We start from the raw sequence: 57171 nt of genomic DNA on the forward strand, positions 1-57171 counted from the left end.
CACTGGCGGGGAGGGACCCCTGAGTGCCAGCCCGCCACTCGCGGCTGGTGCTCAGGGTTGCCTCAAGGGTTCGGAGGCGACCGCCAGCACCAGCTGTCGACCGCCGGCTGGTGCTGAGGGTTGTTTCACGCGCCTGGAGGCAGCCCTCAGCGCCAGCCGGGAACCGGAAGCGCGGTTGGGCCCCGCCCGGGCGCGGATTTCGCGGCGGTGCACGCGGGCCAGGGGTCGCCGCGCGAGCATGCCTGGCCGATCGATGTGCCGTGGCTACCCCTTTGCATCGCACCACGACCCGACGTTTCTTGCCGGACCCGAGGGGCGGCAGTTGCACGCAATCCTGGATCGCGGACTGTCGGCGCCCCCATAGGGGCGGTCAGCGCACGCAGTCTCGGTCCGCGTGCGCTCACCGCCCCGGGGCCGCTTTTTCGCGTGCGCTCACCGCCCCGAGGGCCTGTTCTGCGTGCGTTCATCGGCTCCCCGCCGACTCGCATGCACGTACTGCGCGGGCTGTTGACCTGCGCGTAGCGGGCCCGGGCGACCGAGCTTCCTGGGCTGCTGACCGGCCCCGGCCTGGGCGCGGAGATCGGGGTCAGTCGAGATCGGTGAGGTTGAGCAGGGTGTGGAGGGCGGTGCGGCCGGCCGGGGTGAGGCGGACTGCCCGGCCGGAGCCGATGCGGGTCAGCCACTCGCGGGTCAGGAACGTTTCGCACATCCGGGCGCCGGCCAGGCCGCCGAGATGAGGGCGGCGTTCGGTCCAGTCGAGGCAAGCTCGGGCCAGCGGGCGGCGACTCGCCCGGAGCTGGTCCGGTGCGACGCCGAGCTGGTCGGTGAGCCAGGTCAGGCCCTCGTCGGTGAGGGCGAAACCGCTGGACTGGTCGAGCCGGCCGGTGCTGGTCAGCGCGTCGGTGACCGCTACGCCGAGGCGGCCGGCGAGGTGGTCGTAGCAGGTGCGGCCGCGACGCAGGGCCGCGTCGGCGGTGGCCGCGCGCAGGCCGCGAGCCGGGGGCAGGCCCGGTTCCAGGCGGGCGGTGATGTCCTCCAGCAGGGCGGCGACACCCGGATCGGCGAGCCGGACGTAGCGGTGCCGGCCCTGGCGGGCCTCGGTGAGCAGGCCGCCGCCGATCAAACGGTCCAGGTGCCCGGTGGCGGTGGACCGGGCCACTCCGGCGTGGGCGGCCAGCTCGCCGGCGGTCCAGGCGCGGCCGTCGAGCAGGGCGAGGCACATGGCCGCGCGGGTCCGGTCGGCCAGCAGTGCCGCGAACCCGGCGAGCCCCGACGCGTCAGTCATGCCGCCCATTCTCCGGCGGCGACGCTTCGGTCCCCGGCGAACTGTTCGCCCGCCAGCCGCCGGGACAGCCAATGGTCAAGATCCACCGGGAGTCGCCCACACAAAAGCCCACCCTCCCAGGGGGCTCCCCCTTGGACAGTGTGGCGGGGGGGGGGGGGGGGGGGCTGAGGGGCTGTGGATGACGCCGAACTGTGGAAACCGCAACACGCTCGACGGCCGGCACCACCAGGGGTTTTCCGCGACCACCCGCGGACGTCGCCCCGGAGGGTTTCGCGTTCTGGACGCGCCGGCGGCCAGCGAAGCCCGCAGGGGTCCCGGCGGGAGCGACGATCCGCACCCCGGCGGACGCACGACCCCAAGAATTTGATCTTGAAGTTTACCGGCCCAGCGCGGTGATCAGCTCATTCAGCGCCGGCATCCCGCCCCGCTCCAACTCCGGAGTCGGGAGCAGCGCCATCACCGGGATCGTCACGCCCGCGTCCGCATAGGCCTGCACGCGCGCCCGCACCTCGTCCGGAGCGCCGTGCACCACCAGATCGTCCACCAGTGAGTCCGGGATCGCGGCCAGCGCCCCCTTGCGGTCTCCCGCCGACCACGCCTCCCACATCGGGGTGAGCAGCTCCTCGCGGCCCAGCCAGCGGTGGAACGCGGCGTAGGCCGGGACCGTGAGGTACGACGTGATCAGCCGGCGGCCGACCGCGCGGGCGTAGGTCGCGTCGTCGGTCGGGACCACGAAGATCCGGGTGGCGACGCTGAAGTCCGGGCCGGCCTGCTTGGTCTCGGCGAGCGCGGTGTGCACGTCGGCGGCGGACAGCCAGTTGAGGATCACGCCGTCCGCCTCGGCGGCCGCCAGGTGCAGCATCTGCGGGCGCAACGCGGCGAGCATGAGCTGCGGCGGGACGGCCGGCGGGCGCTCCAGGCGGAAGCGTTTCACGGTGAACGTCGGGTAGGCCTCGTCGACCACCTCGCCGGCCAGCGCGGCCCGCAGGAAGCGGAGCATGTCGCGGCTGCGGGCGAACGGCTTGACGAAGTCGGCGGCGTTCCAGTCGCCGGCCACCACCGGGGAGGACGCGCCGATGCCGAACTGGAAGCGGCCGGGCGCGGTCTCGGCGAGCGCGGCCGCGGTCATCGCCATCAGGCCGGGCCCGCGGGTGTAGACCGGGGCGATCGCGGTGCCCAGCCGCAGCCGGGGCTCCCAGGCGGCGGCGAGGGTGAGCGGGGTGAACGCGTCGGTGCCGGCCACCTCGGCGGTCCACGCGTCGGTGAAACCCGCGTCGGCCAGGCCGTGGAAGACGGCGGCGTGGTCGGCGAGCGAAACGCCACCGAGCGGAACGGTCATGCCCCATCGCATCGACATGGTCCCGATCCTGCCGGGCCGACCGTCGTGATGTCCACCACCTGTGGATATCCCGACGCGCCGCGGTGGGTATCTTTTTGCACTGACTGGTCAGTTCAATTTGGGGGACATCATGTCGGTGCTGAGCGCGACGGCCGCCGGGGTCCGGCACCATCGGCGCTGGCTCGTCCGCGATCTCGACCTGGTGGTCGAGGCGGGCGAGACAGTCGCGGTGGTCGGTCCACCGGGCAGCGGCCGGACCAGCGCGGTGCTGGCGTTGGCGGGCCGGTTGCGGTTGTCCCAGGGCAAAATCGACCACCGTGGTACGGCGGTGCTGGGCCACGTGGCCGGTGTCAACGATCCGGAACCGGTGTTCACCGTTCACGAGCACGTCAAGGAACGGCTCGCCCTGCTCGGCCGTCCGCAGCGGGAAGCGGGCTCGGTGCCGTTGCACGGGCTCGACCCGGAGCTGCGCGGGCGGGATCTCACGCCGTACCAGCGGCAGGTGCTCGGGCTGGTGCTGGCCGGGCTGTCGTCGCCGGCGCTGGTGGCCCTGGACGGGGTGGACGCCGGGCTGGACGCGCGGGAGCGGGCCGAGCTGTGGGGGCTGCTCGGGGAGCTGACCGCGGCGGGGGTCGCGGTGCTGGTCACGGCACGGGAGGTGGATCCCGCTCGGGTGGACCGGGTGGTGCGGCTGAACGACCCGCAGGGCGGGGACGCGGGCCGGGCGGTGGTGCTGACCGCGGCGGAGTACGCGGCGGGGGAGCCGGACGTGTCGGCCGAGCCCGCCGCGGCCGAGGAGCCGATCGCGCTGACCGCAACGGATCAGCCCGCCCCGGAGACCGCGGACGTCCCGGCGGCGGACGCGGAACAGCCGGACGACGCGACTCCGGACGACGCGCCGCACGACGACGCGCCGCACGACGACGCGCCGCACGACGACGCGCAGTCCGAGGACGTGGCTCCGGTCGTACCGGAAGAGCAACCGCGAGTGGGGGATGCGGACGCCCCGGTGGAAGCGGGACCGGCGGCGGACGCCGGGGAATCGGCCGAAGGCCGTGTCGAGAGCGGCCATGACGGCGGGAAGCGGGCAGAACAGTGACCGGATTGTCGACGATCTCCCTGGCGGGGCTGGAGCTCCGCCGGTTCACCCGCAGCCGGCTGACGGCGGCGGCCCTCGCGGTCCTCGCGGTGGTGCCGCTGCTCTACGGGGCGCTGTACCTCTACGCGTTCTGGGATCCCTACGGCCACCTGAACCACATCCCGGCCGCCCTCGTCGTCGAGGACAAGCCGGCCACCGACCAGAACGGCAAGACCGTGCAGGCCGGCCGGGACCTGGCCGACAAGCTGATCGAGCGGGAGGTCTTCGACTGGCACCTGGTCGACGCGAGGACCGCCGACGCCGGGCTCGAGGACGGCAAGTACCAGATCGAGCTGCGCATCCCGGCGGACTTCTCCGGCAACCTGGCGGCCGCGCCGAACGACGCCAAGACCGCGGAGAACGCGCAGCTCAGCGCGGTCAGCGACGACTCGACCAACTACCTGTCCGGCGTTTTCGCCCGGACCGCGTTCGACGAGGTCCGGTCGGCCGCGTCGGCCAGCGCGTCGGCGAAGTACTACGACCAGATGCTGATCGGGTTCACCGACCTCAAGGCGCAGACCGAGAAGGCCGCCGACGCGGCCGGCAAGATCGCCGACGCGACCGGGAAGCTGCACTCCGGCGCACAGAAGGAAGCGGCCGGCATCGACGACGCGCACCGTGGCGCCGGGCAGATCGCCAACGGCCTGGGTGACGCCGGGCGCGGCGCGAACAAGCTCGCCGACGGCCTGAAGGAGCTGGAGTCCGGCACCACCCAGCTGTCCGCGAAGCTCGCCGAGGCGGCGGCCGGGGGCAACCGGCTGGCCTCGGCGGTGGACGGCGTGGCCGACAAGGTCGAACCGAAGCTCCGGGAGAACGCGCAGACCATCGAGTTCGCCGCAAACCTGGTCGCCGACGGCGCCACCCTGCTCGCCAAGAACGTCGGCGCCATCGACGACGCGGCCGGCCAGGCACTCAGCGACGCCAAGGAACTCCGCAGCTATCTGAACGGGCTGCCCAAGGACACCCCCGGCCTGGCCGACGCGAAACGGCTCGCGTCGCGGCTGGTCGCCGACGCCACGCGGATCCAGCGCAAGGTGGCCGCCGCCGACCTGGACGGGCTGCGCACCCGGCTCCGCGAGGTGGCGAAGGACGCCCGCGCGATCGCCGCCGCCGCGCCGCACCTGGCCGACGACGTGGCCACCGCGCGCGCCCAGGTGGACCGGCTCGCCAGCGGGCTGAACAAGCTGTCCGCCGGCGCCCAGAAGATCAAGACCGGCACCGCGAGCGCCGCGGACGGCGCGACCGACCTGAGGAACGGCGTGTACCGGCTGGCCAGCGGCGCCCGCGAGCTGAACTCCGGGCTGGCCACGCTGTCCACCGGCGGCCACAAGATCGCGAACGGGCTGGCCGACCTGCAGGACGGCGCCGGCCAGCTGGCCGACAAGCTGGCCGACGGGGCGAAGGAGATTCCGGCGTACGACGACGCGTCGCAGCGCTCCGGCGTGCTGGCCGACCCGGTCTCGCTGGACCGGGTGGTGCGCAACCCGGCCGGCACGTACGGCGTGGGCTTCGCCCCGTACTTCCTGGCCCTGGCCCTCTGGGTGGGCGCAATGATCAACTACATGCTGCTGCGCCCGTTGAACCGGCGCTACCTGGTCTCCGGCGCACCGGCCCCCCGGGTCACGCTTGCCGGTCTGCTGCCGGGGGTGCTGATGGGCCTGGTTCAAGCACTGCTTTTGTACGTCGTGGTCCGGTTCGGCCTCGGGCTCTCCCCGGTCCACCCGTGGGTGAGCCTCGGCCTGCTGTTCGGCACCGCGGCCGTCTTCGCCGGGATCATGCAGCTGATCGGGGCGGCGATCGGCGCACCCGGCCGGATCGTCGCGCTGGTCCTGCTGATGCTGCAGCTGACCTCGTCCGGCGGTACGTACCCGGTGCAGACCACTCCCTGGATCTTCCAGGCGATCCACCCGCTGCTCCCGATGACGTACGTGGTGGAGGCGATGCGGCACGCCGTCGACGGCGGCAACAGCGCCCCGATCGTGCACGGCGCCCTGATCCTGGCCGGGTTCGGCGCGGTGGCCTTCCTGCTGACCGTGCTGGTCGCCGCTCGGCAGCGCCGGCTGCGCTCCGCGGATCTGCACCCCGATCTGGTCCTCTAGCCTGGTCTGATGGCGATGGACGGGCGGAGCAGGCGGCGTGAGGACACCCGCCAGAAGCTGTACGAGGCCGCGGTCGAACTGATCGCCGAACAGGGCTTCTCAGCGACCACTGTGGACGACATCGCGCTGCGCGCCAAGGTGGCCAAGGGCACGGTCTACTACAACTTCAAGTCCAAGACGGACCTCTTCGAGGAGCTGCTGCGGCACGGCGTCGGCCTGCTCACCGCCGAGTTCCGCGCCGCGGTCGAGGGCCTGCCGGCGCGCGACGCGGTGCGGGCGCTGATCCGGGCCCAGCTGGAGTACATCCGGCGCTACCAGGCCTTCGCCCAGCTGCTGATCTCCGAGATGTGGCGGACGAACCGGGAGTGGCAGCAGACCCTGCTGCTGCTCCGGGAGCAGTCGATCGGCGTGATCGCCGAAACGGTCCAGGCCGGCGTGGACTCGGGGGAGCTGCCGGCGGAGCTGGACGTGCGGGTGGCGTCGGCGGCGCTGTTCGGCGTGGGGTTGGTGGTCGCGGTGGACTGGCTGGTCTTCCAGCCGGAGCGCCCCATCGAGGACGTCGAGGAGGCCCTGCTGGCCATCGTCCGCCGCGTCGCGTGACAACCGGTGGCGGTGCTTGCAGGCATTGACGGGGGCTTGCGTTATTGCAGGTCACGTCGGGGTGGGGCTAAAAAATCTACAGCGGCGACTCTAGAAATCGGCGGGGAACAGGCATATGTTCATTGCGTCGGCTTCGGCCGGCACTGCAACTGGCACAGACGCTGAGTTGGAGAAGGAGGACGAAATACCGCAGCAACGCGTATTGGAGACGTCCCCGACCCGACGAGAGGTGATCGCAGCCGATGCACATCACTCCGGTCGACTGCTAGCGGCACGCAGCCGGTCGACCGCCTGAGCCGGCCAGATGAGTCGGCAACAGAATTGAAAATCCAGGGCCCCGGTTACCCGCCGGGGCCCTGGACTGTTCGTCTGAGGGGACGATGCCCAGCATTGCCGACGACGCCGACCTTCCGGCGTACACCATGGGCCGGGCCGCCGAGCTGATCGGCGTCACCCCGGCCTTTCTGCGCACCCTCGACGGGACCGGGCTGATCGAGCCGGAACGGTCGGCCGGTGGGCACCGGCGGTATTCGCGGCATCAGCTCGATCTCGCGGCCCGGGTGCGGATCCTGCTCGACCAGGGTTTTCTGCTGGCCGCCGCGGTCCGGGTGGTCACCCTGGAGGACCGGCTGGCCGCCGCGCACCGGCGGATCCACGAGCTCGGCGGCACCCTCGGGCCGGGCGAGGACGCCACCATCCCGATGCAGGTCCGCCGCGAGGTGGAGGAGCACCGGCTGTGACCATGGGGCGAAACGTGTAATCGTTTCCGCATGCGATCGTGGACCATCGAAGAGTGGCGCCGGCCCGGGCCGACCGCCCGGCAGCGCCGCAGCGACCTGTGGACCGGGTTCGCGGTCGCCGCGGTCGCCGTTTTCAGCCTGTTCCTGCTGCGCAGCACCGGTTATTACCACAGTGACCACGCCCCGGCGATCCCCGAGCAGATCTTCTGGGCGGTGGTCACCACGCTGCCGCTGGCCTGGCGCCGCCGGTTCCCGGACGTGGTCGCCGTGGTGATCTCGGTGTGCTTCATCATCGCGCAGGTCCGGTTCTCGCAGGAGCAGATGATCACGACGTACGCCCTGTTCGCGGCGATCTACACGCTCGGCGCGTGGGGGCCGGACCGGCAGCGGGCGCGGATCGTGCGGCTGGTCATCATCGCGGTGATGTTCGCCTGGCTGACCGTCTCGTACGCGCTGTATCGCGACATCATCGCGGTCTCGACGTCGGACGCCTCCGGTGAGCTGCCGCAGTTCTGGTCGGCGATCTTCGTGGGTTACCTGCAGAACGTCGTGTACTTCGGCTTCACGTACCTGATGGGCGACGCGGCCTGGCACTCGGTCTGGCGCCGGCACCAGCTCGAGGAGCAGGCCGCCGAGCTGCGGGCGGCCCAGGAGGCGGCGGCCGGCCGGGCGGTGCTCGACGAACGGGTCCGGATCGCCCGGGAGCTGCACGACGTGGTCGCGCACCACGTGTCGGTGATGGGCATCCAGGCGTCCGCCTGCCGCCGGGCGCTGACCAAGGACCCGGAGAAGGCGGTCACCGCGCTGACCGCGATCGAGCACGGCGCGCGGACCGCCGTCGACGAGTTGCGCCGGATGCTGGGCGCGCTGCGGGCCAGCACGCCGGTCGCGGTGGAGGGTCCGGGCGCCGGGATCGACCGGATCGAGGAGATCGCCGATCGGGCCCGGGAGGCGGGTCTCGAGGTTCATTTCGGTACGTACGGTGAGCCGGCCGCGCTGCCCGATTCGCTGTCCCAGGCGGCCTACCGGATCGTGCAGGAGTCGGTCACCAATACCCTCAAGCACGCGCAGGCCGGCACCCTCGACATCCGCGTGCGGTATCTCGCCGGCGAGCTGGAGCTGGACGTCGCCGACGACGGCCGGGGCGGCACCGGCGCGGGGAGCAGCGGGATGGGGCTGATCGGGATGCGGGAACGGGTCACCGTGCACGACGGCACCCTGGAAGCCGGCCGCCGCAGCACCGGCGGATTCCGCGTCAGGGTCCGCTTGCCGTATTCGTCGACTGTTGGGAGCACGGCATGATCGACTGCACCGAGCGGCACCGCGCTGCGCCGAACGACGGTCTCGCAGGCGAGGGCCAGGAGAGCATGCCAAAGGCTGGCGCAGCGTGAGCATCGAAGTCCTCCTTGCGGACGACCACCGGCTGGTCCGGTCCGGGTTCCGGGTCATCCTCGAGTTGGAGGACGACATCACCGTGGTCGGTGAGGCCGCCGACGGGGCCGCCGCGGTCGAGATGGCGCTGCGGCTGCGTCCTCACGTCGTACTGATGGATGTGGAAATGCCGGAGATGAACGGCCTGGAGGCGACCCGCCGCATCGCCGCCGCCGGTGGTCCGTCGGTGTTGATCCTGACCACCTTCGACCGGGACGACTACCTGTTCGAGGCGTTGCAGGCCGGCGCGAGCGGGTTCCTGCTGAAGAACGGCACGCCGGAGGCGCTGACCGAGGCGGTCCGGGTGCTGGCCGCCGGTGACGCGCTGCTCGCCCCGGCGGTGACCCGCCGGGTGATCGCCGAGTTCAGCGCGCCCCGGCAGCGGACCCCGGAACCGGGCGTCCGCCTCGGCGAGCTGACCCCGCGGGAGCACGAGGTGCTCGTCGAGCTGGCCGGCGGCGCGACGAACGCGGAGATCGCCACGGCGTTGCACCTGGGCGAGACCACGGTGAAGACGCACGTGAGCCGGGTGCTGATGAAGATGGGCGCCCGGGATCGGACCCAGGCCGTCGTCCTCGCGTACGAGATGGGGGTCGTGCGTCCGTCGCAGGGATGACCCGCAGCCCTCCGCCGGGAGCCGGACGCCGCGGGCGGTCGTGACGCCTAGCGTCTACGGCATGAACACCGTCCTCACCGTCGACGCGGTCGACAGGTCGTTCGGTGACCGGCAGGTCCTCAAGGATGTGTCGTTCACCGTGACGACCGGTCGGCTGACCGGATTCGTCGGCGCCAACGGCGCCGGCAAGACCACCACCATGCGGATCATCCTCGGGGTCCTTGCCGCCGACCGTGGCACGGTGACCTGGCAGGGCGAGCCGCTGACCCGGGAGATCCGCCACCGCTTCGGTTACATGCCGGAGGAGCGCGGCCTCTACCCGAAGATGAGCGTGCTGGAGCAGGTCGTCTACCTGGGCCGGCTGCACGGGCTGAGCGCCGCCGAGGCCCGCAAGCGCACCCTGGTCCTGCTGGACCGGCTGGAACTGGGCGAACGCGCCGACGACCACGTGCAGAAGCTGTCGCTGGGCAACCAGCAGCGGGCGCAGATCGCCGCCGCGCTGGTGCACGACCCGGAGCTGCTGGTCCTGGACGAGCCGTTCTCCGGGCTCGACCCGCTGGCCGTCGAGAACGTGCTCGGCGTGCTGCGCGAGCGGGCCGCCGCCGGCGCCGCGGTGCTCTTCTCCAGCCACCAGCTCGACCTGGTGGAGCGGCTCTGCGACGACCTGGTGATCATCGCGGACGGCACGATCCGGGCGGCCGGCGACCGTGCCGGGCTGCGCGACCAGTACACCCTGCCGCGGTTCCGGATCGAGGTCGGTGGCGACGCCGGCTGGCTGCGCGACGAACCCGGCGTCTCCCTGGTCGACCTGGACGGCCGGACCGCGGTCTTCGACCTGGGTGACGGCGCCGAGGACCAGCAGGTGCTGCGGTCCGCCCTGGCCCGGGGCCCGGTGCACGCGTTCGGCCCGGTCCGCCCCTCGCTGGCCGAGATCTTCCGAGAGGTGATCCAGTGACCACGTTCGAAGCCGCCAAGCTGGTCGCGGCCCGGGAGATCCGGGTCAAGCTGCGCGACAAGGCCTTTCTCTGGAGCACCGCGGTCTTCCTGATCATCGTGCTCGCGTCGATGCTGCTGCCGGCGCTGCTCGACGGCGGACCCACCAAGGTCGCGGTCACCGACAGCGCCACGGTCAGCGTGCTGCAGGAGCAGGGCCTGGAGGCCCGGCTGGTGCCGGACGCCGCGACCGCCGAGCAGCTGGTGCGCGACGGCGAGGTCGACGCGGCGGTGCTGCCCGGCCCGGAGGTGATCGGGCTGGACGAGGAACCGGACGACGTGGTGCGGGCGCTCAGCACCGAGCCGCAGGTCCGGCTGCTCGACCCCAGCGACGTCAACCCGGTCGCGGCCATCGTGGTGCCGCTGGCGTTCGCGATGTTGTTCTTCTTCACCTCGTTCACCTTCGGCATGCAGATCGCGCAGAGCGTGGTCGAGGAGAAGCAGACCCGGATCGTCGAGATCCTGGTCGCCAGCGTGCCGGTCCGGGCGCTGCTGGCCGGCAAGGTGGCCGCGCTGACCGCGCTGGCCTTCGCCCAGGTGGCGCTGCTCGGCCTGGTCGCGATCGTCGGCATGACCGTCACCGAGACGGCGCCCGGACTGCTCAGCGCGGTCGCACCGGCGGTCGGCTGGTTCCTGCCGTTCTTCGCCCTCGGCTTCGTGATGCTGGCCTCGCTGTGGGCCGGGGTGGGCGCGCTCGCTTCCCGGCAGGAGGAGCTGGCCAGCACCACGATGCCGGTGCAGATGCTGGTGCTGATCCCGTTCTTCGCGGTGCTCAGCGTTCCGCACGACGGGCTGGCGATGAAGGTGCTGTCGTTCGTGCCGTTCTCGTCGCCGATCGCCATGCCGGTCCGGTTGTTCGACGGGGACGTGGCGCTGTGGGAGCCGCTGGTGGCGCTGGTGCTGCTGGTCGCCACGACGGTGGTGCTGCTGGGCGTCGGAGCCCGGGTCTACTCCGGGTCGCTGCTGCGGACCCAGGTCAAGACCTCGTTCATGGCCGCGCTGCGCAAGGCCTGATTTTTTTACGGTACGACCGGAGCGGCGTCCCGGGTCACTCCGGGAGCCGCTCCCATCGTGTCCACCGCGCCCAGCCGCGCTCGCGCAGCAGCTCCCGCATCCGTTCGATCCGCGGGTCGGCCTCGTCGGCGAGCGCGTCGATCAGGTCGAACGGCAGGTCGTCGCCGGTCGGTTCGCCCATGTCGAGCTGGCCGGCGGCGTCGGCCTGCTCGGCCAGCTCGGCCATGATGTCGGCGATCTCCTTGAGGCGCGGGTCGTCGGCCTCGTCGCCGTCGAAGACGTCCGACATCAGCTGGTACATCCGGACCACCCGGGGGTCCTCCAACTCCGCGAGCTTGCCCGGCATCCACGCGCTGACCTCCTCGGGCCAGCGCGCCGCGACCAGGATCCACCCGGACCGTTCGGCCTCGACCATCCGTTCCGAGATCCCGATCTCCCGGAGGCGGCCGAGGTAGCCGACCACCTCCGGCGGGAGGGCCAGGCTGTCCCCGGCGACCAGCAAGGCGACCCGGTGGCGACTGCGCTCCAGGCGGGCGATCTCGTCGCGCAGGTGCCGGTCGATCCCGGCGACGGTGGCGGCGAACGTGGCCGGGTCGGCGTCGAGCATCGGGCCGATCCGGGACAGCGGCACGCCGGCGTCGGCCAGCGTGCGGATCCGGATCAGGGCGACCACCGCGGTGGCGCCGTACCGCCGGTAGCCCGAGGCGTCCCGCTCCGGCTCGGGCAGCAGCCCGATCTGGTGGTAGTGCCGCACCGCCCGCACCGTGACGCCGGCGTAGGCCGCCAGTTGCCCGATCGTCAGCATGCCCTGATCCTGCCCCGATTCCCGGCCGGCCGGCTCAGGAGATCTTGCGGCGGTAGGCGAGGCCGGCGAACAGGTACGCCACCACCAGGACACCCACGCACCAGGCGAGCGCGGTCCAGATGCCGGTGCCGACCGGCTGCCCGGTGAACAGCGCCCGGATCGTGTCGACGATCGAGGTCACCGGCTGGTTCTCGGCGAACGCGCGGACCGGGCCGGGCATCGACTCGGTGGGCACGAACGCCGAGCTGACGAACGGCAGGAAGATGATCGGATAGGCGAACGCGCTCGCGCCGTCCACCGACTTCGCGGTCAGGCCGGGGATCACCGCGATCCAGGTCAGCGCGAGGGTGAACAGCGTCAGGATGCCGCCGACCGCGAGCCAGTCCAGCACGTCCGCGCCGGTCCGGAAGCCCATCAGCAGGGCGACCAGGACCACCACCACGAGCGAGGACAGGTTGGCGACCAGCGACGTCAGCACGTGCGCCCAGAGCACCGCCGAGCGGGCGATCGGCATCGACTGGAACCGCTCGAAGATGCCGCCCTGCAGGTCCAGGAAGAGCCGGTACGCGGTGTACGAGATGCCCGACGCGATCGTGATCAGCAGGATGCCGGGCAGCAGGTAGTCGACGTACGACGCGGTGCCGGTCTCGATCGCGCCGCCGAAGACGTAGACGAACAGCAGCATCATGGCGATCGGCATGATCGCGGTGGTGATGATGGTGTCCGGGCTGCGGGCGATGTGCCGCAGCGACCGGCTCAGCAGCACGGCGGTGTCGCCGGGGAAGTGCTTGCTCATCGGGCGTCCTCACCCTCGGTGCGGGCGCCGACCAGGGTGAGGAAGACGTCCTCGAGGGTCGGCTGCTTCTCGACGTACTCGATCTCGGCGGGCGGGAGCAGCTGCTTGAGCTCGGTGAGGGTGCCGTTCACGATGATCCGGCCCTGGTGCAGGATCGCGATCCGGTCGGCGAGCTGCTCCGCCTCGTCCAGGTACTGCGTGGTGAGCAGCACGGTGGTGCCGCCCTCGGCGAGCTGCTTGACGGCCGCCCAGACCTCCAGGCGTCCCTCCGGGTCCAGCCCGGTGGTCGGCTCGTCGAGGAAGATGATCGGCGGATCCCCGATCAGGCTCATCGCGATGTCCAGCCGGCGGCGCATTCCACCGGAATACGTCGCCACCCGCCGGGCGCCGGCCTCGGTCAGCGAGAAGCGCGCCAGCAGACGGTCCGCGATCGGCCCGGCGCCGGTGAGGTGGCGCAGCCGGGCGACCAGGATCAGGTTCTCCCGTCCGGTGAGCACCTCGTCGACCGCGGCGAACTGGCCGGTGAGACTGATCGACTCGCGGACGTCGCCGGGCCGGGCCACCACGTCGAAGCCGTTCACCACGACCGTCCCGGCGTCCGGCCGGAGCAAGGTGGACAGGATGCGGATCATCGTGGTCTTGCCCGCCCCGTTCGAGCCGAGCAGGGCGACGATGCTGCCGTGCGCCACGTCGAGGTCCACCCCGCGTAGCACCGTGAGTTCTTTGAAGGACTTCTGCAGGCCGCGCACCTCGATGGCGGGCCGGTCGATGGTCATGGCGGCCAGCATGGAGGGCTGACGCTGCGTCAGGGTCAAGCCGATTCACATGGCGTACGAAAAAAGCCTCGTGCCGCCGCAATTAACGCTGATCATTGACGGCCGTAACACAGCGGAGCGATCATCACGGAACCCGTGGCTCAGGTCACACCTTTCGGCAAGGGAGCTCGCGCATGAGCACTGAACCAGCCGCCGTCAGCAGCAGCACCGATGAGGAACGTCTCGCCCAACTCGGGTACAAACAGGAACTTCACCGCCGGTTGTCCGGCTTCTCCAACTTTGCCGTCTCCTTCTCGATCATCTCAATTCTGGCCGGTGCGATCACCTCCTACGGGATCGCGATGACCGCCGGCGGTCCCATGGCGATCACCCTGGGCTGGCTCTTCGTCGGCATCATGGTCACGCTGGTGGCGCTCGCGATGGCCGAGGTCTGTTCGGCCTATCCGACCGCCGGCGCGCTCTACTGGTGGGCCGCTGCGCTGGCCAAGCGGAACAAGGCCGCGTGGGCCTGGTTCATCGGATGGTTCAACTTCCTCGGCGAGGTCGCGGTCACCGCGGCGATCGACTTCGGGGCGGCGATCACCACCTCGGCGTTCCTGGGCCTGACCTTCGACATGGAGGTCACCCCGGGCCGGACCTTCCTGATCTTCCTGGTCATCATCGTGGTGCACGGGCTGCTGAACACGTTCGGCGTGAACCTGGTCCGGCTGCTCTCCGACGTCAGCGCCTGGTGGCACCTGGTCGGCGTCGCGGTGATCGTCGTGCTGCTGGCCGTGCTGCCGGACCAGCACAAGCCGATCTCCGAGGTGTTCTTCGAGGTGAAGAACTCGACCGGGTTCAGTTTCGCCGGCGCGAGCGTTTACGCCGTCCTGATCGGACTGTTGATGGCGCAGTACACCTACACCGGCTACGACGCCTCGGCGCACGTCGCCGAGGAGACCCACGACGCGGCGAACGCGGCGCCCCGCGGCATCGTGATGTCCGTGGTGGTCTCGGTGATCGCCGGGTTCGTGCTGCTGTTCGCGATCACCTGGTCCATCCAGGACTACGAGGCCGAACGGACCACCGCGCTGGCACTGCCGCCGGCCCAGATCTTCATCGACGCGGCCGGCCACAACGTCGGGGTGTTCCTGCTCTTCATCTGCATGGTCGCGCAGTGGTTCTGCGGGATGGCCTCGGTCACCGCGAACTCCCGGATGTCGTACGCGTTCGCCCGCGACGGCGCGCTGCCCGGCTCCCGGCTGTGGAAGCAGGTCAACCCGCGCACCGGCACGCCCACCAACTCGATCTGGCTGTGCGTGACGCTCTCCACGCTGCTGGTGCTGCCGTCGTTGTGGAGCACCACGGCGTACGCGGCGGCCACCTCGATCGCGGTGATCGGCCTCTACATCGCGTACGTCGGACCGGTCTTCCTGCGCCGCCGCCTCCCGGACTTCCAGCCCGGTCCGTGGAACCTCGGAAAGTGGAGCGCCCCGATCGGGTGGGCGTCGATCGTCTGGGTAATCGTCATCTGTGTGCTGTTCGTGCTTCCGGTCAGTGGCCCGGTCACCGCGGCGAACTTCAACTACACGATCGTCGCGGTGGTCGTGGTGCTCGGCGGAGCGACGATCTGGTGGTTCGCGAGTGCCCGCAAGTGGTTCACCGGGCCCAAGTCGAACCTCTTGGACGCGGCAGCACACGGTGAGCCGACCATGCCGGCTGCTGACGGCTGATGGAAGAGCTGCAGGCAGCACACGGTGAGCCGACCCTGCCGACGCCCAACGACTGATAGGACTGGACCATGGATCTCGAGGACCTCGACGTAGCGGTCGGCAACGGATCGATCGACACCGTGCTGCTCGCGCTCACCGACATGCAGGGGCGGTTGCAGGGCAAACGGCTGCACGGCCGGTACTTCATGGACGAGGTGGTCAGCGGCGGCAGCGAGGGCTGCAACTACCTGCTGGCCGTGGACGTCGACATGAACACCGTCGACGGGTACGAGATGTCCTCCTGGTCCACCGGATACGGCGACTTCGTGATGCGGCCGGACTTCGACACGCTGCGGCGGGTGCCGTGGCAGCCGGGCACCGCGATGGTCCTCGCCGACCTGTACGACACCGCGGGCGAGCCGGTCCGGCCCTCCCCGCGGCAGATCCTGCGCCGCCAGCTGGACCGGCTGGCGGCGCACGGCCTGACCGCGTTCGCCGGCACCGAGCTGGAGTTCGTGCTCTACCGGGACACCTACGAGCAGGCGTTCAGCAAGCGGTACCGGGACCTCACCCCGGCCAACCAGTACAACGTGGACTACTCGCTGCTCGGCACCGCCCGGGTCGAGCCGCTGCTGCGCCGGATCCGCAACGACATGTACGGCGCCGGACTGCTACCGGAGAGCGCCAAGGGCGAGTGCAACTTCGGTCAGCACGAGATCGCGTTCAAGTACGCCGACGCGCTCACCGCGGCCGACAACCACGTGATCTACAAGAACGGCGCGAAGGAGATCTCCGCCCAGGAGGGGATGGCGCTGACCTTCATGGCCAAGCCGAACGAGCGGGAGGGCAACTCCTGCCACATCCACTTCTCGCTGCGCGGCGAGGACGGCCGGTCGGCGATGCTCGGCGACGGGCCGGCCCACCTCAGTGAGACCGGTCAGCAGGTGCTCGCCGGGCTGCTCGCCACCATGCGCGAGTTCAGCCTGCTGTTCGCGCCGAACGTCAACTCGTACAAGCGGTACCAGCCGGGCTCGTTCGCGCCGACGGCGCTGCGCTGGGGCGTGGACAACCGGACCTGCGCGCTGCGGATCGCCGGGCACGGCGAGGGCATGCGGGTGGAGAACCGGGTGCCGGGCGGGGACGTGAACCCGTACCTGGCGATCGCGGCGCTGGTGGCCGGCGCCCTGCACGGGATCGAGAACGGGCTGTCGCTGGAGGCGGAGTTCGCCGGGAACGCCTACGGGGATCCGGACGCGGAGCGGGTGCCGACGACGCTGCGGGAGGCGACCGGGTTGTGGGCGTCCAGCTCGGTGGCGGAAGCGGCGTTCGGGGCGGACGTGGTCGCCCACTACGCCAACATGGGACAGGTGGAGCTGGCCGCTTTCGACGCCGCGGTCACCGACTGGGAGCTGCGCCGCGGCTTCGAACGCCTCTGACCCCGGCCAGCGTGTGAAGTTCGGGTGCGCTCCGCGCCCGAACTCCCCACGCAAGGTGGGGGCAGGGCGAGTGTGTGAAGTTTGGGTGCGCTGGGCGCCGAAACTTCACACGCAAGGTGGGGGCGGGGTGAGTGTGTGAAGTTTGGGTGCGCTGGGCGCCGAAAGTTCACACGGCGCGTGGAAGGATCTCGGCGTGGGGACTACTGAGGTGATCAACCCGGCGACGGGTGCGGCCTTCACGACCGTACCGTCGCTGGATCTGGCCGGGACCGACGCGGCGATCGAGCGTGCCCAGCAAGCTTTCGCGTCCTGGCGCGCGGTCGCGCCCGGCGACCGGGCGCGGCTGCTGCGACGCTTCGCCCAGGTGGTCGAGGACCACCTGGAGGAGCTGGCGCAGCTGGAGGTGCGCAACGCCGGGCACACCATCGGCAACGCGCGCTGGGAGGCGGGCAACGTCCGGGACGTGCTGAACTACTACGCCGGCGCGCCGGAACGGCTGTCCGGCCGGCAGATCCCGGTGGCCGGCGGCATCGACGTGACGTTCCACGAGCCGCTCGGCGTGGTCGGGATCATCGTGCCGTGGAACTTCCCGATGCCGATCGCCGGCTGGGGTTTCGTGCCGGCGCTGGCGGCCGGCAACACGGTGGTGCTCAAGCCGGCCGAACTCACCCCGCTGACCGCGATCCGGCTCGGCGAGCTGGCCCTCGAGGCCGGCCTGCCGGAGCACGTCTTCCAGGTGCTGCCGGGCAAGGGCAGCGTGGTGGGGCAGCGGTTCGTCACCCACCCGGCGGTCCGCAAGGTCTGCTTCACCGGCTCCACCGAGGTGGGCAAGTCGATCATGGCGGGCTGCGCGGACCAGGTGAAGCGGGTGACGCTGGAGCTGGGCGGCAAGAGCGCCAACATCGTCTTCGCGGACGCCGACCTCGAGGCCGCCGCGGCGGCCGCGCCCGGCGCGGTCTTCGACAACGCGGGTCAGGACTGCTGCGCCCGTTCGCGGTTGCTGGTCGAGGCTTCGGTGTACGACAAGTTCCTCGCCCTGTTCGAGTCATCCGTCACGAAATTCCGGGTGTCGGACCCGTCGGACGAGAAGTCGGATATGGGCCCGCTGATCTCTTCCGGTCAGCGGGAGACGGTGGCGGGGTTTGTCGCCGAGGCCGATGTGGCTTTCCGTGGTGACGCCCCGACCGGCGAGGGCTTCTGGTTCCCGCCCACGGTGCTGCTGGCCGGGTCCACAACAGACCGGCACTGGCGCGAGGAGATCTTCGGCCCGGTCGTCAGCGTGCTGCCGTTCCGCGATGAGGCCGAGGCGATCCGGCTCGCCAACGACTCCGAGTACGGCCTCTCCGGCTCGATCTGGACCCGCGACGTGGGCCGGGCGCTGCGGGTCTCCCGTGCGGTGGAGACCGGCGCGCTGAGTGTCAACAGCAACTCGTCGGTGCGGTACTGGACCCCGTTCGGCGGGATGAAGCAGTCCGGCCTCGGCCGCGAACTGGGTCCGGACGCGCTGCTGTCGTTCACCGATGTCAAGAACGTGTTCATTTCGATGGGAGCTTGAGTGGAGCGTCTTCAGGACCGGGTCGCCGTGATCACCGGCGCCGGCAGTGGAATCGGGCTGGCGACTGCCCGGCGGTTCGCCGCCGAGGGCGCTTTCGTGGTCTGCGTCGACATCTCCGCGGATGCCGGCAAGGCCATCGCCGAGGAGGTGGGCGGCGAGTTCGTGGCCTGCGACGTGAGCGACGAGGAGCAGGTCAAGGCGCTCTTCGACGGGGTCGCCGAGCGGCACGGGCGGGTGGACATCGCGTTCAACAACGCCGGCATCTCGCCGCCCGACGACGACTCGATCCTGGTCACCGGCATCGAGGCGTGGGAACGCGTGCTCCGGGTCAACACCACGTCGGTCTTCTTCTGCTGCAAGTACGCGATCCCGCACATGCAGCGGCAGGGCAAGGGCTCGATCATCAACACCGCCTCGTTCGTGGCGCTGCTCGGCGCGGCGACGTCGCAGATCGCGTACACCGCGAGCAAGGGCGGGGTGCTGGCGATGACCCGGGAGCTGGGCGTGCAGTTCGCCCGGGAAGGCATCCGGATCAACGCGCTCTGCCCCGGCCCGGTGGCCACCCCGCTGCTGATGGACCTGTTCGCCAAGGACCCGGAGCGGGCCGCCCGGCGGCTGGTGCACGTACCGATGGGCCGGTTCGCCGAGCCCGCCGAGATCGCCGCCGCGGTGGCGTTCCTGGCCAGCGACGACGCCTCGTTCATGACCGCGTCCCAGTTCGTCGTCGACGGCGGCATCACCGGCGCGTATGTAACTCCGCTGTAAACGTTTAGGCACCCCTCGGCGCGGGCACGAGATCCCCAGTACAGGGGTCGAATCCCTGTTCAGGCGGGTCTTGCTCCCCGTCTGAGGCAGGTCGGAAGGGGCCCGTGGCGCGGCGCCGGATCTCCGGCGCCGCGCGCCTGTACGGGGCATCCGGCCGAGGCGTGACTACGGTGGTGCGATGCGTCCGATCATCGGGATGACGACATATGTGATGCCCGCCTCGTGGGGCGTGTGGCGCGATCTCCCGACCACCCTGATCCCGTACGACTACACCGCCGCGGTCACCGAGGCCGGCGGCCGGGTGGTGCTGCTGCCCCCGGACGACCTGGACACCGACGTGCTCCGGATGCTGGACGGCCTGGTGGTCTCCGGCGGCCCGGACATCGGCCCGGAGCTGTACGGCGCCGAACCCGGCCCGCACACCGTCACCCACCCCGACCGGGACGCCGCCGAGATGCCGCTGCTGCGCGCCGCCCTGGACCGTGACCTGCCGGTCCTCGGCGTCTGCCGTGGCATGCAGCTGCTCGTCGCGGCGTCCGGCGGCACCCTGCACCAGCACCTGCCGGACGTGCTCGGCCACGAACGGCACCGGGTCGCTCCCGGGGTCTACAGCGACCATGACGCCGTCTTCACCCCCGGCAGCCGGATCGCCGGACTGATGGGTGCGGACGTGACCATCAACTGCTTCCACCACCAGGGCGTCTCCGATCCCGGGACCCTGACCGTCACCGGACGGGCCGAGGACGGCCTGCCCGAGGCGGTCGAGGACCCGGAGCGGCGGTTCGTGCTCGGCGTGCAGTGGCACCCCGAGGTGCGCCGGGACCGGCGGCTCTTCGGAGCTCTGGTGGGGGCGGCGGCGGAACGGATCTGAGGAGGGCACCACCCTGATGCGCAGACCGATGATCGGCCTCACCTCGTACGCCCAGCATGTGCGGTTCGGCCGCAACGACATGATGGCCGGCATGCTGCCGATGACCTACGTCAAGGCGGTGCACGCGACGGGCGGCCGGGCGTTGCTGATCACGCCGGACGACCCCGGCACCGACGTGCTGGAGTGCCTCGACGGCATCGTGTTCACCGGCGGCGGCGACGTCGACCCGGCGCACTACGGCGCCGAGCCGCACCCGGAGACCGAGGTGGACGCGGTGCGCGACGCGGCCGAGCTGCTGCTGATGCGCGCCGCGCTCGCCGCCGACCTGCCGGTGCTCGGGGTGTGCCGCGGACTGCAGGTGATGGCGGTGGCCACCGGCGGCGCGCTGCACCAGCACCTGCCCGACCTGATCAACCACGACCGGCACCGGGCCCACGCCGGCACCGACCCGCTGGCCGCGAGCGCCGGCGACTACGGCCGGCACGACGTGGTGACCACCCCCGGCAGCCTGGCCTGCGACCTGCTCGGCCGGCGTACCTCGGTGAACTCGTTCCACCACCAGGCGGTGGCCGACCCGGGTGAGTTCGTGGCCACCGGCTGGTGCCCGGACGACCGGGTCGTGGAGGTCATCGAGCATCCCGGGCGGGGTTTCGCGCTGGGCGTGCAGTGGCATCCGGAACGCACCACCGACCTGCGGGTCTTCGCCGCGCTGGTCCAGGCCGCGCTGGTGAACCGGGCCGGGCCGGCCGACCGGGTCGCGCCGGTGCCGGGCGAGGTCCCGGCGGCCGTATAGCGGGATACCGGGTCGCCGGGCGGCGCCGCACCGGGCAGCATGGCGGGCATGAAGGTGCATGAGGGGATCAACGGGCGGCTGCGGGACTTCATCGCGGCCCAGCAGATGTTCTTCGTGGCGACCGCGCCGTCCGGCGACGGCGGCCGGGTCAACGTCTCACCCAAGGGCATGACCGGCACGTTCGCCATCCTCGGCGAGCACCGGGTGGCGTATCTCGACTTCCACGGCAGCGGCGCGGAGACCATCGCGCACCTGCGGGAGAACGGCCGGATCACGCTGATGTTCTGCGCCTTCCAGGGCCCGCCGAACATCGTCCGGCTGCACGGCGCCGGCCGGGCGATCCCGGTCACCGATCCGGAGTACGCCGCGATGCTGCCGCTGTTCGGCGCGGCCGAGGACACCCACGGCGGCCGGTCGATCATCGACGTCGCGGTCGACCGGGTCAGTGACTCCTGCGGATACTCGGTGCCGCTGATGGCGTACGAGGGCGATCGGGATCTGCTCATCCGCGCCCACGAGCGCCGCGACGACGAGGCCCTCGCCGAGTACCGTCGGGTGAAGAACGGCGCCAGCATCGACGGGTTGCCGATCTTCGGCTGAGCGTGCCGGGCGACCCGATGTTAACGTGCGTCGGGAGCCGGACTTTCCGGTCAACCGAACCCCCGCGGAGGCTTCGATGGGTGCCCTGCCGGCCCGGCTGCGCGTCGCGTTCGAGCGCGGCGGCGAGATGGGCCGCCGGATGGCCACCCTGGACTGGTCCACGTCGCCGGCCGGCGACCCGTCCACCTGGCCGCCGGAGCTGGCCGGCGCGGTGATCACGGCGCTCGCCTCCCGCGCGCAGATCTGCATCTTCTGGGGCCCCGAGCACGCGGTGTTCTACAACGACGGGTACATCCCGGTGACCGGCAGCAAGCACCCGGAGCACCTCGGCCGTCCCGGCGCCGAGATGTGGGCCGAGGCCTGGGAGATGATCCACGACCTGTTCCGCCGGGTGCACGACGCCGACGAGGCGTTCTACGCCGGCGACCTGCTCTTCATGCTGGAACGGTACGGCTTCCTGGAGGAGACGTACTTCGACATCTCGTACGACCCGATCCGGGGCGCGGACGGCTCGATCACCGGGATCAGCTGCATCGTCGCCGAGACCACCGGCCGGGTGCTGGGGGAGCGGCGGGTGCGGACCCTCTCCGCGCTGGGCCGCCGCCTGGCGGGCTCGCCCGACCCGGCCGCGCTGGCCGCCGAGGCCGCCGCGGTGCTCGGCGAGAACGCCAACGACGTGCCGTTCGCCGCCGTGGTGCTGGACGGGCAGGGCGCGCACCCGGCGATCCGTGCGGTGATCGCCAGCGGTCGCCCGGGCCGGGTGCCGCTCGCCGAGGTGACCGAGCCGGCCGCCGGGGCCGCCGACGAGGCGCTGGTGCTGCCGATCGGCGCCGGCGCGGAGACGGTCGGCGCGGTGGTCGTCGGGGTGAGCCGGTTCCTGCGGCTGGAGGGCGACTACCGCGACTTCCTCGACCTGGCCGCGGCGCAGATCTCCCAGGCGGTGGCGACCGCCCGGGCCTACGCGCAGGAGCGCCGCCGGGCCGCCGAGCTGGCCGCGCTGGACCAGTCCAAGATCGACTTCTTCTCGAACGTCAGCCACGAGTTCCGTACCCCGCTGACCCTGATCCTGGGGCCGCTGGAGGATCTGCTCGACGCGCCGGACACCACGCCCGTGCTGCGCGACCGGCTGCTCCCGGTGCACCGCAACGGCTTGCGCCTGCTCAAGCTGGTCAACACGGTGCTGGACTTCTCCCGGCTGGAGTCCGGGCGGATGCGCGCGGTCTACCGGCCCACCGATCTGGCCGGGCACACCGCGCGGCTGGCCACCGCGTTCCGGCCGGCCACCGACCGGGCCGGGCTGGAGCTGGTGATCGAGACGCCGCCGTCCCCCGTACGAGTACACGTGGACCACGAACTGTGGGAGAAGATCGTCTTCAACCTGCTCTCGAACGCGGTGAAGTTCACCCGCGAGGGACGGGTCGACGTCCGTGTCGGGGTGACCGGCAGCCACGCCGAACTCTGCGTCCGGGACACCGGTGTCGGCATCCCGGCGAGTGAGCAGCCCCTGCTGTTCGACCGGTTCCACCGGGTCACCGGCGCCTGGTCGCGCAGCCACGAGGGCACCGGCATCGGGCTGGCACTGGTCCGCGAGCTGGCCGAGCTGCACGGCGGATCGGTCGAGGTGCACAGCGAGCTCGGCGTCGGCAGCGAGTTCACGGTCCGGATCCCGTTCGGCGCCGCGCACCTGCCGGCCGAGCGGATCGACGACGACCCGGCCCCGGTGCCGGCCGGCGCCGACTCACGCCTCTGGGTCGACGAGGCCGCCTGGTGGGCCGGCGACGGCGAACCCGCGGCCCGCCCGGCGCCGGACCGCGGCGACGAGGACGAACCCGGGACTCGGCCGGCGCCGGACCGCCACGGTGGGCGGATCCTGCTCGCCGACGACAACGCCGACCTGCGCGAGCACGTGACCCGGCTGCTCAGCCCGTACTGGGAGGTGGTCGGCGCGGTGGACGGCGAGTCCGCCCTGGCGCTGGCCCGGGAACGGCCGTTCGACCTGGTGCTGACGGACGTGATGATGCCCGGGATGGACGGCTTCGCGCTGATCGCCGCGCTCCGCGCCGACCAGCGCACCCGGGACGTGCCGATCGTGGTGCTCTCGGCCCGGGCCGGCGAGGAGTCCGCGGTCGAGGGCCTCGCCGCCGGGGCCGACGACTACCTGGTCAAACCGTTCTCCACCCGGGAGCTGACCGCGCGGGTCCGGGCCAACCTGGAACTCGGCCAGCTGCGCCGGGAGACGGTCAACCGGCTGCGCGGCCTCGTCGACGCGGCCGTGGCGCTGAACGCGGTGGCCGGCACCGCCGAGGTGCTCGACCTGGCCGCCCGGCACGCGCTGGCGATGACCTCGGCCGGCCGGGTGGTGGTGGCCGCCGGCCCGGACGCGCACGCCGAACGGGACGCCGGCGCCGAGGTGGGTGAAGAACCGGACCTGGTGCTGCCCCTGCCGGACACCGCCGGGGTGTCCCTCGGCGAGCTGCGGGTCTGGTCCGGGCCGGACGGGCCGGTCGAGCCGATGGTGCTCACCCAGCTGGCCCGGCTGATCGGGTTGCGGCTGGCCAACGCCCGGCTCTACGAGAGCGAACACCGGATCGCCAGCACCCTGCAGCACAGCCTGCTCCCGCAGTCCCTGCCCCGGGTCCCCGGCGCCGTGGTGGCCAGCCGGTACGTCGCGGGCAGCAGCGAGGCCCGGGTCGGCGGCGACTGGTACGACGTGATCGCCGCCCCGGACGGCGGGCTCTTCCTGGTCATCGGCGACGTGGTCGGCAAGGGCGTGCAGGCCGCCGCCGCGATGGGGCAGCTGCGCAACGCGCTCCGGGCGTACGTACTCGAAGGTTTTGATTGCGGAGCGGCCCTGAGCCGCCTCAACCGCCTGGTGGACACGCTCGGCCGGCGGCAGTTCGCGACAGTGCTCTGTGTACGGTTCGATCCACGCACGGGGGTGATCCGGTACTCCTCGGCCGGCCACCCGCCGCCGATCCGGATCACTCGCGGCGAGCCGGGCGTGTTCGTCTACACCAGCGCGCTCGGCCCGCCGATCGGCGCGCTCGGCCACGTGACCTACCCGACCCGGACGGCGCAGCTCACTCCGGGCGACCGGCTGCTGCTCTACACCGACGGGCTGGTCGAGGACCGCCGGCAGGGCATCGACGCCGGCCTGGCCGAGCTGACCGCGGACGCGGCGGCGCCCACCGAGCACGTCGAAGATCTGCTGGACGCACTACTGGCCAAGGCCACCCGACAGGAGAGGCGGGACGACATCGCGATGATCGCGCTGGAGGCGACCGAGCCCCGTGAGTTCGTCATGCGGCTGCCCTCCGACCCGACCCGGCTCAGCGTGGTCCGCAAGCGGCTGGAGGACTTCCTGACCGCGCACGCGGTCCCGGAGGCGGACCTGTTCGACCTGATCGTGGCGGTCTCCGAGGCCGCGGCGAACGCGATCGAGCACCCGATCGACCCGGCCGAGCCGGTGATCGTCGTGGAGGCGTCGGTGGAGCCGGACGCGATCATCGTGATCGTCCGGGACACCGGGCGGTGGCGGCCGGCCACCGACGCCGGGTTCCGCGGGCGCGGGCTGGCGCTGATCGGCGCGCTGACCGAGCTGTCCGTGCACCGCTCCGCGGAGGGCACCGCGGTGACCTTGCGAAGGCCGATCAGCCGGGCTGATCTGTCTGCGCCGGCCTGAGCCAGGGCTGTTCACCGAGGCCGGAGATGTCCAGCACCCGGCGGACCCGGTCGGACGGGAACACCTCGAACGCCCCCGGGTAGACCTCGGCGAGCCGGACCAGGGTGTGGATGGCGGCCGAGTCGAAGAACGACACGGCCCGCAGGTCGATCGTCGCGCCGGTGATCCGGGCCGGGGTGGCGGCCTGGAAGAGGGCGTCAGCGGTGGCCATGTCCACCTCACCGGTCACGGTCACGGTGACCCGGTCGCCGGTGACCACGCCGGTCGCCGAGAATGTCGGGTCCTCGCCCTCTTGATCCACGATTACACGATTTCACAGCGTGCTGGGAGCGGCAAGGACACCACCGAACGAGGCCTCGGGCGGCGGATAGGCTGTGCGCATGACCGTACGTGCGCCTCTCGTGCCGGGTAAGCAGTCGCGTGAGCGATCGGTCCCGGCCGCCATCGTCCGCCCGGAGTACGTCGGCAAGAAGCGCCCGAAGGAGTGGCGCGGCTCCCACGTGCAGACCCCCGAGACGATCGAGAAGATGCGGATCGCCGGCCGGATCGCCGCGCAGGCCACCCAGCTGGCCGGTGAGCACTGCAAGCCGGGTGTGACCACCGACGAGATCGACCGGGTGGTGCACGAGTTCATCCTGGACCACGGGGCGTACCCGTCGACCCTGGGCTACAAGGGCTTCCCGAAGTCCTGCTGCACCTCGCTGAACGAGGTGATCTGCCACGGCATCCCGGACACCACGGTGATCGAGGACGGCGACATCATCAACGTCGACGTCACGGCCTATCTGAACGGGGTGCACGGCGACACCGACGCCACGTTCTGCGTCGGCGACGTCAGCGAGGAGGCCCGGCTGCTGGTCGAGCGGACCCACGAGGCGATGATGCGCGGCATCCGCGCGGTCGCGCCGGGCCGGCCGATCAACGCGATCGGGCGGGTGATCGAGGCGTACGCCCGCCGGTTCGGCTACGGAGTGGTGCGCGACTTCACCGGCCACGGCATCGGCGAGACGTTCCACTCCGGGCTCTACATCCCGCACTACGACAACCCGCGTCTGGAAACCGTGATGGAGCCGGGCATGACGTTCACCATCGAGCCGATGATCACCCTCGGCACGTATGAGTACGACGTCTGGAAGGACAACTGGACGGTCGTCACCAAGGACCGCAAGTGGACCGCCCAGTTCGAGCACACCCTGGTGGTGACCGAGGAGGGGTCCGAGATCCTGACCCTGCCGTGACCGCGGTCGCCGAGCACCACCACGCCGACGTCTCCGGCGGCTGGCTGCGCGCGGCCACGTTCGGCGCGATGGACGGCCTGGTCACCAACATCGCGCTGATCGCCGGCGTGGGCGGCGCCAGCACCGACCGGCACCTGCTGGTGCTGACCGGGGTGGCCGGCCTGGTCGCCGGCGCGATCTCGATGGGCATCGGCGAGTGGACCAGCGTCCGCACCCAGAACGAGCAGATCGCCGCGGAGCTCGACAAGGAACTCCACGAGCTGCGGGTCAACCCGGAGGGCGAGGCGGACGAGCTGGTCGAGGTGTGGACCGCCCGTGGCCTGCCGCCCGAGCTGGCCCGTCAGGTCGCCGAGGTGCTCAAGGTCCACCCGGAGCAGGCGTTGCGGGTGCACGCCCAGGAGGAGCTGGGCGTGGTGCCGGACGAGCTGCCCAGCCCGTGGACCGCGGCGTCGTCGTCGTTCGTCTGCTTCGCGGTGGGCGCGGTGATCCCGCTGTTCACCCTGATCCTCGGCTACGACAACCTGTGGGTGGCGCTGTCGGCCGGCGGCCTGGGCCTGTTCACCGTGGGCGCGCTGATCTCCCGCCTCACCGCCCGCCCCTGGTGGCTGGGCGGCCTCCGGCAGCTGGTCCTCGGCGCCCTGGCCGCCGGCGCCACCTTCGCCATCGGCACCCTGATCGGCGTCAACACCTGATTCGGTACGGATACGGAGCGCCCGTCCGCAGGCTACGAGCCGAGTCCCGCCCGTGAGGCCGCCGCGAGACCGCGGCCGGTCCGGACCGAGGCGCGCCTAGCGGGGATTGGCTGGCTCTCAGGGGTGTCTCAACGCCGTTGAGACACCCCTGAGGACCAGCCGGGGAACCGGGAGGCGCGCTGCGGTCCGGGGGCGGGCGGGTCTGGCGCGAGACCGGCCCGGGGCGTGGCTCGTAGCCTGCGGCGGGCCGCTCCGTACTCGTACCAAAAAGGGTTGACCGGAAGCGGACAGCGGTCAGTCGAAGAGGGCGCCGAGCGTGCCGTCGATCGGGCGGCCGCGGGCGGCCAGCTCCTCGGCCTGGTAGCGGAGGATGGCGCCGAGCTCCTGCATGTCCGCGGCGGCGACGCCGGTGTGCTTCACCGCGTCCACGGCGTTGCGGAACCAGGTGCGGGTGAGGAATTCGGTGACCAGGGCGGCGTTGACCCGGGCCTGGGCGATCATCACGAGCGCGGCGTCGGTGTCGTGCCACTGGGCCAGGCGGATCGCTCGCTGGCGGGCGCCGTTCGCGATCGCCCAGTTGTGCCGGGCCAGCTGGGTGAACTCGGCCGGGCGGGCCTCGGCGAGCAGGTCCTGGTGTGCCTCGCGGTGCTCCTTGAAGCAGCCGGTCGGATCGTGCAGCGGATAGACGGTCATGTACCGGTCGGCGAGCAGCGGCCAGCGCGGGGTGAGCTGCCGGGCCTGTGCCAGCGCCTCGTCGGCGGTCAGCACCTCGAGCTCGATCGGGACGCCGTCGACCTTGCGCAGGCTCGACTTCGGGCCGGTGCGCGGGCGGAGGGTGAGCACGACCAGGTTGACGTCGCTGGTCTCCGAGTCGTCACCGTGCGCGAGCGAGCCGCGGATCCCGACGGCGTGCACGTCGGCCGGCCAGCGGGACCGGACGGCGTCCGAGAGCCGGACGGCGAGCGCGGCACGCGGCGAGGAGGCGTCGATCTCGTCGATCACCGTCCCATTCTCGGCCCTCAGGCGGTCGGGCGACCGGGAAAGATCAGGGTCAGCGGGGTGATCTTGGCGAGCTTCCGCCACTTGGTCGCGCGCACCGCGGCGTCGGTCAGCGCGGCCAGCGCCTCGGTCCGGTCGGCGTTCTCGGTCACCGGCAGCACCACCCGCCAGGCCTGACCCACCCCGTCCTCGATCTGGACGGCGAGTTTCAGCGCCGAGGCCCGGTCCTCGACCGGGAACGGCAGCTCGTAGCCGGCCGGGGTGGGCGCGGTGCTCGCCTGCAGGCGAGCGAGCCGGTCGACCAGGTCGCCGCGGCGGACCCGGTGCTCGTCCTCGGCGGCCCGGGCCTGGTTCTGCTCGGAGCCCTCGCGCAGGTGGACACCGATCAGCCCGTACGCCCAGATGGCCGCCTCCTCGGCGGCGAGCGCGCCGGCCAGTTGCTCTTTCACGTTCGAGAAACTAGCGCAGTCCGGGAAACTAGCGCAGTGCCTCCGCGTGCGAGGCGCGAGCGGCCGCTATCGATCCGACCAGCGCGGCCCGCTCGGCCGGAGCGCTGCGGCAGGCGGCGGCCGCGGTCTTCTGCGCGGCCTGCTCGGACTTGCGCAGCGCGGCCGCGGTGTCGGCGCCGGTGGTGGCGGCCGAGGGGACCGCGCCACCGGACGGCAGGGTGGTGCCGATCACCCGGGCCAGCTCCGCGGCGTGCGCCCGGTGCGCCTCGGCGAGGGGGGTGAGTTTCGCGGCCAGGGCGGGCTGGGCCAGCGCCACCCGGGTGTGTGCCGCGGCCAGCGCCAGCGCCTCGTCCAGCAGCGGCTGCAGCGCGTCCGGGGCCGGGGCGGGCTCCGGATCGTCGTCGAAGAGGCCGCAACCGCTCAGGGTGACCAGGCCGGCCAGGGCGCCGCTCGCACCCAGCACCCGGCGGCGGGTGTGTCCTGAATCGCTCATCCGCACCGAGCCAGTCAACACCATCACCTTGGAGGATGATGTCCGGGGCCGTTGACCTGCGGAACAGGTGATTCTCCAGCGGCGACGCCAGCTCCGGAGGGCCGGCACGTTACGCTCTGCGTCAGCCGCGGGGCCACGAACTGCCCGGCGGCATATAGTCGTGGCAGCGTAATAACTAGTGAGAGGTCGAGCCCGATGACGCAGCGTGGTCGCGCCGGGGCCCGGCCCGGTGGTCGCCAGGATGGCAGGCGAGGCCAGCAGGAGACCCGGAGCACTCCGGTCGCCCCGCGCATCGACCTGACCGCCGCCCGCGCCAAGTTGCGCGCGCTGGTCGAGCCGGTGGTCACCGCGGCGGGCTACGACCTGGAGGACCTGACCCTGACCCGGGCCGGCCGCCGGTTCGTGGTCCGGGTGCTGGTGGACACGGACGGCGGGGTCGGTCTGGACGACGTGGCGATCGTCTCACGGGAGATCTCCGCCGTGCTGGACGCCGCGGACGAATCCGGCGGCGAGCTGCTGGCCGGGGAATATCAGCTGGAGGTCGGCTCACCCGGTGTGGACCGGCCGCTGACCGAGCCGCGGCACTGGCGCCGGAACACCGGCCGCCTGGTCGCGGTGAACGGCCTGACCGGCCGGGTGCTGCGCACCGACGACACCGGCGTGACGCTGGACGTGGACGGCGCCGAGCGCGAGGTGGCCTGGGCCGACCTCGGCACGGGCAAGGTCCAGATCGAGTTCAAGCGCTTGGACGAAGCCGATTTCGGCGACGAAGACGACGACACCGACGAAGAAGCCGACGAAATAGAAGACGAAGGGGAGGGCGAGGAGTGAACATCGACCTCGCGGCGCTGCGCGCCCTGGAGCGCGAGCGGGAGATCCCGTTCGAGACGATCATCTCGGCTATCGAGACCGCGCTGCTCACCGCGTACCGCCACACCGACGGGCCGGAGAGTCACGCCCGGGTGGAGATCAACCGCAAGACCGGCGTCGCCTCGGTGCTGGCGCAGGAGCTGGACGCGGACGGCACGCTGGTCCGCGAGTGGGACGACACCCCGCACGACTTCGGCCGGATCGCCGCGATGACCGCCAAGCAGGTCATCCTGCAGCGGCTCCGCGAGGCGACCGACGAGCAGCACTTCGGTGAGTACGCGGGCCGCGACGGTGATCTGATCACCGGTGTGGTGCAGGCCGACGCCGCGCGTGCCGAGAAGGGCATCGTGATCGTCGACCTGGGCAAGGTCGAGGCGGTGCTGCCGCAGTCCGAGCAGGTCCCGGGCGAGTCGTACGAGCACGGTTCCCGGCTGCGCTGCATCGTGGTGCACGTGGCCAAGGGGTTCCGCGGTCCGCAGATCACCCTGTCCCGCTCGCACCCGGCGCTGGTGAAGAAGCTGTTCGCGCTCGAGGTGCCGGAGATCGCCGACGGGACCGTGGAGATCGCCGCGATCGCGCGTGAGTCAGGTCACCGTACGAAGATCGCGGTGAAGTCGACGGTCCAGGGCGTGAACGCCAAGGGCGCCTGCATCGGCCCGATGGGCCAGCGGGTCCGCGCGGTGATGAGCGAGCTGCACGGCGAGAAGATCGACATCATCGACTGGTCGGACGACCCGGCCCAGTTCGTCGGGAACGCGCTGTCACCGGCCAAGGCGCTGCGGGTCGACGTGGTCGATCTGGCCACCCGGACGGCCCGGGTGACCGTGCCTGATTTCCAGCTGTCGCTGGCGATCGGACGGGAAGGTCAGAACGCCCGGCTCGCCGCCCGGCTCACCGGTTGGCGCATCGACATCCGGCCGGACAACGAACCCGCTCCGAGCGCGGACCGTCATGCGGCCGAGGCGGGGAACTGACCGGATACGCGGTCGCCGCGATCGAGGGGTAGACTTCTCCTCGGTCGGACCGACGCGAACCTGCGTCGGCTGCCGCAACCGCGCACCGGCCGCTTCATTACTCCGGTTCGTCGCGGCAGGATCCGAGGGAGACCTCAGGCTTCTGCCAGATCCAAACCGCCGACTGCCGGGCCGGGGAGCACATGTGCATCCCGATCCGGCCTGCTTCGCGCAGGCGGAGCGCCGTCGCGCCTTCGGGCGTGCGTTGCGTCTCACCGGTGTTGCTGACGCCGGATTGCTTGCCGAGCACATCCGAACGGTCTCCGTGCCGTCCGGAACCACCGATGACGAGGCGTCAAAGCCCCGTCACGTCCCAGCAAGGTAGGACGACCCAGATGAGCACTCGATGAAGTCCCTGAAATGACCAGGCTTCTAGTGCACGAGTGAGGTCAGTGCGGGTACTGCTCGCACGACCTCGAGATGAGGAGTGCAGTGCCAGGCAAGGCCCGCGTTCACGAGCTCGCCAAAGAGCTCGGGGTCGACAGCAAGACCGTGCTCGCCACATTGAAAGACATGGGCGAGTTCGTTAAATCCGCATCGAGCACCGTCGAGGCCCCCGTGGCTCGCCGGCTCCGTGGCGCCCTCGAGGCCGGCGGCAACGCTCCGGCGGCTCCGGCCGCTGCGGCGTCCGACTCCGCCTCGTCCGGTGGCGTCGCCACTCCGTCCGGGGCTCCGCGTCCCGGCCCGTCCGGCGCCCGGCCCGGTCCGCCGCGCCGTCCCGGCCCGCCGCCCGCTCCGGGCACGTCTGCCGCTCCGACGTCCCCGGCCGCTCCGGCGCCCGGTCCGTTCGTGCGGCCGAAGCCGGCCATGCCCGGCCGTCCGGGCCCGACGCCCGGCCCGGTCGCCAAGCCGGCCAGCGCGCACGACATCGAGGTGGCGGCCGCCGAGGCGCGCGCCTCGGCGCTGAAGGCCGAGCAGGAGGCCTCCGTCAAGGCGGCCCAGGCCGCGTCGGCAGCCCGTACCCGGGATGCCGAGCGTCGCCCCAGCCCGCAGAACCCCACCGACGCCGGCCCGCGTGGCCCGCGTCCGGGCGGTCCTGGCGGCCCCGGTGGCATGGCTCCGCGTCCGGGTTCCCCGGCCGCCGGCCGCGCCGGTGGCAACCAGCCCGGCCAGGGTGGTCCCCGTCCGGGTCCGGCCGGTGGCGCTCCGCGTCCCCCGGCCCGTGGTCCGGGTAACAACCCGTTCGGTGTCTCCGGTGGTGCCGCGCAGCGGCCGTCGCCGTCTCAGATGCCGCGTCCCAACCAGCCCGGCATGCCGCCGCGCCCGAGCCCGGCCTCGATGCCGCCTCGGCCCAGCCCGGCGTCCATGCCCTCGCAGCGGCCCGCCGGTCCCGGTGGCGCCGGTCGCGGTGGTCCCGGTGGCGGCGCTGGCCGTCCCGGTGGTCCCGGTGCGGGTCGTGGCGGTCCCGGTGGCGGTGGCGGTGGCTTCCGTCCGGGTGGTCCCGGTGCCGGTGCCGGTGGCGGTTTCCGTCCCGGTGGCGGTGGCGGCGGCGGTTTCCGTCCCGGTGGTGGCGGCGGTGCCGGCGGTGGCGGTGGCTACCGTGGTGGCCCCGGCGGCGGTACCGGTGGTCCGGCCAGCTCGGGTGCTCCGGGTCGTCCCGGTGGCGCCGGTGGCCGTGGTCGCGGTGGCGGTGCGGCGGGTGCCTTCGGGCGTCCCGGTGGCCGGCCGACCCGTGGCCGGAAGTCGAAGAAGCAGCGTCGTCAAGAGTTTGACAACCTGTCTGCCCCGCAGATGAGCTCCGGCGCTCCGCGTGGTCAGGGCCAGGAGATCCGGCTCTCCCGCGGCGCGTCGCTCTCCGACTTCGCCGACAAGATCAACGCGAACCCGGGCTCGCTCGTCCAGGAGATGTTCAACCTGGGTGAGATGGTCACGGCGACGCAGTCGTGCTCCGACGACACCCTGGGCCTCCTCGCCGAGCACCTCGGCTTCGAGCTCCAGATCGTCAGCCCCGAGGACGAGGACCGTGAGCTCCTGTCGCGGTTCAACATCGACCTCGACGCCGAGGTGGCCGAGGACCGTCTGGTCATTCGTCCGCCGGTGGTGACCGTCATGGGTCACGTCGACCACGGTAAGACGAAGCTGCTCGACGCGATCCGCAAGACCAACGTGGTCGCCGGCGAAGCGGGTGGCATCACCCAGCACATCGGTGCCTACCAGGTCGTCGTCCCGCACCAGGGCGAAGAGCGCGCGATCACCTTCATCGACACCCCGGGTCACGAGGCGTTCACCGCCATGCGTGCTCGTGGTGCCCAGGTGACCGACATCGTGATCCTCGTGGTCGCGGCCGACGACGGCGTCATGCCGCAGACGGTCGAGGCGTTGAACCACGCCAAGGCGGCCGGTGTGCCGATCGTGGTCGCGGTCAACAAGGTCGACAAGCCGGACGCCAACCCGGACAAGGTCCGGCAGCAGCTGACGGACTACGGCCTGCTCGCCGAGGAGTACGGCGGCGACACGATGTTCGTGAACGTGGCCGCGAAGCCGGGTATCGGCATCGACGAGCTGCTCGAGGCGATCCTGCTGACCGCCGACGCGTCGCTGGAGCTCACCGCTCCGATCGACGGGCCGGCGCAGGGTGTCGCGGTCGAGGCGCACCTCGACAAGGGCCGCGGTGCGGTCGCGACCGTCCTGGTCCAGAAGGGCACGCTGCGGGCCGGCGACTCGATCGTGGCGGGTGGCGCGCACGGTCGCGTCCGCGCCATGCTCGACGAGAACGGCAACAACGTCGCCGAGGCCGGTCCGGCCCGTCCCGTGCTGGTCCTGGGTCTGACGTCGGTGCCCAGCGCCGGCGACACGTTCCTGGCGGCCGCGGACGACCGTACGGTCCGGCAGATCGCCGAGCAGCGGCAGGCTCGCCGTCGTGCGGCCTCGTTCGCCAACTCGGGTGCCAAGGCCACTCTCGAGACGCTCATGGCCCAGCTGAAGGAGGGCGAGAAGACCTCGCTCACGCTGGTCATCAAGGGCGACAGCTCGGGTTCGGTCGAGGCTCTCGAAGACGCGCTGTTCAAGATCGAGATCCCGGACGAGATTCAGCTCAAGGTCATCCACCGCGGTGTCGGTGCGATCACCGAGAGCGACGTCAACCTGGCGTCGGCCTCGTCCGAGCAGACCGCGACGATCATCGGCTTCAACGTCCGGGCCTCCAGCAAGGTCAAGGAAATGGCCGACCGCGCCAGCGTGGAGATCCGCTACTACAGCGTGATCTACCAGGCCATCGAGGAGATCGAGGCGGCGCTCAAGGGCCTGCTCAAGCCGGAGTACGAGGAGGTCGAGCTGGGCACCGCGGAGATCCGCGAGGTCTTCCGCTCGTCCAAGATCGGCCTCATCGCCGGCTGTATCGTCCGGTCGGGCCTGCTCCGTCGCAACACCAAGGCGCGCATCCTCCGGGAAGGCACCGTGGTGGCGGACAACGTCACGATCAGCTCGCTCAAGCGGTTCAAGGACGACGCGACCGAGGTCCGCGAGGGCTTCGAGTGTGGTCTGACGCTGCAGGGCTTCGGCACGCCGCAGATCGGCGACGTGATCGAGACCTGGGAGATGCGGGAGAAGCCGCGGGCGTAAGGCCCCGCTGAGTTTCTGGTGGCCCCGGCGCTTCGGCGTCGGGGCCGCTTCTTTTCCGGTACGCCGTGAGCGTCACCCCCGAGCCCCGGATTTGGGGCGGCGCGGCCGGGGCTGGGAGGATGTGCGGCATGTCCCGCTACGCCATGTTGCTCGCTCCGTCCGCCAACCGTGTCTACGCCGACCAGGCGTCCCGCATGTCCCAGGCGGAGCTGGCCGCGTTCGCGCCGGTGCTCTCCAGCGAGCTGGACGAGATCGGGCTGGCCGTGATCGGCGGGGTGGAGTACGTGACGTTCACCGCCGCCCTGAGCGCGCGGGACGTCGCCTACCTGAGCAACCTGTCGTCGGCCTACGCCCTGTTCGAGCTGCTCGACGGCGACCTGCTGCGCCCGGTCACGATGACCGCGCTGGCGCAGTACGACAGCGACCTGATCACCATCCCGAAGTACGCCGGGAAGACCAACGAGCAGTTCACCAAGCTCGTGCTGAACCTGACCCTGCTCGCCTCGGCCTCGGCGGAGAAGATGCTCGACGGTCACCTCACCGTGCTCGACCCGCTCTGCGGCCGCGGCACCACGCTCAACCAGGCGCTGATGTACGGCTACGACGCGGTGGGCGTGGAGATCGACGGTAAGGACGTCGAGGCGTACAAGCTGTTCCTGCAGACGTGGCTGAAGCGCAAGCGGCTCAAGCACACCGCCGAGCTGGTGCCGATGCGCCGCCAGGGTCGCCGGGCCGCCCGCCGGCTGGAGGTCACCATGGCCGCCAGCAAGGACGACCACAAGGCCGGCGCGGTGCAGAAGCTGACGGTGCTGGAGGCCGACACCACCCAGCTGGACGGGCTGATCCGCGGCAACTTCGCGGACGTGCTGGTGACCGACCTGCCGTACGGGGTGGCGCACGGCTCCTACGACGACAACGGCGGGATCTCCCGGCGCCCGCTGGACCTGCTGGAGCGGGCCGTGCCGGAGTGGCTGCCGCTGCTGCGCCCGGGCGGCGCGATCGGGCTGTCCTGGAACACCAAGGTCGCCCGGCGGGAGCTCGCCGAGGACATCCTGCTGGCGGCCGGTCTGGAACTCGTCGAGCACGCGCCGCTGGCGCACCGGGTCGACCAGGGCATCGAGCGCGACGTGGTGGTGGCCCGGAAAACGAGCTGACCAGCGGCGGGCCGGGGCGTAGCCTGTCTCGCTGATGTATACCGAGACTGCAGTCTTCGACCTGCTCCTGCCCGGCGACTCCCGGTCCTTGAAGCAGAAACGTTCGTACCTCCGCCCGATCATCGCGATGCTGAAGAAGTTCGAGGTGAGCGTCGCCGAGGTCGGTTTCCACGACTTGCACGGCCGGGCGCAGGTCGGGGTGGCCATCGTCGCGCCCGATCCCGCGCAGGCGCGCGCGGTGATCGACACCTGCGAGAACCAGATGGCCGGTCGCCCGGAAATCGAATTGCTCTCGGTCAGGCGTCGCCTCTACGGCGACGACGACTGAGTACGCCCGTCATGGGCAAAACCAGGTAGTGGCCAGGCAATGTCGCCTGGGTACGCTTCACCAGTTGGGCGGGGTCATGAAACCCGCGGGTTACACAGTCGGAGGTGGGCGAGATGTCGGATCCGGCCAAGACGCGTCGGCACGCGGAGCGTATCCGTGAGCTGGTGGCTTCGCTGGTGCGGGAGATCAAGGATCCCCGCCTCGGCATGGTGACGATCACGGACGCCCGGATCACCGGTGACCTCCGTGAGGCGACCGTTTTCTATACCGTCCTGGGTGACGTGGTCGAGCAGGCCGGCACCGCGGCGGCGCTGGAGAGCGCCAAGGGGATGCTGCGCACCCGGGTCGGTCACGCGCTCAAGCTGCGGCACTCACCGAGCCTGGCGTTCAAGCTCGACAACGTGCTCGACAACGTCAAGGAGATCGACGATCTCCTGGCCGCGGCGAAGCACCGCGACGAGGAGATCGAGCGGCTCGCGGCCGGCAAGGAGTACGCCGGCGAGCCGGACCCGTACAAGAGCGACGAGGACGAGGACGAGGTCGACGACGACGAGGATGAGTCCGAGCGGGTCGGTGCCCGCAAGGAAATCGGGTGACCGAGTCGTCCAGCGGGCCTGCCGCCGAGCAGTGGGACGCCGCCGTCGCGGCGGTCCGCGCGCTCGGCGGTGACGCCGAGATCCAGCTGATCTGCCACGTGAGCCCGGACGGGGACGCGCTCGGCAGCATGCTCGGTTTCGGGCTGGGGCTGCGACGGCTCGGGTATTCGCGGGTCCGGGCGACGTTCCCGGGCGACTTCCGGGTGCCCGATCCGTACGCCGAAATGCCGGGCCTCGAGCTGCTGGTGCCGGAAGCGGACAGCTTTCCGGAGCCCGCCCTGGTCCTGGTCTTCGACGTGGCCAGTGAGTCACGGCTCGGTGGCCTCGCGGCCCTGGTCGAGGCCGCGCCGGTCAGCGTGGTCGTCGACCACCACGCGTCGAACACCGGGTTCGGCACGATCCGGCTGGTGGACCCGCACGCCGCGGCCACCTCGGTGCTCGCCGAGCAGCTGATCACCCGGCTCGGGGTGCCGCTGGACGCGGAGATCGCCGAGTGCTTCTACGTCGCGCTGGCGACCGACACCGGCTCGTTCAAGTTCGACATGACCACGGTGGCGGTGCACGAGCTGGCCGCCCGGCTGATCGCCACCGGGCTGCGGCCCGGTGACATCTCCCGGCGGATCTTCGACACCAAGCCGTTCGGCGCGATGAAACTCGCCGGCGAGGTGCTCGGCCGGGCGGTGCTGGATCCGGCCGCGGCCGGCGGGCTCGGTCTGGTCTGGACATATGCCACGCTGGCCGACCTGGCCCGGCACGCGCAGCCGCCCTACGTGCTGGACACCCTGATCGACCCGGTCCGCTCGGTCGCCGAGGCGGACGTGACGGTGCTGGTCAAGGAGATCGCCGACGGGCAGTGGGCGGTGTCGCTGCGCAGCAAGGGTGCTGTCGACGTGAGCCGCCTGGCCATCTCGCAGGGTGGCGGGGGTCACCGCCTGGCCGCCGGCTTCACCGGTCACGGTGCTGCGGGTGACGTGGTGGACACGGTGCGTCGGCTTCTTGACGATTATCTGACCTGACGCTGTTTCAACAGCTCATAGGGGGTCGCCCGAAGGGGTGGCCCCCTTCTTTTCTTCCCGGATCCCGGGATCCCACCCTGCGCGGGGCTGACTGAACGTTAGTTTGAGTGCTGAACGGTGATTTGGTTTCGTGCGGCTGACACCTCCGCCACCGCGAGACCGCGAGCCCACCCGGGTCCACCGCCCCGGGCGCGTCACCTCCGCCAGGCGTCCGGCGATCCCGGACCGGCCTCTCGTGACGCTCTGCTCGACCGCTCCCGGGCGCCCGCTGCGCGGTGCGCCCCACCCAAACTTTGGAAGGAACCACTCTCATGGCCGCCAAGCCGAAGCCGCAGCCCACCGACGACGCCGCCCGTGAGCAGGCGCGTCGCGCGCTGCAGACCTCACTGGACACGCGTCAGTAGGCTGTAAGGCCTCAACTGGGCTTGTAACCCTTACCGCTGGGCGGGCATCATGGGACACCATGAGCCTGTCCGTCCAGTCCTCCGCCAGCACCAGGCAGATCGCCAAGCTCGCCCTGCCGGCGCTCGTGGTGCTCGCCGCCGAACCGCTCTACGTCCTGGTGGACACCGCGGTGGTCGGCCACCTCGGCCCGGTCCCGCTGGCCGCGGTCGCCGTCGGTGGCACGGTGATGTCGGTCGCCGTCTGGTTCGGGACGCTGATGGCGTACGGGACGACCGGACGCGCCGCCCGCCGCTTCGGCGCGGGTGACCGCCCGGCCGCCGTCGCCGAGGGTGTCCAGGCGTCCTGGCTGGCGCTCGGCCTCGGCCTGCTGCTCGTCGTGCTCGGCACGGTCTTCGCCGGCCCGGTCGCGCACGCGCTGGCCGGTAACCCGGAGACCGCCGACGCCGCGGCCGGCTGGCTGCGGATCGCCGTCCTCGGCGCGCCCGGGCTGATGCTCGCGGCGGCCGGCAACGGCTGGATGCGCGGCGTGCAGAACACCCGCCGCCCGCTGATCATCGTGCTCGGCGCGAACGTCTTCTCCGCGGTCCTCTGCCCGGTGCTGGTCTACCCGGCCGGGCTGGGCCTGACCGGCTCGGCGATCGCGAACGTGACCGCGCAGTCGGTCGGTGGCGCGCTCTTCCTGTGGTCGCTGATCCGCGAGACCCGGCAGCTGCGCCCGGTGCCGTCGGTGATCGTCCAGCAGGTGGTGCTCGGCCGCGACCTGCTGATCCGGGGCGCCGCGTTCCAGGCCTGCTTCCTCTCCGCGACCGCAGTCGCGTCCCGCTTCGGCGTCGCCGCGGTCGGCGCGCACCAGATCGCGCTGCAGCTGTGGTTCTTCGCCGCGCTGGTGCTGGACGCGGTGGCGATCGCCGCGCAGTCGCTGGTCGGCGCGGCGCTCGGGGCCGGCGACGTGGACCAAGCCAAGGACGTCGCCCGCCGGGTGACGCTCGCCGGCGGTGCGGCCGCGGTGGTCTTCGCGGCGCTGGTGGCGGCCGGCGCCTCGGTGATCCCGGGCTGGTTCACCGGTGACCCGTCGGTGCGCGAGCAGACCGCGGTGATCTGGCCGTGGTTCGTCGGGCTGCTGCCGTTCGCCGGGGTGGTCTACGCGCTGGACGGGGTGCTGATCGGCGCCGGCGACATCGCCTACCTGCGGACCACCACGATCCTCGGCGCGCTGTGCGGCTTCCTGCCGATGATCTGGCTGGCGTATGCCCTGGACCTCGGCCTGGGTGGGGTCTGGGCCGGCCTGGCGCTGTTCGTCATGGTCCGCCTGGTCGCGACGGTCACCCGCTGGCGCTCCCCGCGATGGTTGGTGGTCGGCGCCACCCGCTGAGCGCGGGCCGCTTGCGGTCCCGGCTGGTGCTCAGGGGTGCCTCACAAGCCGTGAGGCACCCCTGAGCACCAGCCGGGAGACCTGCGGCCGCGAGGCAGCGGTGGGGGCCGGCGGGGTGGGCCATAGGGTGGGCGGGTGAACGTGGATGGACTGATCGTGGTGGACAAGCCGGCCGGGATGACGTCGCACGACGTGGTCTCGCGGATCCGGCGGCTGGCCAAGACCCGCCGGGTGGGGCACGGCGGGACGCTGGACCCGATGGCGACCGGAGTGCTGATCATCGGGGTGAACCGGGCCACCCGGCTGCTGACCTATGTGATCGGGTCGGAGAAGAGCTACGCCGGGACGATCCGGCTGGGCCAGTCGACGGTCACCGACGACGCCGAGGGTGACGTCACCACGACCGCGTCCACGGCCGGGGTGACCGACGAGGCGATCCGGGCCGGGCTGGCCGTCCAGGTCGGCGAGATCGACCAGGTGCCGAGTGCGGTCAGCGCCATCAAGATCAACGGGCAGCGGGCGTACAAGCGGGTGCGCGACGGCGAGACCGTGGAGATCCCGGCCCGGCGGATCACCGTGCACCGGCTCGAGGTGCTGGACATCCGCCGCCCGGACGGCGCCGACGTGATCGACATCGACGTGGACGTGACCTGTTCGTCCGGCACCTACATCCGGGCCATCGCCCGGGATCTGGGGACTTCGCTCCAGGTGGGCGGTCATCTCACGGCTCTGCGGCGTACGGCGGTGGGCGGGCTGACCCTGGACGCCGCGCTCACCCTGGAACAGCTCGAGGAACGGGCGCCCGACGTGATCGGGCTGCCGATCTCGGACGCCGCCCGGCGCGCGTTCCCGGAGCGGGTGGCCACCGAGGAGGAGACCCGGGTGCTGCGGCACGGCGGGCCGCTGGCGACGGTGGGCATCGACGGTCCGTACGCGGTCTTCTCCCCGGAGGGCGAGGTCCTGGCGATCGTCAGCGAGCGGGACGGCCGGGCCCGCGCCGAGATCGTCCTGCTCCCGGCCTGACCCGCCTGCTCCGGCCCGGCTGGTCATGGGGGCCCTTATGGAGGGTCGATAAGGGCGCTGAGAGCCAGCCGGGGCGGTGGGGCGCGGCTGGGGCGGTGGTGGCGCGGACGTGGCGCGGCCTCACGGGCGGGACCCGGCTCGTAGCCTGCGGACGAGCGCTCCGTACGCGTACCAAAAGGGGGGTTAAGGGCGCAGGTGGCGGGCGACCGTGGCGACCAGGTCGGCGGCGGCGTAGGGCTTGTCGAGGAAGTCGTCGCAGCCGGCGTCCAGGGCGGCCTTCTGGTCCTGCGGCAGGACGCTGGCGGTCACCGCGACCACCACCGGTTTCGGGCGGTCCGGGGGCGGGTCGCCGGCCTTGAGCTCGCGGGCCAGGGTCAGGCCGTTGCCGTCGGGCAAGTTCAGGTCCAGCAGGATCAGGTCCACCTCGGTGTCGTCCAGCCGGTCGCGGGCCTCCCTCAGGGTGGTGGCGTCGACCAGCTCGGCGTTGCGGACCGCGTCCACACCGGCGCGGGACAGCACCGCCTTGACCAGCATGCGGTTCAGTTCCTCGTCCTCGACGAGGAGGATGCGGCGCCGGTCGGTCACGGGTTCTCCTTCGGAACTGCGGTCCCGGACGTCGCCGGGGTGAGGAGGGCGGACTCGGGCGGGTGTGCGGTGCCGGAGAAGCGGCCGGGCAGGCCCGGCACCGCGCCGCGCAACGGGAGGGCGAGCGGGATGCTGCCGGCCGCCGGGTGCGCGCCGCTGGTGGTGCGCCGGGCCGCCGGATGCGCCGGGTGGTGCGGGAGGCCCGGGTGGTACGCCGCCGGGTGCCGGCCGAGCAGCGGCGCCAGGCTGTCCCAGCCCGCGCCGCCGGCCATCGCCTCGGCGACCACGCCACCGGCCATCGCGGTCGCGATCAGCGGTGCGGTGTCACCGGGCTCGCGCTCGGACAGGGCCGCCGCGCTGAGGCCGAGCACCGGGGTGTGCCGCCCGGACGGGTCCTGCTCGATCGCGGCGAGCAGGCTGAAGCCGTCCACCGACGGGGACTGCATGTCGCAGACGATCAGGTCGAAGCTCTCCGCGCGGCTGCGGGCCAGCCCGTCCCGGCCGTCGGCGCAGGCCACCACGTCGGCGCCGCCGGCCCGCAGGCCGTCCTCGATCGCCTGGCGGACCGCGTCGTCGTGGTCGATCACCAGCACCCGCGGCGCCGGCCGGGTGGCGATCGCGTTGGCCAGCGCGGTGAGCAGGGCCGGCTGGTCGACCGGCTTGACGAAGTAGTCGTGCGCGCCGAGGGCCAGCCCGGCCGCGGCCTCGTCCAGGATGCTGACGAAGAAGACCGGTACGGCGGCCAGCCCGGCGTCCGTCTTCAGCCGCCGGATCACCTCCCAGCCGGAGATGCCGGGCAGCTCCACGTCGAGCACGATGGCGTCCGGCCGGTGTGCCCGGGCCACCGCCAGCCCGCTCTCCCCGGTGCCGGCCACCTCGACGCGGTACCCGGCGTTGTTCAGCTGGGTCTGCATCAGCTCGGCGGAGTGCGGGTCGTCCTCGATCAGCAGCACGTACGGCGAGTTCGTGGCGCCCGCGGCGGTCGGCTGGGTCACCGGTGCCTCAGGTAGTCGTACGGTGAAACAACTGCCCTGGCCCGGAGCGGACCGCAAGGTGATCTCGCCGCGCTGGGCCTGCACCATCCGGCGGGTCAGCGCCAGGCCCAGCCCGGTGCCGGCCTGCCGCCGATCGGGGTCGCCGACCTGCTGGAACTCCTCGAAGACACGCTCCGTGTCGTCGGCCGCGATGCCCACGCCGGTGTCGGTCACGGTGATCGTCACCTGGTCGTCCGCGGCACCGGTGGCGATCGTGACGGTGCCCTCGGCCGGGGTGAACTTGATCGCGTTGGAGAGCAGGTTCTCCACCACCTGCCGCAGGCGGAGCCGGTCGGCCAGCGCGGTGACCGGGGTCAGCTCGGTCCGTACGGTCAGTTTCTTCTCCGCGAACAGCGGCGCGAGCGTGGTGAGCAGCTCCTCGATCGCGGTGTCCACCCGGACCGGCGCGACCCGCAGGTCCATCCGGCCGGCCTCCACCTTCGCCAGGTCCAGGATGTCGTTGATCAGGCCGAGCAGGTGCCGCCCGCTGCTGTGGATGTGGTCGACCCAGTCGGCCGGCACCCGGCGGCGGTCGCCCTCCGGCTCCTCCAGGCGCATCAGGTCGCTGAACCCGATGATCGCGTTGAGCGGGGTGCGCAGCTCGTGGCTCATGTTCGCCAGGAAGTTGCTCTTCGCCTCGTTCGCCCGGGTCAGCGCCTCGACCGAGTTGCTGAGCTCGGACCCCAGCCGGCGCTCGCGGACCGTCACGGCCTGGCGTTCGGCGAGGATGCCGGCCTGGCCGCCGAGCTCGGCCAGCAGGCCCAGGTCGTCGTCGCTGAACAGGTTGCGGTACCGGTTGAGCAACAGCACCCAGCCGGTCACGTCCGGCGGGACCGGCATCGGCAGCACGGTGACGAAATCGGCGCGCAGCCCGGCGCCGAAGTGCCGGACCAGCGCCGGGTCACCCTCGCGCAGCCGCAGCGGGCGGCCGGGGCGGACCAGCGCGGCCAGGTCGGCCTGGATCGGCTCGTCCGGCACGTCGAGCGGCGGCCCGGCGTACCCGATCTGCTCCAGCGAGCCGTCCGGCAGCGTGTGGTGGGGCAGCAGCACGGCGACCGCGTCCGCGCCGGTCTGCTCCAGCATGATCTCCGCGTACGTCTGCCAGACCTGCTCGGGGGAGTCGGCCGGCCCGTGCAGCAGCCGCCGGGTGATCGACTGGGCGGCGCTGGCCGAGGAGAGCCGGCGCAGCCAGTCCGGCGGCACGAACGCGAGCAGGTAGCCGAGGCCGCTGGCCAGGGCGAGGAACCGGCTGACCGCCCGGGCCGGCGAGTCGCCGTCCGGGGCCGCGCCGATCAGCATCACCATCACGCCGAACACCAGGGTGGCGCCGGCCGCGGTCATCAGCCGGACCCGGTTCGTGCCGGTACGCATACGTGCCTTGCCGAACAGCAGGGCGGCCGCGCTGATCTCGGCGGCCAGGAAGTAGACCACCGCCACGCCGATCAGCCCGGGCGGCAGCGGCCGGGGGAGCACCGCCAGCGGGACCGCCAGGGCCACGTAGCCTGCCAGCGTGGCGCCGATCAGCGCCCGGGACACGTGCCGCAGCCGACCGGCCAGGCGCATGGTGAGGTAGGGCTGGGCCATCAGCGGTATCGCGGTGAGCGCGCCGGTCCAGGCCGGCCGGCTGCCGATGGTCTGCCACAGCACGTCCGCGCCGAAGGCCAGCGTGCACGGGCCGAAGACCAGGGTGACGTCACCCTGCAGCGGGTCGCGGCGGCGTAGGTATCCGAGCAGCGCGCGCAGGAAGAGCACCGCGAAGGTGATCTCCGCGGCGAGCAGCACTAGGCCGGTCCACTCGACGCTCATATCGGTGTCAATCGTACCTATCCGGGCGCGCCCGAGGGGGGATACGCCGTCTCTGGGCGATCGATACGCTAGGGCTGACAACTGGGTGGAGGAGCTTTCGATGCAGCGGTGGCGGGGGTTAGAGGCGGTCCCCGGTGGCTGGGGCCGGTCGGTCGTGACCATCGGCGTCTTCGACGGCGTGCACCGCGGTCACCAGGCGATCATCGGGCACGCGGTGAAACGGGCCCGGGACCTGGGCCTGCAGTCGGTGGTGCTGACGTTCGACCCGCACCCGGCCGAGGTGGTCCGCCCGGGTTCGCACCCGGCGGTGCTGACCGAGCCGGTGCGCAAGGCCGAGCTGATCGAGCAGCTCGGGGTGGACGCGCTGTGCGTGGTGCCGTTCACTGCGGCGTTCTCGCAGCTCGACCCGAACGAGTTCGTGCACGACGTGCTCGTCGAGTCGCTGCACGCGGCCGACGTGGTGATCGGTGACAACTTCCGGTTCGGGCACAAGGCCGCGGGTGACGCGGCGCTGCTGGAGAGCCTGGGCACGACGTTCGGGTTCACCGTCGAGGATGCTCCGCTGGTCTCGGCGGACGGGGTGGTGTTCTCCTCGACGTACATCCGCAGCTGTGTGGACGCCGGGGACGTGCGGGCCGCGGCGGTGGCGCTCGGCCGGCCGCACCAGGTGGCCGGTGTGGTGGTCCGCGGCGATCAGCGCGGCCGCGAACTCGGTTTCCCGACCGCCAATCTGATGACGCATCGCTATGCCGCGGTGCCGGCCGACGGCGTTTATGCGGCCTGGCTCACGCGCAGCGGTGAGAATGCCGGCCGGTGGGCGGCGAGCGTGTCGATCGGCACCAATCCCACCTTCTCCGGGCGGGAACGGCGGGTGGAGGCCTACGCTCTCGACTTCGAGGGTGACCTCTATGGCGAGCGGGTCAGCCTGGACTTCGTGGCGCACCTTCGAGAACAGCGCACATACGATTCCATCGATCCGCTTATCGCGCAGATCCGGGCTGACGTGGAAGAGACCCGCGTGTTGCTCCGATAACCCCCTGGTAGGGTTTAACCGTCGTATGGATTATTCGACACCGGTCCTGCTGTGCTTCAACCGGCATGACGCTGCACCAAGCATGGCCTGCCCGACGCCGCGGGTCGCAGGATCGTTGATTCGGCAACACAGAAGTTCGGAGATCATGGCGCTCGACCAAGAGACCAAAACCAAGATCATGGGTGAGTACGCGACCAAGGAAGGCGACACTGGTTCGCCCGAGGTTCAGGTCGCGATGCTGACCAAGCGGATCGCCGACCTGACCGAGCACCTGAAGCTGCACAAGCACGACCACCACAGCCGTCGTGGTCTGCTGCTGCTCGTCGGTCAGCGCCGCCGCCTGCTGAACTACGTTCAGAAGAAGGACATCGCCCGCTACCGGACGCTCATCGAGCGCCTCGGCCTGCGTCGATAGTTTCACCCCGGGAGCGGCTTCGGCCGCTCCCGGCGCACCACCCCACGGACCCGCGCGGCTCTCACACCGGCAGCACCGGTCTCCGGTAGTGGTTCCCAGGCAGACATACCTGGGTACTTCGATCGAAGACCGGCCTTCTGAACCGCGCTGTAGACCGCCGGGTCCCTCGACGAAGAGGAGCACTTCACTTGACAGAGCAATCCGCTCTCGGCACCGAATCTCGCACCGCCGTCATCGACAACGGGTCGTTCGGCACCCGCGAGATCGTTTTCTCCACCGGCCGCCTTGCCAAGCAGGCTGCCGGTTCGGTGATCGTCCAGCTGGGCGACACCACCGTTCTCTCCGCGACCACGGCCGGCAAGACGCCGAAGGAGCACTTCGACTTCTTCCCGCTGACCGTCGACGTCGAGGAGCGGATGTACGCCGCGGGCCGCATCCCCGGCTCGTTCTTCCGGCGTGAGGGCCGTCCCAGCGAGGACGCCATCCTCACCTGCCGCCTGATCGACCGGCCGCTGCGCCCGTCGTTCACCAAGGGCCTGCGCAACGAGGTCCAGGTCGTCGAGACGGTTCTCGCCCTCGACCCGCAGCACCCGTACGACGTCGTGGCCATGAACGCCGCCTCGATGTCCACCAAGCTCTCCGGCCTGCCGTTCAGCGGCCCGGTCGGTTCGACCCGCGTCGCGCACGTCGAGGGCCAGTGGGTCGCGTTCCCGACCCTCGAGGAGCTCGAGCGGGCCACCTTCGACATGGTGGTGGCCGGCCGGGTCCTGGCCGACGGCGACGTCGCGATCATGATGGTCGAGGCCGAGGCCACCCCGCACGCGATCAAGCTGATCCAGGCCGGCGCCGTCGCGCCGACCGAGGAGGTCGTGGCGAGTGGCCTGGAGGCCGCCAAGCCCGCGATCCGCGAGCTGTGCCGCGCGCAGAGCGAACTGGCCGAGGTGGCCGCCAAGCCGGTCGCCGAGTACCCGGTCTTCCTGGACTACCAGGACGACGTCTACTCCGCGGTGGTCGAGGCCGTTCGCGGCGAGACCGCCGAGGCGCTGACCATCGCCGGCAAGGCCGAGCGCGAGGAAGCCCTGGACCGGATCAAGGCCAAGGCGCACGAGCTGCTCGACTCCCGGTTCGAGGGTCGCGAGAAGGAGATCAGCGCGGCGTTCCGCTCGGTCACCAAGTCCGAGGTCCGGGCGCGCGTGCTGCGCGACCAGATCCGGATCGACGGCCGTGGCCCGCGTGACATCCGTGGGCTGTCCGCCCAGGTCGGCGTGCTGCCGCGGGTGCACGGCTCGGCGCTGTTCGAGCGCGGCGAGACCCAGATCCTGGGTGTCACCACGCTGAACATGCTGCGCCTGGAGCAGTCGCTGGACACTCTCGCTCCCGAGAAGACCAAGCGCTACATGCACAACTACAACTTCCCGCCGTACTCGACCGGTGAGACCGGCCGGGTCGGCTCGCCGAAGCGGCGTGAGATCGGCCACGGTGCGCTGGCCGAGCGCGCGCTCGTCCCGGTGCTGCCGTCGCGCGAGGAGTTCCCCTACGCGATCCGTCAGGTCTCCGAGGCGCTCAGCTCGAACGGCTCGACCTCGATGGGTTCGGTCTGCGCCTCGACGCTGGCTCTGCTCAGCGCCGGTGTGCCGCTGAAGGCCCCGGTCGCCGGTATCGCGATGGGTCTGATCTCGGACGAGGTCGACGGCAAGACCGAGTACATCGCGCTGACCGACATCCTCGGTGCCGAGGACGCGTTCGGTGACATGGACTTCAAGGTCGCCGGCACCAGCGAGTTCGTCACCGCCCTGCAGCTGGACACCAAGCTCGACGGCATCCCGTCGGACGTGCTGGCCGGCGCGCTGCAGCAGGCGCACGAGGCTCGCGCCACGATCCTCGCCGTGATGACCGCCGCGATCGAGGCTCCGGCCGAGATGAGCGAGTACGCGCCGCGGGTCACCACCGTGAAGATCCCGGTCGACAAGATCGGCATGGTGATCGGGCCGAAGGGCCAGACCATCAACGCGATCCAGGACGAGACCGGCGCCGACATCTCGATCGAGGACGACGGCACGATCTACGTCGGCGCGACGAACGGCCCGGCCGCTCAGGCCGCGGTCGAGCGGATCAACGCGATCGCCAACCCGACGATGCCGAAGGCCGGCGACCAGTTCCTCGGCACCGTGGTGAAGACGGCCGCGTTCGGCGCCTTCATCTCGCTGCTGCCGGGCCGCGACGGCCTGCTGCACATCTCCAAGGTGGGCGACGGCAAGCGGGTCGACAAGGTTGAGGACTTCCTCAACGTCGGCGACCGGGTCGAGGTCAAGATCGCCGAGATCGACGCTCGCGGCAAGATCTACCTGGACAAGGTCAAGCCGGAGGGCGCCGAGGCGCCCGCCGCCGCTCCGGCCGCCGCGCCCGCCGAGGGTGCCGCAGCCGAGGGTGGCCGCCCGCCCCGCGAGGACCGCGGTCCCCGTGGCGAGGGTGGTGGCGAGCCCCGCCGTCGCCGGGCCCGCCCGGCCGGTGGCGAGCGCCGCGACTAAGTGACAGCGAACAACCGCGGGCCGGCCGAGAGGCCGGCCCGCGTTGCTACCCCATCCAACCACCCCGCCGCCGCCCTAAAACGGATGAAAACCTCCATCCTGCAAGACGGTGTGCGGCGAACCGTCCTGCCCAGTGGCCTGCGCATCATCACCGAGGTGATCCCGCACACCCGCAGTGCCGCTCTCGGCATCTGGGTCGGGATCGGCTCCCGGGACGAGACCCCGGCCATGTCCGGCGCCTCGCACTTCCTGGAACACCTGCTCTTCAAGGGCACCCACAAGCGCACCGCCATGGAGATCTCCTCGGAGATCGAGGCGGTGGGCGGCGAGACCAACGCCTTCACCACGAAGGAGTACACCTGCTACTACGCGCGGGTGCTCGACAGTGACCTGTCGCTGGCGGTCGACGTGCTGGTGGACGCGGTGGCCGACTCGCTGCTCGAGCCGGCCGACGTGGAGACCGAACGTGGCGTGATCCTCGAGGAGATCGCCATGCACGAGGACGAGCCGGGCGACGAGGTGCACGACATCTTCGCCGAGGCGATCTACGGCAGCCACCCGCTCGGCCGGCTGATCTCCGGCACCCCGGAGTCGGTCACCCCGATGACCCGGAACCAGATCGACTCCTTCTACCGGCGCCGGTACAAGGCGCCGGAGGTGGTGGTCGCCGCGGCCGGGAACCTGGACCACGCCACGGTGGTCCGGCTGGTGCGCAAGGCGCTGGCCGGCAGCCCGCTGGACACCGGCGACGCCGCACCGGCCAAGCCGCGGGCCGCGGACAAGCGGGTCCGGGTCCTGAAGCCGCAGAACGTGGTCGTGCACCGGGACACCGAGCAGGCGCACATCGTGCTCGGCGGCGCCGGCATGAGCCGGTACGACGAGCGCCGGTTCGCCATGGGCGTGCTCAACAACGTCCTCGGCGGCGGCATGTCCAGCCGTCTCTTCCAGGAGATCCGGGAGAAGCGGGGCCTGGCCTACTCGGTGTACTCGTACGCCGCCCAGTACGCCGACTCCGGGCTGTTCGGCGTCTACGCCGGCTGCGCTCCGGGCAAGGCCGGCGAGGTGCTCGACCTGATCCGGACCGAACTCGAACGGGTGGCCGAGAGCGGAATCACCCCCGACGAGCTGGTCCGCGGCAAGGGCATGGTCAAGGGCTCGTACGTCCTGGGCCTCGAGGACACCGGCTCGCGGATGAGCCGGCTGGCCAAGTCCGAGCTGCTGCACGGCGACCTGATGGGCGTGGACGAGCTGCTCGGCCGGGTCGACGCGGTGACACTCGCCGATGTCGGGCAGGTGGCCGCGGATCTGCTCACCCGCAAACACTCCCTGGCCGTGGTGGGGCCGTTCGACGAGGGCGCGTTTCCCCCTGGTTAACCTTGCCCGGTGACGACGCTGGAGACCCCGCCCGATACGCCTGCCGCCCCGCTGCCACCCGATCTGCGCAAGCGTCGGATCATCGGGATGCTGATCTGGGCGGTGGTCTTCGCGGTCGGGGTCTACTTCATCGGGGTGCCGACCAGCGACCCGCTGATCGCGTTCGGCTGGCTGTGGCTGGCCACCATCGCCTGGCGCAACTACCGGCCGTGGAAGACCCACCTGCGGTTCCTGCGGGACTGGCTGCCGATCGCGCTGCTGCTGGTGGTCTACAACGTGTCGCGCAGCTGGGCCGACGACTTCTTCGCCCCGCACGTGACCCCGCTGATCGACGCGGACAAGGCGATGTTCGGCTGGCTCACCGGCGGCCAGGTGCCGACCACGTGGCTGCAGGAGCACCTGTACCACCCGGGGCAGACCCCGTGGTGGCTGGCGATCGTCACCCTGGTCTACGTCTCGCACTTCCTGACCGTGCCGACCATCGCGGTGGTCCTCTGGGTGCGTGACCGGGTGCCGTGGGCCCGGTTCATGCGCCGCTGGATCACGCTGTGCGTGTTCGGCCTGATCACCTACTTCCTCTACCCGGCCGCCCCGCCGTGGTGGGCGCACGAGTACGGCTACCTCGCCGAGCCGGTCACCCGGATCTCCACGAACGGCTGGGACGTGCTCGGCCTGCACGGCGCCGGCAACACGCTGAACGCGCTGCAGGTGGAGCAGTCCAACCCGGTCGCCGCGATGCCCTCGCTGCACACCGCGTGGGCCATGATGGCCGTCGCGTTCTTCCTCCCGCTGGTCCGCAAGCGGTGGTGGCCGGTGCTGCTGGCGTACCCGCTGGCGATGACGTTCACGCTGGTCTACACCGGGGAGCACTACGTGATCGACGTGCTGGTCGGGTGGGCCTACGTGGCGACGGTCTTCCTGGTGGTGGGCCTGGCCGAGCGGTGGTGGGCGGCCCGTCGCCGTACGTTAAGTTCGTCGGTGTGACTGAGCTGCGCGAACCCGTCCGTGTCGGTGTGCTGGGTGCTCGGGGCCGGATGGGCCTCGAGGTGTGCAAGGCGGTCGACGCCGCCCCCGACCTCGACCTGGTCGCGCTGATCAACCAGGGCGACCCGCTGTCCGGCGCCGCCGAGGCCCGGGTGCTCGTCGACTTCACCAACCCCGGCGTGGTGATGGAAAACCTGCGCTGGGCGATCGAGCAGGGCATCCACGTGGTGGTCGGCACGTCCGGCTTCACGCAGGAGCGGCTCGACCAGGTCCGCGGCTGGCTCGCCGAGAAGCCCGGGGTGGGCGTGGTGATCGCGCCGAACTTCGGGATCGGCGCGATCCTGATGATGCAGTTCGCCGCCCGCGCGGCCCGCTGGTTCGACTCCGTCGAGATCATCGAGCAGCACCACCCGCGCAAGCTCGACGCGCCGAGCGGCACCGCGATGCACACCGCGCGGCTGATCGCCGAGGCGCGCCGGGCCGCGAACTGCCCGCCGATGCCGGACGCCACGCAGGAGGAGCTGGGCGGGGCCCGCGGCGCCGACGTCGAGGGGGTCCGGGTGCACGCGGTCCGGGCCGCCGGGTTGGTCGCCCATCAAGAAGTTCTTTTCGGTACGACCGGAGAGACCCTGACGATCCGGCACGACTCGCTGGACCGCTCCTCGTTCATGCCGGGTGTGCTGCTCGCCGTCCGCGAGGTCCTCACCCGTCCGGGACTGACCCTCGGCCTCGACGACCTGCTCGTCTGAGGAGGAGTCGAGCGGGATCAGCCGTCCAGGTTGTCGATGAGCTGGACGTGCAGGCGCAGCTGGGGGACCAGCATGTCGTCCACGTCCAGCGCCCGCCCGGCCCCGTCCGGCGCCCAGCCGGCCGACTCCAGGAACTTGCGCATCACCGCGTCCGCGTCGTACGCCCAGGCCACCGCGAACTGGAACTCGTCCTCGCGCCACAGGTCAACGGCCGCGGCCAGCAGCCGGCTGCCGTGCCCGCGCCGGCCCCACCGCGGCTCGATCAGCAGGTCGGTGACCGCCGCGACGGTGTCCGGCAGCGGCGGTTCCTCGGGGGCCAGGGCCGCCTCGTCGGCCGGCCCGGCGGCGGCGAACCCGACCACGTGCTCGGCGGTCTCGCTCTGCTCGACCGCGATCAGCACCCGGTGCCGTGGTGACGGCGGCGCGGTGATCGCCTGGGTCCAGCCCTCGGTGAGGACGTCGTCGCTGAGCTGGGCCAGGATGTGCGCCGGGAACATCCGCTTGTACGCGGTGCGCCACGTGGTCAGCTGGATGCGGGCGATCTCCGGAGCGTCGGCGGGACGCGCGGGACGGACGAAACCGTTTGCCATGGCGGCAGCCTACAGAGGACATCGGTAGCGGAGTTTCGGCAGCGCTACCCCGACCGCCGCGCGGTGCGTCGCGGGCACCCCGTCGGTGGTCATCCCGGCCCGCTGGTAGAACCGCCGGGCCCGGTCGTTGGCGGCCAGCACCCAGAGCCGCATCGCCGGGTAGCCCTCGTCCCGCAGCACCCGCCGGGCCGCGGTGAACAGCCGCCACCCGGTGTCGGTGCCCCAGGCGGGCGGGTCGACGTAGATCGCGTAGAGCTCACCGAGCGCCGGGTCCTCGCGGTCCGGCCCGAACGAGGCGAAGCCGGCGATCCGGTCGTCCCGGTCGGCGAGCAGGGTGTGCCGGCCGGGCTGCCCGTGCAGAGCGCGGCGGCGCCCGGCGAAGACCGCCGGGTCGAGCGAGGCCAGGTGGGCGGCGGGCAGCAGCCCTGCGTAACTCGCCTGCGTGCTGCGCACGTGCACGCCGGCGACCGCGTCGAAGTCGGCCTCGGTCTGTGCGCGGATCACCGTCCCCACCTCGCCGACTCTGTCACACCCCGGCGCTACTGTGCTGATCGATGACCAGTGCCGAGAAGCTCTCCGTCGCGCAGGCCCGCCGGATCACGCTGGCCGCGCAGGGTTTCACCGACCCCCAGCCAGGCGGCGCCACCGACCTGCGCCACCTGCGCCGGGTGCTGCGCCGCCTGCACCTGATCCAGATGGACTCGGTGAACGTGCTGCAGCGAGCCCACTTCATGCCGCTCTACAGCCGCCTCGGTCCCTATCCGGCCGGCCTGCTGGAGCGGGCCGCCTATCGCAAGCCCCGCGAGCTGTTCGAGTTCTGGGGGCACGAGGCGTCGCTGATCCGGGCTGACCTGCAGCCGCTGTTCCGCTGGCGGATGGCCCGGGCGAGTGAGTATGCCTGGGGTGGCATGCGCCGGATCGTCGCCGAGCAGCCCGAGCTGGTCGCCTGGGTGCTCGACGAGGTGCGCCGGCGCGGGCCGATCACGGCGAGCGACATCGAGCACGACGCCCCGCGCAGCAAGGACAACTGGGGGTGGAACTGGTCGGTGGTGAAACAGGCTCTGGAGTGGCTCTTCTGGTCCGGTCAGGTGACCGCCGCCGAGCGCACCACGTCCTTCGCCCGGCGCTACGACCTGCCCGAGCGGGTCCTGCCACCGGCGGTGCTGGCCGCGCCGACCCCGCCGCTCGCCGACGCCATCCGGTCCCTCGTCGATCTGTCCGGGCAGGCGCTGGGCGTCGCCGCCGAGCCCGAGCTGCGTGACTATTTCCGGCTGCCGGTCAAGGAGTGCCGGGCCGCGGTGGCCGAGCTGGTCGAGGAGGGTGTGCTGCGCCCGGTCGCGGTCCAGGGCTGGAAACCGGTGGCCTATCTGCACCGCGACGCGAAACTGCCCCGCCGGGTCGACGTGGCCACCCTGATCAGCCCGTTCGACCCGCTGATCTGGCAGCGGGAGCGCACCGAGCGGCTGTTCGACATGACCTACCGCATCGAGATCTACGTCCCACGCCCGCAGCGGCTCTATGGCTATTACGTGCTCCCGTTCCTGCTCGGCGACCGGTTCGCCGCCCGGGTCGACCTGAAGGCGAACAGGCAGACCGGTGTGCTCGAGGTCCCGTCCGCGTGGCTGGAGCCGTCCGCCGGGCAGGACGAGACCGCCGTGGCGCTCGCCGCCGAGCTGCGCCGCCTGGCCGGCTGGCTGGGCCTGGAGGCCATCGCGGCCCCGGTGGCCGGCGACTTCGCCGGGCCGCTGAGCGAGGCGCTGAAAAGCCCGTGAGGTGTACCGTGGCGCCCATGAGCACCGTCCTGCCCCCGTGGCTGGCCTCCCAGCCGCTGCAGGGCCCGCCGGTGCCCCCGGACTGGCCGGCGTATCGGTACACCCCTGAGCCCGACCGGCTGACCCGCTTCTTCGACCGGCTGGCGACCCGCTCGCCGATGTGGCTCGCCCCCCTCGCGGTGCTGGCCTGCATGGGCGGCGCGGTGGGTTACACGCTGCTGACCGATCCGGTCTCGATGGAGGCCGGCGCGGCACCGACCTGCCTGCTGAAATACACCACCGGCTTTGTCTGCCCGGGTTGCGGCGGCACCCGCGCCGCGTGGTATCTGCTGCACGGCAACGTGCCCGCGGCCGCCCGGCACCACCTGCTGTTCGTCTTCGCGGTGCCGTTCCTGATCTACATGTATGTCGCCTGGGCCGGCCGGAAGGTGTTCAAGTGGCGGATTCCGCCGTTGACGCTCTCGCCGACCGCCATGATCACATTCATGGCGGTGTGGGGCGTGTGGAGCATCCTGCGTAACCTGCCGTGGGCGCCGTTCACCGCTTTCTACGTGTGAGCGGGCCGTCCGATAGGTTGTCAGGTATGACGCACGACCCGCGGCCGTTCGGACGGCTGCTGACCGCCATGGTGACCCCGTTCACCCGGGACGGCTCCCTGGACATCGAGGGAGCGGCCCGTCTCGCCGTTCACCTCGTCGACGAGCAGCGCAACGACGCGCTCGTGATCAGCGGCACCACCGGTGAGTCGCCGACCACCACCGACGCGGAGAAGGAGACGCTGCTCCGCGCCGTGGTCGAGGCGGTCGGTGACCGGGCCCGCGTCGTGGCCGGTGTCGGCACCAACAACACCGCACACACCATCGAGCTCGCGCACACCGCGGAGAAGGCCGGCGCGCACGGCCTGCTGGTCGTGACGCCGTATTACAACAAGCCTCCGCAGGCCGGCGTGCTGCGGCACTTCCGCGAGGTGGCGGACGCCGTCGGGCTGCCGATCATGGCGTACGACATCCCGCACCGGGCCGGCACCGCGATCACGACCGAGACCATGGTCCGGCTCGCCGAGCACGAGCGGATCGTCGCGGTCAAGGACGCCAAGGGCGACCTGATCGCCAGCTCGTGGGTGCTGAGCCGGACCGGCCTGGCGTATTACTCCGGTGACGACGCGGCCACCCTGCCGCTGCTCGCGATCGGCGGCGTCGGCCTGGTCGGCACGTCCTCGCACTTCACCGGGGTGCTGGCGAAGAACATGATCGAAACGTGGGAGCGGGGCGACACGGCGGGTGCGCTGTCCCTGCACCGCACTGCACTCCCGCTGTTCACCGGCATCTTCCGGTCCCCCGGGACGATGCTGGTGAAAGCCGGGCTTAACGCTCTCGGACTGCCGGCGGGCCCGGTCCGGTCGCCGCTGGTCGACGCGAGTGACGAGGAACTGAACCAACTGCGCCAGGACGCCGCCGCGGCCGGCATCGTGCTCTGACAGGAAGAGGCGTATGAGTCAAGCTCACGTGGAGCTGGGTCCGCCGCCGCCGCTGCCGGAGGGCGCTCTACGCGTCATTCCGCTCGGTGGCCTGGGCGCCATCGGCCGCAACATGACGGTTCTGGAGTACGACGGGAAACTGCTGGTCATCGACTGCGGGGTGCTCTTCCCCGACGTCGAGCAGCCCGGTGTCGACCTGATCCTGCCGGATTTCGCGCCGATTCTGGACCGGCTCGAGGACATTCAGGCGATCGTGCTCACCCACGGGCACGAGGACCACATCGGCGCTGTGCCGTACCTTTTGGCCCACAAACCGGACATCCCGCTGGTCGGGTCGGAGTTCACCCTGGCCCTGGTCGAGGCGAAACTCGCCGAGCGCCGGCTGGACCCGTACACCCTGACCGTGCGCGAGGGCGGCATCGAGCGGCTCGGGCCGTTCGAGTGCGAGTTCTTCGCGGTGAACCACTCGATCCCGGACGCGCTGGCGGTGGCGGTGCGCACCCCGGCCGGTCTGCTGCTGCACACCGGCGACTTCAAGATGGACCAGGTCCCGCTGGACGGCCGGATCACCGACCTGGCCGGTTTCGCGCGGCTCGGCGCCGAAGGTGTCGACCTGCTGCTGTCCGACTCGACGAACGCCGAGGTCCCGGGCTTCGTCACGCCGGAGCGCGACATCGGCCCGGTGCTCAGCTCGATCTTCGGCAAGGCGAAGGGCCGGATCATCGTGGCCAGCTTCGCCTCGCACGTGCACCGCGTGCAGCAGGTGATGGACGCCGCTTGGGAGTACGAGCGCAAGGTCGCCCTGATCGGCCGCTCGATGGTCCGCAACATGGGCATCGCCCGTGACCTGGGTCTGCTGCGCATCCCGGACGGCCTGCTGGTCGGCCTGGACGAGGCCACCCACCTGCCACCCGACGAGATCGTCTTCATGTCCACCGGGTCGCAGGGCGAGCCGATGAGCGCGCTGGGCCGGATGTCGAACGGTGACCACCGGCACATCACCATCCACTCCGGTGACACGGTCGTGCTGGCCAGCTCGCTGGTGCCGGGCAACGAGACCTCGGTCTACCGGGTGATCAACCGGCTGTCCCGGGCGGGCGCCACGGTCATCCACAAGGAGACCGCGAAGGTGCACGTCTCCGGGCACGCGCCGGCCGGCGAGCTGCTCTACCTGCTGAACGTGACCCGGCCCAGCAACCTGATGCCGGTGCACGGCGAGTGGCGGCACCTGCGCGCGCACGCCCAGCTCGGCATCGAGTCGGGGGTGGCCGCCGACCGCGTGGTGCTCTGCGAGGACGGCGACGTGGTCGACCTGGTCGAGGGCCACGCCCGCGTGGTCGGCCGGGTGAAGAGCCGGTACGTCTACGTCGACGGCCTGGCCGTCGGTGACGTCAGCGAGTCGCTGCTGACCGAGCGCCGGATACTCGGTGACGGCGGATTCATCTCGGCCACCGTGATCATCGACTCGGTGACCGGAAAAGTGGTCGGCGAGCCGAGCATCTCGGCAAAAGGTTTCTCCGAGGACCCGGACGCGTTCAACCCGGTCATCCCGTTGCTCACCGCGGCGCTGCACCGCTCCGCCGAGGACGGCATCACCGACGCTCACCAGCTGCAACAGGTGGTTCGCCGGACGGTCGGGCGCTGGGTCAACGACGCGTACCGTCGCCGGCCGATGATCGTCCCGACGGTCGTGGAAGTTTAAGAATTCCTTTTGTACCTGTGAAAACGGCATAGAACTCATCCGTTTTCGGACGGGCTGCGTATTCCCAGTCACGGTGCCGCCCCCACGGCACCTGTGGCGGAGGGAGTACTCCAGATGCAGCGCAGATCGATCGCCGTAGCCGCAGCAGTGGTGGCGGCGACCGCAGCAGCGGTCGCCTTCACCCTGCCGTCGATGGCCGACACGACGCCGGCCGGCGACAGCAGCGGTACGACGAAGGCGAGCGGGGGTGTGTCTCCGGACCTGCTCGCAGCGATGAAGCGTGACCTGGGCCTCGACGCGGCACAGGCGACCACGCGGCTGAACCGGTCGAAGTGGGCCGGCGGGGTCTCCGCGACCCTGGCCGCGGCCACCGGCGACGACTACGCCGGCGCCTGGCTCGCCGCGGACGGCACGACTCTCAAGGTGGCGGTGACCGATCCTGACGCGGTCGCCGTGGTGAAGAAGGCCGGCGCCGTTCCGGTGCTGGTCAAGCGCAGCGAGGCCCAGCTGGACGCGGCCAAGACCAAGCTGGACGACGCGCTGGCCAAGGCCGGCGACCTGACCGGCTGGTACGTGGACGCGCCGACCAACAAGCTGGTCGTCGTGGCGCAGCCGGGGGACAAGGCGGCCGCGCAGACATTCGCGCGCCGGGCCGGTCTCTCCTCCGACGCGATCACCGTGAAGATCAGCAACCAGCAGCCGAAGCCGCTGTTCGACGTGCGCGGCGCGGACCCGTACTTCATCGCGGTGGACGGCGGCACCGCCCGCTGTTCGATCGGCTTCTCGGTGGAGGGCGGCTTCGTGACCGCCGGCCACTGCGGGACGCCGGGCACCACCACGACCGGCTTCAACAACGAGGCGCAGGGCGTGGTGAAGGCCTCGGTCTTC

Annotated in this window: 52 protein-coding genes (1 of these 52 only partly in view); 39 read left to right on the top strand and 13 right to left on the bottom strand. The window is 71.4% G+C overall.

Annotation, left to right across the window (positions count from 1 at the left end):
* Positions 1–586 precede the first annotated feature (586 nt).
* Positions 587–1285, bottom strand: a complete 699-nt coding sequence (locus tag ADL15_RS13265; protein WP_067689738.1) for an ArsR/SmtB family transcription factor — start codon at positions 1283–1285, stop codon at positions 587–589.
* 376 nt (positions 1286–1661) lie between these two features.
* Positions 1662–2642 carry an LLM class F420-dependent oxidoreductase gene (locus ADL15_RS13270; protein ID WP_232344067.1) on the bottom strand — a complete coding sequence of 327 codons (981 nt, stop codon included), beginning with the start codon at positions 2640–2642 and terminating at the stop codon, positions 1662–1664.
* Positions 2643–2754: 112 nt separating this feature from the next.
* Here ADL15_RS13270 and ADL15_RS13275 point away from each other — a divergent pair, with 112 nt between their 5' ends.
* The 8 genes from ADL15_RS13275 (at position 2755) to ADL15_RS13310 (ending at position 11255) form a co-directional block, all read left to right on the top strand.
* Positions 2755–3723 (top strand): ATP-binding cassette domain-containing protein, encoded by a 969-nt coding sequence (locus ADL15_RS13275; protein ID WP_067689160.1) that lies wholly within the window; start codon positions 2755–2757, stop codon positions 3721–3723.
* Positions 3720–5861 carry a YhgE/Pip family protein gene (locus tag ADL15_RS13280; protein ID WP_232344070.1) on the top strand — a complete coding sequence of 714 codons (2142 nt, stop codon included), beginning with the start codon at positions 3720–3722 and terminating at the stop codon, positions 5859–5861. Before ADL15_RS13275 ends, ADL15_RS13280 begins: the two co-directional genes overlap by 4 nt.
* A 15-nt stretch (positions 5862–5876) precedes the next feature.
* Complete coding sequence (locus tag ADL15_RS13285; protein ID WP_067689744.1) at positions 5877–6461, top strand: TetR/AcrR family transcriptional regulator; 585 nt, start codon at positions 5877–5879, stop codon at positions 6459–6461.
* Positions 6462–6841: 380 nt separating this feature from the next.
* Entirely contained in the window at positions 6842–7201 is a 360-nt protein-coding gene (locus ADL15_RS13290) for a MerR family transcriptional regulator (RefSeq protein WP_067689162.1), read from the top strand.
* Positions 7202–7231: 30 nt separating this feature from the next.
* Positions 7232–8503 carry a sensor histidine kinase gene (locus ADL15_RS13295; protein WP_067689164.1) on the top strand — a complete coding sequence of 424 codons (1272 nt, stop codon included), beginning with the start codon at positions 7232–7234 and terminating at the stop codon, positions 8501–8503.
* An 85-nt stretch (positions 8504–8588) separates the two neighbouring features.
* The gene (locus ADL15_RS13300) at positions 8589–9248 is read left to right on the top strand and encodes a response regulator (RefSeq protein ID WP_067689166.1); all 660 of its coding nucleotides are present in this window, start codon (positions 8589–8591) and stop codon (positions 9246–9248) included.
* Between the two features lie 61 nt (positions 9249–9309).
* Positions 9310–10203, top strand: a complete 894-nt coding sequence (locus ADL15_RS13305; protein WP_067689169.1) for an ABC transporter ATP-binding protein — start codon at positions 9310–9312, stop codon at positions 10201–10203.
* A complete protein-coding gene (locus tag ADL15_RS13310; protein ID WP_067689172.1) occupies positions 10200–11255 on the top strand; it encodes an ABC transporter permease in 1056 nt (351 codons plus the stop codon). Before ADL15_RS13305 ends, ADL15_RS13310 begins: the two co-directional genes overlap by 4 nt.
* Before the next feature lie 34 nt (positions 11256–11289).
* Here the strand turns inward: ADL15_RS13310 and ADL15_RS13315 are convergent, their stop codons facing one another.
* Genes ADL15_RS13315 through ADL15_RS13325 form a run of 3 tightly spaced genes read right to left on the bottom strand, consistent with a single transcriptional unit; the run spans position 11290 to position 13644 of the window.
* Positions 11290–12060, bottom strand: a complete 771-nt coding sequence (locus ADL15_RS13315) for a MerR family transcriptional regulator (RefSeq protein WP_067689174.1) — start codon at positions 12058–12060, stop codon at positions 11290–11292.
* Positions 12061–12094: 34 nt separating this feature from the next.
* On the bottom strand, positions 12095–12856 hold the full coding sequence (locus tag ADL15_RS13320; RefSeq protein WP_067689177.1) for an ABC transporter permease: 762 nt from the start codon (positions 12854–12856) through the stop codon (positions 12095–12097).
* Positions 12853–13644 (bottom strand): ABC transporter ATP-binding protein, encoded by a 792-nt coding sequence (locus tag ADL15_RS13325; protein ID WP_394326932.1) that lies wholly within the window; start codon positions 13642–13644, stop codon positions 12853–12855. Before ADL15_RS13325 ends, ADL15_RS13320 begins: the two co-directional genes overlap by 4 nt.
* A gap of 161 nt (positions 13645–13805) precedes the next feature.
* Between ADL15_RS13325 and ADL15_RS13330 the strand changes: the two genes are divergently transcribed.
* The 8 genes from ADL15_RS13330 to ADL15_RS13365 all read left to right on the top strand — a co-directional run bounded on the left by ADL15_RS13330 (position 13806) and on the right by ADL15_RS13365 (position 25025).
* The gene (locus ADL15_RS13330) at positions 13806–15344 is read left to right on the top strand and encodes an amino acid permease (protein ID WP_067689180.1); all 1539 of its coding nucleotides are present in this window, start codon (positions 13806–13808) and stop codon (positions 15342–15344) included.
* A 68-nt stretch (positions 15345–15412) separates the two neighbouring features.
* Positions 15413–16759: a glutamine synthetase family protein gene (locus tag ADL15_RS13335; RefSeq protein WP_067689183.1), complete on the top strand. Its 1347-nt coding sequence runs from the start codon at positions 15413–15415 to the stop codon at positions 16757–16759.
* A 193-nt stretch (positions 16760–16952) separates the two neighbouring features.
* Positions 16953–18314 carry an aldehyde dehydrogenase family protein gene (locus ADL15_RS13340; RefSeq protein WP_067689186.1) on the top strand — a complete coding sequence of 454 codons (1362 nt, stop codon included), beginning with the start codon at positions 16953–16955 and terminating at the stop codon, positions 18312–18314.
* Entirely contained in the window at positions 18315–19079 is a 765-nt protein-coding gene (locus tag ADL15_RS13345; RefSeq protein ID WP_067689189.1) for a 3-oxoacyl-ACP reductase, read from the top strand.
* Between the two features lie 178 nt (positions 19080–19257).
* Complete coding sequence (locus ADL15_RS13350) at positions 19258–19950, top strand: gamma-glutamyl-gamma-aminobutyrate hydrolase family protein (RefSeq protein ID WP_067689193.1); 693 nt, start codon at positions 19258–19260, stop codon at positions 19948–19950.
* A gap of 16 nt (positions 19951–19966) precedes the next feature.
* Positions 19967–20743: a gamma-glutamyl-gamma-aminobutyrate hydrolase family protein gene (locus tag ADL15_RS13355; RefSeq protein ID WP_067689196.1), complete on the top strand. Its 777-nt coding sequence runs from the start codon at positions 19967–19969 to the stop codon at positions 20741–20743.
* Between the two features lie 48 nt (positions 20744–20791).
* Positions 20792–21343 carry a pyridoxamine 5'-phosphate oxidase family protein gene (locus ADL15_RS13360; RefSeq protein ID WP_067689750.1) on the top strand — a complete coding sequence of 184 codons (552 nt, stop codon included), beginning with the start codon at positions 20792–20794 and terminating at the stop codon, positions 21341–21343.
* A gap of 76 nt (positions 21344–21419) precedes the next feature.
* Positions 21420–25025, top strand: a complete 3606-nt coding sequence (locus ADL15_RS13365; protein ID WP_067689199.1) for a SpoIIE family protein phosphatase — start codon at positions 21420–21422, stop codon at positions 25023–25025.
* On the opposite strand, the gene ADL15_RS13370 is transcribed toward ADL15_RS13365, so the two are convergent.
* Entirely contained in the window at positions 24994–25326 is a 333-nt protein-coding gene (locus tag ADL15_RS13370; protein ID WP_067689202.1) for an STAS domain-containing protein, read from the bottom strand. The genes ADL15_RS13365 and ADL15_RS13370 overlap by 32 nt on opposite strands.
* A 79-nt stretch (positions 25327–25405) precedes the next feature.
* Here ADL15_RS13370 and map point away from each other — a divergent pair, with 79 nt between their 5' ends.
* Both map and ADL15_RS13380 read left to right on the top strand, forming a co-directional pair.
* Entirely contained in the window at positions 25406–26263 is an 858-nt protein-coding gene (map, locus tag ADL15_RS13375) for a type I methionyl aminopeptidase (RefSeq protein WP_067689205.1), read from the top strand.
* Complete coding sequence (locus tag ADL15_RS13380) at positions 26260–26955, top strand: VIT1/CCC1 transporter family protein (protein WP_067689208.1); 696 nt, start codon at positions 26260–26262, stop codon at positions 26953–26955. Before map ends, ADL15_RS13380 begins: the two co-directional genes overlap by 4 nt.
* A gap of 294 nt (positions 26956–27249) precedes the next feature.
* On the opposite strand, the gene ADL15_RS13385 is transcribed toward ADL15_RS13380, so the two are convergent.
* From ADL15_RS13385 to ADL15_RS13395, 3 genes are read right to left on the bottom strand one after another with little or no spacing between them, the layout of a single operon-like run.
* Entirely contained in the window at positions 27250–27957 is a 708-nt protein-coding gene (locus ADL15_RS13385) for a nucleotidyltransferase domain-containing protein (protein ID WP_067689211.1), read from the bottom strand.
* A gap of 17 nt (positions 27958–27974) precedes the next feature.
* Positions 27975–28403, bottom strand: coding sequence for a ferritin-like domain-containing protein (locus ADL15_RS13390; protein WP_067689214.1), 429 nt, complete (start codon positions 28401–28403; stop codon positions 27975–27977).
* Positions 28404–28431: 28 nt separating this feature from the next.
* Positions 28432–28896 (bottom strand): hypothetical protein, encoded by a 465-nt coding sequence (locus tag ADL15_RS13395; RefSeq protein WP_232344072.1) that lies wholly within the window; start codon positions 28894–28896, stop codon positions 28432–28434.
* 195 nt (positions 28897–29091) lie between these two features.
* Between ADL15_RS13395 and rimP the strand changes: the two genes are divergently transcribed.
* From rimP to truB, 10 genes are all read left to right on the top strand, one after another.
* Positions 29092–29727, top strand: coding sequence for a ribosome maturation factor RimP (gene rimP, locus ADL15_RS13400; RefSeq protein WP_067689216.1), 636 nt, complete (start codon positions 29092–29094; stop codon positions 29725–29727).
* Positions 29724–30740, top strand: a complete 1017-nt coding sequence (gene nusA, locus ADL15_RS13405) for a transcription termination factor NusA (protein ID WP_067689219.1) — start codon at positions 29724–29726, stop codon at positions 30738–30740. Before rimP ends, nusA begins: the two co-directional genes overlap by 4 nt.
* Positions 30718–31104 carry a YlxR family protein gene (locus ADL15_RS51380; RefSeq protein WP_083971207.1) on the top strand — a complete coding sequence of 129 codons (387 nt, stop codon included), beginning with the start codon at positions 30718–30720 and terminating at the stop codon, positions 31102–31104. Before nusA ends, ADL15_RS51380 begins: the two co-directional genes overlap by 23 nt.
* A gap of 107 nt (positions 31105–31211) precedes the next feature.
* Entirely contained in the window at positions 31212–34340 is a 3129-nt protein-coding gene (gene infB / locus ADL15_RS51385; RefSeq protein ID WP_083971208.1) for a translation initiation factor IF-2, read from the top strand.
* A gap of 128 nt (positions 34341–34468) precedes the next feature.
* Positions 34469–35494 (top strand): TRM11 family SAM-dependent methyltransferase, encoded by a 1026-nt coding sequence (locus ADL15_RS13425; protein WP_067689228.1) that lies wholly within the window; start codon positions 34469–34471, stop codon positions 35492–35494.
* 34 nt (positions 35495–35528) lie between these two features.
* A complete protein-coding gene (locus tag ADL15_RS13430) occupies positions 35529–35822 on the top strand; it encodes a DUF503 domain-containing protein (RefSeq protein WP_067689231.1) in 294 nt (97 codons plus the stop codon).
* A 113-nt stretch (positions 35823–35935) separates the two neighbouring features.
* A complete protein-coding gene (rbfA, locus tag ADL15_RS13435) occupies positions 35936–36418 on the top strand; it encodes a 30S ribosome-binding factor RbfA (protein ID WP_067689758.1) in 483 nt (160 codons plus the stop codon).
* Positions 36415–37434 carry a DHH family phosphoesterase gene (locus tag ADL15_RS13440; RefSeq protein ID WP_067689234.1) on the top strand — a complete coding sequence of 340 codons (1020 nt, stop codon included), beginning with the start codon at positions 36415–36417 and terminating at the stop codon, positions 37432–37434. The genes rbfA and ADL15_RS13440 overlap by 4 nt, the downstream gene beginning before the upstream one ends.
* Before the next feature lie 463 nt (positions 37435–37897).
* The gene (locus tag ADL15_RS13445) at positions 37898–39211 is read left to right on the top strand and encodes an MATE family efflux transporter (RefSeq protein WP_067689237.1); all 1314 of its coding nucleotides are present in this window, start codon (positions 37898–37900) and stop codon (positions 39209–39211) included.
* 135 nt (positions 39212–39346) lie between these two features.
* The gene (truB, locus tag ADL15_RS13450; RefSeq protein WP_067689240.1) at positions 39347–40234 is read left to right on the top strand and encodes a tRNA pseudouridine(55) synthase TruB; all 888 of its coding nucleotides are present in this window, start codon (positions 39347–39349) and stop codon (positions 40232–40234) included.
* A gap of 183 nt (positions 40235–40417) precedes the next feature.
* On the opposite strand, the gene ADL15_RS13455 is transcribed toward truB, so the two are convergent.
* Both ADL15_RS13455 and ADL15_RS13460 read right to left on the bottom strand, forming a co-directional pair.
* Complete coding sequence (locus ADL15_RS13455) at positions 40418–40819, bottom strand: response regulator (RefSeq protein ID WP_232344073.1); 402 nt, start codon at positions 40817–40819, stop codon at positions 40418–40420.
* Positions 40816–43659 (bottom strand): response regulator, encoded by a 2844-nt coding sequence (locus tag ADL15_RS13460; RefSeq protein ID WP_083971210.1) that lies wholly within the window; start codon positions 43657–43659, stop codon positions 40816–40818. The genes ADL15_RS13455 and ADL15_RS13460 overlap by 4 nt, the downstream gene beginning before the upstream one ends.
* A 100-nt stretch (positions 43660–43759) precedes the next feature.
* Between ADL15_RS13460 and ADL15_RS13465 the strand changes: the two genes are divergently transcribed.
* The 6 genes from ADL15_RS13465 (at position 43760) to dapB (ending at position 50742) form a co-directional block, all read left to right on the top strand.
* Positions 43760–44692 carry a bifunctional riboflavin kinase/FAD synthetase gene (locus ADL15_RS13465; protein ID WP_067689764.1) on the top strand — a complete coding sequence of 311 codons (933 nt, stop codon included), beginning with the start codon at positions 43760–43762 and terminating at the stop codon, positions 44690–44692.
* A 145-nt stretch (positions 44693–44837) separates the two neighbouring features.
* Positions 44838–45107, top strand: coding sequence for a 30S ribosomal protein S15 (rpsO, locus tag ADL15_RS13470; RefSeq protein ID WP_067689242.1), 270 nt, complete (start codon positions 44838–44840; stop codon positions 45105–45107).
* Positions 45108–45295: 188 nt separating this feature from the next.
* Positions 45296–47635 (top strand): polyribonucleotide nucleotidyltransferase, encoded by a 2340-nt coding sequence (locus ADL15_RS13475; protein ID WP_067689245.1) that lies wholly within the window; start codon positions 45296–45298, stop codon positions 47633–47635.
* 84 nt (positions 47636–47719) lie between these two features.
* Positions 47720–49009: a M16 family metallopeptidase gene (locus ADL15_RS13480; protein WP_083971212.1), complete on the top strand. Its 1290-nt coding sequence runs from the start codon at positions 47720–47722 to the stop codon at positions 49007–49009.
* A gap of 87 nt (positions 49010–49096) precedes the next feature.
* On the top strand, positions 49097–49993 hold the full coding sequence (locus tag ADL15_RS13485) for a phosphatase PAP2 family protein (protein WP_067689767.1): 897 nt from the start codon (positions 49097–49099) through the stop codon (positions 49991–49993).
* Positions 49990–50742 carry a 4-hydroxy-tetrahydrodipicolinate reductase gene (dapB, locus tag ADL15_RS13490; protein WP_067689770.1) on the top strand — a complete coding sequence of 251 codons (753 nt, stop codon included), beginning with the start codon at positions 49990–49992 and terminating at the stop codon, positions 50740–50742. The genes ADL15_RS13485 and dapB overlap by 4 nt, the downstream gene beginning before the upstream one ends.
* 17 nt (positions 50743–50759) lie before the next feature.
* On the opposite strand, the gene ADL15_RS13495 is transcribed toward dapB, so the two are convergent.
* Together ADL15_RS13495 and ADL15_RS13500 are read right to left on the bottom strand one after the other, a co-directional pair.
* Complete coding sequence (locus ADL15_RS13495; RefSeq protein WP_067689251.1) at positions 50760–51332, bottom strand: GNAT family N-acetyltransferase; 573 nt, start codon at positions 51330–51332, stop codon at positions 50760–50762.
* Between the two features lie 9 nt (positions 51333–51341).
* Entirely contained in the window at positions 51342–51836 is a 495-nt protein-coding gene (locus ADL15_RS13500) for a GNAT family N-acetyltransferase (protein ID WP_067689253.1), read from the bottom strand.
* A gap of 50 nt (positions 51837–51886) precedes the next feature.
* On the opposite strand from ADL15_RS13500, the gene ADL15_RS13505 reads away from it, so the two are divergent.
* From ADL15_RS13505 to ADL15_RS13525, 5 genes are all read left to right on the top strand, one after another.
* A complete protein-coding gene (locus tag ADL15_RS13505; protein WP_067689256.1) occupies positions 51887–53104 on the top strand; it encodes a winged helix-turn-helix domain-containing protein in 1218 nt (405 codons plus the stop codon).
* Between the two features lie 17 nt (positions 53105–53121).
* Positions 53122–53661 (top strand): DUF2752 domain-containing protein, encoded by a 540-nt coding sequence (locus ADL15_RS13510; protein ID WP_067689259.1) that lies wholly within the window; start codon positions 53122–53124, stop codon positions 53659–53661.
* A gap of 26 nt (positions 53662–53687) precedes the next feature.
* Positions 53688–54581: a 4-hydroxy-tetrahydrodipicolinate synthase gene (gene dapA, locus ADL15_RS13515; protein ID WP_067689262.1), complete on the top strand. Its 894-nt coding sequence runs from the start codon at positions 53688–53690 to the stop codon at positions 54579–54581.
* 13 nt (positions 54582–54594) lie between these two features.
* Positions 54595–56283 carry a ribonuclease J gene (locus ADL15_RS13520; RefSeq protein ID WP_067689265.1) on the top strand — a complete coding sequence of 563 codons (1689 nt, stop codon included), beginning with the start codon at positions 54595–54597 and terminating at the stop codon, positions 56281–56283.
* A 114-nt stretch (positions 56284–56397) separates the two neighbouring features.
* Positions 56398–57171: the start of a S1 family peptidase gene (locus tag ADL15_RS13525; protein ID WP_067689268.1), read on the top strand. 849 nt of this gene lie beyond the right edge of the window; only the first 774 of its 1623 coding nucleotides appear in the window; its start codon is at positions 56398–56400; its stop codon lies beyond the right edge, outside the window.

The organism is Actinoplanes awajinensis subsp. mycoplanecinus, from assembly GCF_001509495.1.
GTDB classification, from domain to species: Bacteria; Actinomycetota; Actinomycetes; order Mycobacteriales; family Micromonosporaceae; genus Actinoplanes; species Actinoplanes palleronii.

What these genes read in the sequence shown, in the direction of transcription:
- rpsO (WP_067689242.1), top strand. Translation starts at nt 44,838, where the DNA reads ATGGCGCTCGACCAAGAGACCAAAACCAAGATCATGGGTGAGTACGCG.
- ADL15_RS13360 (WP_067689750.1), top strand. Translation starts at nt 20,792, where the DNA reads ATGAAGGTGCATGAGGGGATCAACGGGCGGCTGCGGGACTTCATCGCG.
- ADL15_RS13295 (WP_067689164.1), top strand. Translation starts at nt 7,232, where the DNA reads ATGCGATCGTGGACCATCGAAGAGTGGCGCCGGCCCGGGCCGACCGCC.
- dapA (WP_067689262.1), top strand. Translation starts at nt 53,688, where the DNA reads ATGACGCACGACCCGCGGCCGTTCGGACGGCTGCTGACCGCCATGGTG.
- ADL15_RS13325 (WP_394326932.1), bottom strand. Translation starts at nt 13,644, where the DNA reads ATGCTGGCCGCCATGACCATCGACCGGCCCGCCATCGAGGTGCGCGGC.
- ADL15_RS13505 (WP_067689256.1), top strand. Translation starts at nt 51,887, where the DNA reads ATGACCAGTGCCGAGAAGCTCTCCGTCGCGCAGGCCCGCCGGATCACG.
- ADL15_RS13365 (WP_067689199.1), top strand. Translation starts at nt 21,420, where the DNA reads ATGGGTGCCCTGCCGGCCCGGCTGCGCGTCGCGTTCGAGCGCGGCGGC.
- ADL15_RS13395 (WP_232344072.1), bottom strand. Translation starts at nt 28,896, where the DNA reads ATGAGCGATTCAGGACACACCCGCCGCCGGGTGCTGGGTGCGAGCGGC.
- ADL15_RS51380 (WP_083971207.1), top strand. Translation starts at nt 30,718, where the DNA reads ATGCGGCCGAGGCGGGGAACTGACCGGATACGCGGTCGCCGCGATCGA.
- map (WP_067689205.1), top strand. Translation starts at nt 25,406, where the DNA reads ATGACCGTACGTGCGCCTCTCGTGCCGGGTAAGCAGTCGCGTGAGCGA.
- ADL15_RS13315 (WP_067689174.1), bottom strand. Translation starts at nt 12,060, where the DNA reads ATGCTGACGATCGGGCAACTGGCGGCCTACGCCGGCGTCACGGTGCGG.
- ADL15_RS13465 (WP_067689764.1), top strand. Translation starts at nt 43,760, where the DNA reads ATGCAGCGGTGGCGGGGGTTAGAGGCGGTCCCCGGTGGCTGGGGCCGG.
- ADL15_RS13320 (WP_067689177.1), bottom strand. Translation starts at nt 12,856, where the DNA reads ATGAGCAAGCACTTCCCCGGCGACACCGCCGTGCTGCTGAGCCGGTCG.
- ADL15_RS13290 (WP_067689162.1), top strand. Translation starts at nt 6,842, where the DNA reads ATGCCCAGCATTGCCGACGACGCCGACCTTCCGGCGTACACCATGGGC.
- ADL15_RS13495 (WP_067689251.1), bottom strand. Translation starts at nt 51,332, where the DNA reads ATGGCAAACGGTTTCGTCCGTCCCGCGCGTCCCGCCGACGCTCCGGAG.
- ADL15_RS13265 (WP_067689738.1), bottom strand. Translation starts at nt 1,285, where the DNA reads ATGACTGACGCGTCGGGGCTCGCCGGGTTCGCGGCACTGCTGGCCGAC.
- ADL15_RS13485 (WP_067689767.1), top strand. Translation starts at nt 49,097, where the DNA reads ATGCTGATCTGGGCGGTGGTCTTCGCGGTCGGGGTCTACTTCATCGGG.
- ADL15_RS13460 (WP_083971210.1), bottom strand. Translation starts at nt 43,659, where the DNA reads ATGAGCGTCGAGTGGACCGGCCTAGTGCTGCTCGCCGCGGAGATCACC.
- ADL15_RS13355 (WP_067689196.1), top strand. Translation starts at nt 19,967, where the DNA reads ATGCGCAGACCGATGATCGGCCTCACCTCGTACGCCCAGCATGTGCGG.
- ADL15_RS13510 (WP_067689259.1), top strand. Translation starts at nt 53,122, where the DNA reads ATGAGCACCGTCCTGCCCCCGTGGCTGGCCTCCCAGCCGCTGCAGGGC.
- ADL15_RS13425 (WP_067689228.1), top strand. Translation starts at nt 34,469, where the DNA reads ATGTCCCGCTACGCCATGTTGCTCGCTCCGTCCGCCAACCGTGTCTAC.
- rimP (WP_067689216.1), top strand. Translation starts at nt 29,092, where the DNA reads ATGACGCAGCGTGGTCGCGCCGGGGCCCGGCCCGGTGGTCGCCAGGAT.
- ADL15_RS13330 (WP_067689180.1), top strand. Translation starts at nt 13,806, where the DNA reads ATGAGCACTGAACCAGCCGCCGTCAGCAGCAGCACCGATGAGGAACGT.
- ADL15_RS13350 (WP_067689193.1), top strand. Translation starts at nt 19,258, where the DNA reads ATGCGTCCGATCATCGGGATGACGACATATGTGATGCCCGCCTCGTGG.
- ADL15_RS13480 (WP_083971212.1), top strand. Translation starts at nt 47,720, where the DNA reads ATGAAAACCTCCATCCTGCAAGACGGTGTGCGGCGAACCGTCCTGCCC.
- ADL15_RS13520 (WP_067689265.1), top strand. Translation starts at nt 54,595, where the DNA reads ATGAGTCAAGCTCACGTGGAGCTGGGTCCGCCGCCGCCGCTGCCGGAG.
- rbfA (WP_067689758.1), top strand. Translation starts at nt 35,936, where the DNA reads ATGTCGGATCCGGCCAAGACGCGTCGGCACGCGGAGCGTATCCGTGAG.
- ADL15_RS13430 (WP_067689231.1), top strand. Translation starts at nt 35,529, where the DNA reads ATGTATACCGAGACTGCAGTCTTCGACCTGCTCCTGCCCGGCGACTCC.
- ADL15_RS13305 (WP_067689169.1), top strand. Translation starts at nt 9,310, where the DNA reads ATGAACACCGTCCTCACCGTCGACGCGGTCGACAGGTCGTTCGGTGAC.
- ADL15_RS13270 (WP_232344067.1), bottom strand. Translation starts at nt 2,642, where the DNA reads ATGTCGATGCGATGGGGCATGACCGTTCCGCTCGGTGGCGTTTCGCTC.
- ADL15_RS13275 (WP_067689160.1), top strand. Translation starts at nt 2,755, where the DNA reads ATGTCGGTGCTGAGCGCGACGGCCGCCGGGGTCCGGCACCATCGGCGC.
- ADL15_RS13445 (WP_067689237.1), top strand. Translation starts at nt 37,898, where the DNA reads ATGAGCCTGTCCGTCCAGTCCTCCGCCAGCACCAGGCAGATCGCCAAG.
- ADL15_RS13335 (WP_067689183.1), top strand. Translation starts at nt 15,413, where the DNA reads ATGGATCTCGAGGACCTCGACGTAGCGGTCGGCAACGGATCGATCGAC.
- ADL15_RS13285 (WP_067689744.1), top strand. Translation starts at nt 5,877, where the DNA reads ATGGACGGGCGGAGCAGGCGGCGTGAGGACACCCGCCAGAAGCTGTAC.